At 72.3% G+C, this 55,000-nt stretch carries 57 protein-coding genes and 2 pseudogenes (1 of these 59 cut by a window edge); 27 read left to right on the top strand and 32 right to left on the bottom strand.

The features are described 5' to 3' along the window. Positions 1-22, bottom strand: a pseudogene (locus AMK19_RS38710) (hypothetical protein); its annotated part reaches 176 nt to the left of the window's first position; the annotation flags it as partial. A 79-nt stretch (positions 23-101) separates the two neighbouring features. Between AMK19_RS38710 and AMK19_RS27025 the strand changes: the two are divergent. Next, positions 102-827 (top strand): GNAT family N-acetyltransferase, encoded by a 726-nt coding sequence (locus AMK19_RS27025; RefSeq protein ID WP_073816354.1) that lies wholly within the window; start codon positions 102-104, stop codon positions 825-827. A gap of 54 nt (positions 828-881) precedes the next feature. Here AMK19_RS27025 and AMK19_RS34610 read toward each other — a convergent pair. Beyond that, positions 882-1,445, bottom strand: a pseudogene (locus AMK19_RS34610) (NAD(P)-dependent oxidoreductase); the annotation flags it as partial. 120 nt (positions 1,446-1,565) lie between these two features. Here AMK19_RS34610 and AMK19_RS27015 point away from each other — a divergent pair. Then, positions 1,566-1,934 carry a winged helix-turn-helix transcriptional regulator gene (locus AMK19_RS27015; protein WP_073816177.1) on the top strand — a complete coding sequence of 123 codons (369 nt, stop codon included), beginning with the start codon at positions 1,566-1,568 and terminating at the stop codon, positions 1,932-1,934. A gap of 2 nt (positions 1,935-1,936) precedes the next feature. On the opposite strand, the gene AMK19_RS27010 is transcribed toward AMK19_RS27015, so the two are convergent. Continuing rightward, positions 1,937-2,677, bottom strand: a complete 741-nt coding sequence (locus tag AMK19_RS27010) for a class I SAM-dependent methyltransferase (protein WP_143200417.1) — start codon at positions 2,675-2,677, stop codon at positions 1,937-1,939. Positions 2,678-2,782: 105 nt separating this feature from the next. On the opposite strand from AMK19_RS27010, the gene AMK19_RS27005 reads away from it, so the two are divergent. Further along, a complete protein-coding gene (locus tag AMK19_RS27005; protein WP_073816352.1) occupies positions 2,783-3,352 on the top strand; it encodes a TetR/AcrR family transcriptional regulator in 570 nt (189 codons plus the stop codon). Between the two features lie 43 nt (positions 3,353-3,395). Here AMK19_RS27005 and msrA read toward each other — a convergent pair whose 3' ends face one another. Next, entirely contained in the window at positions 3,396-3,902 is a 507-nt protein-coding gene (gene msrA, locus AMK19_RS27000) for a peptide-methionine (S)-S-oxide reductase MsrA (protein ID WP_073816174.1), read from the bottom strand. A gap of 196 nt (positions 3,903-4,098) precedes the next feature. After that, positions 4,099-4,671 (bottom strand): YbaK/EbsC family protein, encoded by a 573-nt coding sequence (locus AMK19_RS26995; RefSeq protein ID WP_073816172.1) that lies wholly within the window; start codon positions 4,669-4,671, stop codon positions 4,099-4,101. A gap of 287 nt (positions 4,672-4,958) precedes the next feature. On the opposite strand from AMK19_RS26995, the gene AMK19_RS26985 reads away from it, so the two are divergent. Both AMK19_RS26985 and AMK19_RS26980 read left to right on the top strand, forming a co-directional pair. Further along, positions 4,959-6,155 (top strand): alpha/beta hydrolase family protein, encoded by a 1,197-nt coding sequence (locus AMK19_RS26985; RefSeq protein ID WP_241844608.1) that lies wholly within the window; start codon positions 4,959-4,961, stop codon positions 6,153-6,155. A gap of 258 nt (positions 6,156-6,413) precedes the next feature. Next, positions 6,414-7,694, top strand: a complete 1,281-nt coding sequence (locus AMK19_RS26980) for a YhgE/Pip domain-containing protein (protein WP_073816169.1) — start codon at positions 6,414-6,416, stop codon at positions 7,692-7,694. A gap of 59 nt (positions 7,695-7,753) precedes the next feature. Here the strand turns inward: AMK19_RS26980 and AMK19_RS26975 are convergent, their stop codons facing one another. Continuing rightward, positions 7,754-8,323 carry a maleylpyruvate isomerase N-terminal domain-containing protein gene (locus AMK19_RS26975; RefSeq protein WP_073816168.1) on the bottom strand — a complete coding sequence of 190 codons (570 nt, stop codon included), beginning with the start codon at positions 8,321-8,323 and terminating at the stop codon, positions 7,754-7,756. A 32-nt stretch (positions 8,324-8,355) separates the two neighbouring features. Continuing rightward, entirely contained in the window at positions 8,356-8,730 is a 375-nt protein-coding gene (locus AMK19_RS26970) for a VOC family protein (RefSeq protein ID WP_073816166.1), read from the bottom strand. 306 nt (positions 8,731-9,036) lie between these two features. Between AMK19_RS26970 and AMK19_RS26965 the strand changes: the two genes are divergently transcribed. After that, positions 9,037-9,762: a class I SAM-dependent methyltransferase gene (locus AMK19_RS26965; RefSeq protein WP_073816164.1), complete on the top strand. Its 726-nt coding sequence runs from the start codon at positions 9,037-9,039 to the stop codon at positions 9,760-9,762. A gap of 81 nt (positions 9,763-9,843) precedes the next feature. Here AMK19_RS26965 and AMK19_RS26960 read toward each other — a convergent pair whose 3' ends face one another. From AMK19_RS26960 to AMK19_RS38700, 6 genes are all read right to left on the bottom strand, one after another. Next, positions 9,844-10,395: a hypothetical protein gene (locus AMK19_RS26960; protein ID WP_143200416.1), complete on the bottom strand. Its 552-nt coding sequence runs from the start codon at positions 10,393-10,395 to the stop codon at positions 9,844-9,846. Positions 10,396-10,554: 159 nt separating this feature from the next. Continuing rightward, positions 10,555-11,325, bottom strand: a complete 771-nt coding sequence (locus AMK19_RS26955; protein WP_073816161.1) for a MerR family transcriptional regulator — start codon at positions 11,323-11,325, stop codon at positions 10,555-10,557. 14 nt (positions 11,326-11,339) lie between these two features. Continuing rightward, positions 11,340-12,155, bottom strand: a complete 816-nt coding sequence (locus AMK19_RS26950; RefSeq protein WP_073816160.1) for an alpha/beta fold hydrolase — start codon at positions 12,153-12,155, stop codon at positions 11,340-11,342. 33 nt (positions 12,156-12,188) lie between these two features. Then, positions 12,189-12,371, bottom strand: a complete 183-nt coding sequence (locus tag AMK19_RS38485; RefSeq protein WP_073816158.1) for a hypothetical protein — start codon at positions 12,369-12,371, stop codon at positions 12,189-12,191. 306 nt (positions 12,372-12,677) lie between these two features. After that, the gene (locus AMK19_RS38705) at positions 12,678-12,944 is read right to left on the bottom strand and encodes an MmyB family transcriptional regulator (protein ID WP_443135046.1); all 267 of its coding nucleotides are present in this window, start codon (positions 12,942-12,944) and stop codon (positions 12,678-12,680) included. Positions 12,945-12,952: 8 nt separating this feature from the next. Beyond that, on the bottom strand, positions 12,953-13,102 hold the full coding sequence (locus tag AMK19_RS38700) for an MmyB family transcriptional regulator (RefSeq protein ID WP_443135047.1): 150 nt from the start codon (positions 13,100-13,102) through the stop codon (positions 12,953-12,955). Positions 13,103-13,290: 188 nt separating this feature from the next. Here AMK19_RS38700 and AMK19_RS26930 point away from each other — a divergent pair, with 188 nt between their 5' ends. Beyond that, a complete protein-coding gene (locus tag AMK19_RS26930) occupies positions 13,291-14,004 on the top strand; it encodes an aldo/keto reductase (RefSeq protein ID WP_443135045.1) in 714 nt (237 codons plus the stop codon). 135 nt (positions 14,005-14,139) lie between these two features. On the opposite strand, the gene AMK19_RS26925 is transcribed toward AMK19_RS26930, so the two are convergent. Further along, positions 14,140-14,748 carry a TetR/AcrR family transcriptional regulator gene (locus AMK19_RS26925; RefSeq protein WP_073816153.1) on the bottom strand — a complete coding sequence of 203 codons (609 nt, stop codon included), beginning with the start codon at positions 14,746-14,748 and terminating at the stop codon, positions 14,140-14,142. Positions 14,749-14,839: 91 nt separating this feature from the next. Between AMK19_RS26925 and AMK19_RS26920 the strand changes: the two genes are divergently transcribed. Further along, on the top strand, positions 14,840-15,247 hold the full coding sequence (locus AMK19_RS26920) for a DUF4345 domain-containing protein (protein WP_073816151.1): 408 nt from the start codon (positions 14,840-14,842) through the stop codon (positions 15,245-15,247). 142 nt (positions 15,248-15,389) lie between these two features. Further along, entirely contained in the window at positions 15,390-16,022 is a 633-nt protein-coding gene (locus AMK19_RS36150; protein ID WP_073816149.1) for a hypothetical protein, read from the top strand. Between the two features lie 219 nt (positions 16,023-16,241). Here the strand turns inward: AMK19_RS36150 and AMK19_RS26910 are convergent, their stop codons facing one another. The 3 genes from AMK19_RS26910 to AMK19_RS26895 all read right to left on the bottom strand — a co-directional run bounded on the left by AMK19_RS26910 (position 16,242) and on the right by AMK19_RS26895 (position 20,195). Further along, entirely contained in the window at positions 16,242-17,519 is a 1,278-nt protein-coding gene (locus AMK19_RS26910; RefSeq protein WP_241844607.1) for an MFS transporter, read from the bottom strand. A 770-nt stretch (positions 17,520-18,289) separates the two neighbouring features. Then, positions 18,290-18,796, bottom strand: coding sequence for a DUF6624 domain-containing protein (locus tag AMK19_RS26905; protein WP_073816147.1), 507 nt, complete (start codon positions 18,794-18,796; stop codon positions 18,290-18,292). 859 nt (positions 18,797-19,655) lie between these two features. Further along, entirely contained in the window at positions 19,656-20,195 is a 540-nt protein-coding gene (locus AMK19_RS26895) for an SMI1/KNR4 family protein (RefSeq protein ID WP_143200414.1), read from the bottom strand. Between the two features lie 140 nt (positions 20,196-20,335). Here AMK19_RS26895 and AMK19_RS26890 point away from each other — a divergent pair, with 140 nt between their 5' ends. Further along, positions 20,336-20,896 (top strand): hypothetical protein, encoded by a 561-nt coding sequence (locus AMK19_RS26890; RefSeq protein WP_073816142.1) that lies wholly within the window; start codon positions 20,336-20,338, stop codon positions 20,894-20,896. Between the two features lie 109 nt (positions 20,897-21,005). Here AMK19_RS26890 and AMK19_RS26885 read toward each other — a convergent pair whose 3' ends face one another. Further along, entirely contained in the window at positions 21,006-21,356 is a 351-nt protein-coding gene (locus AMK19_RS26885; RefSeq protein WP_073816141.1) for a 5-carboxymethyl-2-hydroxymuconate Delta-isomerase, read from the bottom strand. 110 nt (positions 21,357-21,466) lie between these two features. On the opposite strand from AMK19_RS26885, the gene AMK19_RS35490 reads away from it, so the two are divergent. The 3 genes from AMK19_RS35490 (at position 21,467) to AMK19_RS26870 (ending at position 26,233) form a co-directional block, all read left to right on the top strand. Next, complete coding sequence (locus AMK19_RS35490; protein ID WP_073816139.1) at positions 21,467-22,564, top strand: SCO2583/SCO2584 N-terminal domain-containing protein; 1,098 nt, start codon at positions 21,467-21,469, stop codon at positions 22,562-22,564. Between the two features lie 198 nt (positions 22,565-22,762). Beyond that, entirely contained in the window at positions 22,763-23,629 is an 867-nt protein-coding gene (locus tag AMK19_RS26875) for an ABC transporter ATP-binding protein (RefSeq protein ID WP_083647394.1), read from the top strand. A gap of 36 nt (positions 23,630-23,665) precedes the next feature. Then, entirely contained in the window at positions 23,666-26,233 is a 2,568-nt protein-coding gene (locus tag AMK19_RS26870; RefSeq protein ID WP_073816137.1) for an FtsX-like permease family protein, read from the top strand. A gap of 34 nt (positions 26,234-26,267) precedes the next feature. Here the strand turns inward: AMK19_RS26870 and AMK19_RS26865 are convergent, their stop codons facing one another. Both AMK19_RS26865 and AMK19_RS26860 read right to left on the bottom strand, forming a co-directional pair. Further along, positions 26,268-26,822 (bottom strand): oxygenase MpaB family protein, encoded by a 555-nt coding sequence (locus AMK19_RS26865; protein ID WP_073816135.1) that lies wholly within the window; start codon positions 26,820-26,822, stop codon positions 26,268-26,270. A 249-nt stretch (positions 26,823-27,071) separates the two neighbouring features. Then, positions 27,072-27,923, bottom strand: coding sequence for a DUF4253 domain-containing protein (locus AMK19_RS26860; protein WP_073816134.1), 852 nt, complete (start codon positions 27,921-27,923; stop codon positions 27,072-27,074). Positions 27,924-28,118: 195 nt separating this feature from the next. Between AMK19_RS26860 and AMK19_RS26855 the strand changes: the two genes are divergently transcribed. Next, positions 28,119-29,156, top strand: a complete 1,038-nt coding sequence (locus AMK19_RS26855) for a C40 family peptidase (protein ID WP_073816132.1) — start codon at positions 28,119-28,121, stop codon at positions 29,154-29,156. 35 nt (positions 29,157-29,191) lie between these two features. Here AMK19_RS26855 and AMK19_RS26850 read toward each other — a convergent pair whose 3' ends face one another. Beyond that, positions 29,192-30,139: an EamA family transporter gene (locus AMK19_RS26850; RefSeq protein WP_083647411.1), complete on the bottom strand. Its 948-nt coding sequence runs from the start codon at positions 30,137-30,139 to the stop codon at positions 29,192-29,194. Positions 30,140-30,230: 91 nt separating this feature from the next. Here AMK19_RS26850 and AMK19_RS26845 point away from each other — a divergent pair, with 91 nt between their 5' ends. The 3 genes from AMK19_RS26845 (at position 30,231) to metX (ending at position 33,840) form a co-directional block, all read left to right on the top strand. Beyond that, a complete protein-coding gene (locus tag AMK19_RS26845) occupies positions 30,231-31,118 on the top strand; it encodes a LysR family transcriptional regulator (RefSeq protein WP_073816130.1) in 888 nt (295 codons plus the stop codon). 251 nt (positions 31,119-31,369) lie between these two features. After that, positions 31,370-32,689 carry a bifunctional o-acetylhomoserine/o-acetylserine sulfhydrylase gene (locus tag AMK19_RS26840; protein WP_073816129.1) on the top strand — a complete coding sequence of 440 codons (1,320 nt, stop codon included), beginning with the start codon at positions 31,370-31,372 and terminating at the stop codon, positions 32,687-32,689. A gap of 8 nt (positions 32,690-32,697) precedes the next feature. Continuing rightward, positions 32,698-33,840 carry a homoserine O-acetyltransferase MetX gene (metX, locus tag AMK19_RS26835; RefSeq protein WP_083647393.1) on the top strand — a complete coding sequence of 381 codons (1,143 nt, stop codon included), beginning with the start codon at positions 32,698-32,700 and terminating at the stop codon, positions 33,838-33,840. A gap of 80 nt (positions 33,841-33,920) precedes the next feature. Here metX and AMK19_RS26830 read toward each other — a convergent pair whose 3' ends face one another. After that, on the bottom strand, positions 33,921-34,343 hold the full coding sequence (locus AMK19_RS26830; protein WP_073816126.1) for a DUF350 domain-containing protein: 423 nt from the start codon (positions 34,341-34,343) through the stop codon (positions 33,921-33,923). A gap of 145 nt (positions 34,344-34,488) precedes the next feature. On the opposite strand from AMK19_RS26830, the gene AMK19_RS26825 reads away from it, so the two are divergent. The 3 genes from AMK19_RS26825 (at position 34,489) to AMK19_RS36145 (ending at position 36,366) form a co-directional block, all read left to right on the top strand. Further along, on the top strand, positions 34,489-34,827 hold the full coding sequence (locus AMK19_RS26825; protein ID WP_073816124.1) for a hypothetical protein: 339 nt from the start codon (positions 34,489-34,491) through the stop codon (positions 34,825-34,827). A 6-nt stretch (positions 34,828-34,833) separates the two neighbouring features. Next, positions 34,834-36,063, top strand: a complete 1,230-nt coding sequence (locus tag AMK19_RS26820) for a glutathionylspermidine synthase family protein (protein WP_073816122.1) — start codon at positions 34,834-34,836, stop codon at positions 36,061-36,063. 138 nt (positions 36,064-36,201) lie between these two features. Beyond that, a complete protein-coding gene (locus AMK19_RS36145) occupies positions 36,202-36,366 on the top strand; it encodes a hypothetical protein (RefSeq protein WP_158071950.1) in 165 nt (54 codons plus the stop codon). Between the two features lie 3 nt (positions 36,367-36,369). Here the strand turns inward: AMK19_RS36145 and AMK19_RS38265 are convergent, their stop codons facing one another. Further along, complete coding sequence (locus AMK19_RS38265) at positions 36,370-39,213, bottom strand: helix-turn-helix transcriptional regulator (RefSeq protein WP_073816120.1); 2,844 nt, start codon at positions 39,211-39,213, stop codon at positions 36,370-36,372. A gap of 357 nt (positions 39,214-39,570) precedes the next feature. On the opposite strand from AMK19_RS38265, the gene AMK19_RS26810 reads away from it, so the two are divergent. Further along, positions 39,571-40,065, top strand: a complete 495-nt coding sequence (locus tag AMK19_RS26810) for a DUF5709 domain-containing protein (protein WP_073816118.1) — start codon at positions 39,571-39,573, stop codon at positions 40,063-40,065. Between the two features lie 25 nt (positions 40,066-40,090). On the opposite strand, the gene AMK19_RS26805 is transcribed toward AMK19_RS26810, so the two are convergent. Together AMK19_RS26805 and AMK19_RS26800 are read right to left on the bottom strand one after the other, a co-directional pair. After that, on the bottom strand, positions 40,091-40,822 hold the full coding sequence (locus AMK19_RS26805; RefSeq protein WP_073816117.1) for a carbon-nitrogen hydrolase family protein: 732 nt from the start codon (positions 40,820-40,822) through the stop codon (positions 40,091-40,093). 81 nt (positions 40,823-40,903) lie between these two features. Next, positions 40,904-41,464 carry a chloramphenicol phosphotransferase CPT family protein gene (locus AMK19_RS26800; RefSeq protein WP_073816115.1) on the bottom strand — a complete coding sequence of 187 codons (561 nt, stop codon included), beginning with the start codon at positions 41,462-41,464 and terminating at the stop codon, positions 40,904-40,906. Between the two features lie 393 nt (positions 41,465-41,857). Between AMK19_RS26800 and AMK19_RS26795 the strand changes: the two genes are divergently transcribed. Both AMK19_RS26795 and AMK19_RS26790 read left to right on the top strand, forming a co-directional pair. After that, positions 41,858-42,073, top strand: coding sequence for a heavy-metal-associated domain-containing protein (locus AMK19_RS26795; RefSeq protein ID WP_073816113.1), 216 nt, complete (start codon positions 41,858-41,860; stop codon positions 42,071-42,073). A 528-nt stretch (positions 42,074-42,601) separates the two neighbouring features. After that, complete coding sequence (locus AMK19_RS26790; protein WP_073816111.1) at positions 42,602-43,606, top strand: GNAT family N-acetyltransferase; 1,005 nt, start codon at positions 42,602-42,604, stop codon at positions 43,604-43,606. 205 nt (positions 43,607-43,811) lie between these two features. On the opposite strand, the gene AMK19_RS26785 is transcribed toward AMK19_RS26790, so the two are convergent. Then, positions 43,812-44,654 (bottom strand): spermidine synthase, encoded by an 843-nt coding sequence (locus tag AMK19_RS26785; protein WP_198953465.1) that lies wholly within the window; start codon positions 44,652-44,654, stop codon positions 43,812-43,814. 187 nt (positions 44,655-44,841) lie between these two features. Here AMK19_RS26785 and AMK19_RS26780 point away from each other — a divergent pair, with 187 nt between their 5' ends. Then, positions 44,842-45,795 carry an alpha/beta hydrolase gene (locus tag AMK19_RS26780; protein ID WP_241844615.1) on the top strand — a complete coding sequence of 318 codons (954 nt, stop codon included), beginning with the start codon at positions 44,842-44,844 and terminating at the stop codon, positions 45,793-45,795. Between the two features lie 19 nt (positions 45,796-45,814). Here AMK19_RS26780 and AMK19_RS26775 read toward each other — a convergent pair whose 3' ends face one another. The 4 genes from AMK19_RS26775 to AMK19_RS26760 all read right to left on the bottom strand — a co-directional run bounded on the left by AMK19_RS26775 (position 45,815) and on the right by AMK19_RS26760 (position 50,324). Next, positions 45,815-46,882 carry an AI-2E family transporter gene (locus tag AMK19_RS26775; protein ID WP_083647392.1) on the bottom strand — a complete coding sequence of 356 codons (1,068 nt, stop codon included), beginning with the start codon at positions 46,880-46,882 and terminating at the stop codon, positions 45,815-45,817. A 767-nt stretch (positions 46,883-47,649) separates the two neighbouring features. Then, positions 47,650-48,351, bottom strand: a complete 702-nt coding sequence (locus AMK19_RS26770) for a glycerophosphodiester phosphodiesterase (protein ID WP_073816106.1) — start codon at positions 48,349-48,351, stop codon at positions 47,650-47,652. A 197-nt stretch (positions 48,352-48,548) separates the two neighbouring features. Next, positions 48,549-48,962, bottom strand: a complete 414-nt coding sequence (locus AMK19_RS26765; protein WP_073816105.1) for a TOBE domain-containing protein — start codon at positions 48,960-48,962, stop codon at positions 48,549-48,551. Positions 48,963-49,067: 105 nt separating this feature from the next. Next, complete coding sequence (locus AMK19_RS26760) at positions 49,068-50,324, bottom strand: ROK family transcriptional regulator (RefSeq protein ID WP_073816103.1); 1,257 nt, start codon at positions 50,322-50,324, stop codon at positions 49,068-49,070. A gap of 86 nt (positions 50,325-50,410) precedes the next feature. On the opposite strand from AMK19_RS26760, the gene AMK19_RS26755 reads away from it, so the two are divergent. Next, positions 50,411-51,604 (top strand): MFS transporter, encoded by a 1,194-nt coding sequence (locus AMK19_RS26755; protein ID WP_073816101.1) that lies wholly within the window; start codon positions 50,411-50,413, stop codon positions 51,602-51,604. Positions 51,605-51,778: 174 nt separating this feature from the next. On the opposite strand, the gene AMK19_RS26750 is transcribed toward AMK19_RS26755, so the two are convergent. Beyond that, positions 51,779-52,423: a class I SAM-dependent methyltransferase gene (locus AMK19_RS26750; RefSeq protein WP_073816100.1), complete on the bottom strand. Its 645-nt coding sequence runs from the start codon at positions 52,421-52,423 to the stop codon at positions 51,779-51,781. 189 nt (positions 52,424-52,612) lie between these two features. Between AMK19_RS26750 and AMK19_RS26745 the strand changes: the two genes are divergently transcribed. Then, a complete protein-coding gene (locus tag AMK19_RS26745; RefSeq protein WP_073816342.1) occupies positions 52,613-53,515 on the top strand; it encodes a deoxyribonuclease IV in 903 nt (300 codons plus the stop codon). 189 nt (positions 53,516-53,704) lie between these two features. After that, entirely contained in the window at positions 53,705-54,460 is a 756-nt protein-coding gene (locus tag AMK19_RS26740) for a TVP38/TMEM64 family protein (protein ID WP_083647391.1), read from the top strand. A gap of 35 nt (positions 54,461-54,495) precedes the next feature. On the opposite strand, the gene AMK19_RS26735 is transcribed toward AMK19_RS26740, so the two are convergent. Then, entirely contained in the window at positions 54,496-54,864 is a 369-nt protein-coding gene (locus AMK19_RS26735; protein WP_083647390.1) for a YrdB family protein, read from the bottom strand. Positions 54,865-55,000 lie beyond the last annotated feature (136 nt).

The raw sequence follows: 55,000 nt of genomic DNA, 5'->3' as shown, positions 1-55,000 counted from the left end.
CGAGCAGCGCCTGGGCCACGGCCGGGCGCCCCGGGCAACGACCGACCCGACCGCAGAAAATCGGAGTGCCGGACGCGAGGCCCACCGGACAGGATGCGACGATGACGAACTCACCACTGCTGCAATCCGTTTGGCGCCGCTGGGAAGGACTGGCCGGCGTCCCGGTGCACTTCCCCGCACCCGGCGGGGCCACCGTCGTGGTCTCCCCGGACTCCGGCCTCTGCCCGCCCGGCTGGGTCGGGCTGATCGCACTGGGCGGTGCGGTCCTGGCGACCGCGCCCGATGAGCGACGAGCCGCACTGGTCCGGGCCGCCCTGCGCGAGCGTCCGGCAGAACTGGCCGGCGACCCCGATCAGCTACGCCAACTCCTGCCGCTCACCGAGACGTTGGGCCCGGCCGCCCTCGCCTACCTCCCCCCGGACGGAGTCCTCCCCCAGCCACCCACCGACCTGACCGTCCATCAACTCCCGCCCACCGATGCCCGTCTCCGCGACCTCGAACGCCGCACCGGCAGAGCGGACGCCGACGAAGCCGGCCTCGACGGCCTCACCTCCCCCGCCTTCGCCGTCCTCACCGCCGACGACCGCGTCATCGCCGCCTGCGGCTACCGCGCCTGGCCCTTCGACACGGCCCACTTCGCCGTCCTCACCGACCCCGCCCACCGCAACCAGGGCCTCGCCCGCCACACCGCCACCGCCGCCGCCCACCACGCCCGATCCGCCGGCCTCCTCCCCCAATGGCGCGCCCGCATCCCCGCCTCCCAACGCGTCGCCACCCACCTCGGCTTCCACCCTCTGGGCACCCAACTCTCCGCCCAAGTCCCCTGACCTCCCAACAACGCCGACCTGCGTCCGGTGGTGGCACGGCACGTCGATCTCGTCCAGCAGCGCGCGGGCGAAGTCGCCATGGGTGACCCGGGCCGCGAAGTCGCCGGCCGCGAGGGTGTAGTGGCCGGTCGGTGCGGCGGTGTGGTCGAAGTCGCCGGCGGGGCTGACGATCAGCCAGTCCACGGGGGTGGCGGTGGCCCGGAGGGCGGCGATCGCGGTGGCGTGGGCGGCGGCGAAGGGGCGGAACTCCTGCGGAAAGCCGGGCGCGTCCATCAGCGGTGCGCCGGGGGCGAGTTCCAGCGTCGCGGCCAGGCCGACGGTGATCAGCCGCCCGACGCCGGCCCGTCCCAGCCCGTCGAGCAGGGCATGCGCGGCCGCCACGAAGAACTCCTCCGGCCGGGCGCCACCGTCGTACGCGGCTGCGATCGCCGCGTCATGCCCGGCCGCCCGGTCGGCGACGACACCCGCGTCCGTGACGTCACCGTCCACCAGGCGGACGCCCGGGCCCGCCACGTCCCGGTGCGCATCCGGGTTCCGCACCACCGCCGTGACGCGGCGCCCCCGCCGGACGGCCTCCGCGACCGCCGCCCGTCCCACTCGCCCACCCGCACCGAACACCACGATCTCGCTCACGAAGTGCCGCCGATCTCTCGAACCGTCCGTCGGCCTCTCCGCCGACCTGTCCGAAAGCTAGTCACCCCCGTGGTTACCTCCCGGATACCGCACTACCGTGGCACCGTGCGCGAACCCCTGGATCCGGAGATGTTCGACCCGGTGTGCCCGTCCGAGCTGATGCCGATCCGGATCGGCGACAAGTGGGGCGGCATGATCGTCCAGTGCCTGGAAGGCGGCCCGCGCCGCTTCTCCGAACTCCGGGTCCCGCTGCGCACCGTCACTCCGAAGGTGCTGACCGCCTCCCTCCGCGCGCTCGAACGCGACGGTTTCGTCCTCCGCACCGTCCACGCCGTCCCGGCCCGCCACGTCGAGTACGAACTGACCCCGCTCGGTCGCAGCCTCCTCGACGTCATCGCCACCGCCCGCGCCTGGGCCGAGACCCACCTGCCCGCACTCCTCGACGCCCGCGAAGCAGCCGACCGCCGCGCCTGACCTCACCGCCGCGCCGACACCAGCACCGCAGCGTGCGGCAACGCCAACTCACCCTCCACGCGCATGAATTCGCCGGTCGGCCGCTCGAACTCCCGCCGCACCCCCACCCGGACCTCCGGCGACCGGCGGCGCAGCAGTTCCCCGAGAAACGCCACCCCGCCAGCGGGGCCGCCCCACCACGCCTCGACGCTCGTCCGGTGGTCCCACCGCACCACCCGCCCGTCCACCGCGCCGAACCCACTGTCGGCGAGCAGCGCCCGGAACCCCTCCACCTCGGTGACGGCTGCCGGCGCGGCGGGCGGCGAGGGCAGGTCGGCGGGCCGGACTGCCCCGGCAGCCTCGAAGGCTCGGGCCAGCAGCGACTGCCCGGGCGGCGCGGGGGCGGCCCAGGCGGTGAGCCCGGGCCGTCCACCCGGGCGCAGCACGCGCCGCAGTTCCGCCGGCGCCACCGCCGGCCGTCCGACGTGGTGGAGCACGAAGTTCCCCATCACCACGTCGAACGCGCGCTCGGCGAACGACAGTTCGGGCAGCGCCGCGACGATGGCCTCGGGCACCATCCGCCCGGCCTCGGCCGCCACGGCCGGCTCGGCGTCCACGGCGACGACGCGCTCCGCAGGCGCGGGCACGGTGTGGGCGCACAGCCGGGCGACGCTCGCCGCGTACCCACCGGCACTCGCCGCCCAGATCCGCCGCTCCAGCGCAGCGAACGCGTCCACCCCGCGCAACGCGTCAACCACGTCCACGAACCCACCCCTCCCACGAAACGCCGCACCCGTTTGCCTAAACCATTTAGGCAAATGGATAATCACCGGGCGTACGACACGATCAAGGAGCAGGAGGCGGGTCCGGTGGCACGTGCAGGTCTGTCGGCGGAAGTGCTCACCAAGGCGGGTGCGGAGCTGGCCGACGAGGTGGGATTCGAGCAGGTCACGGTGACGGAGGTGGCGCGGCGTTTCGACGTCAAGGTCGCGAGCCTGTACTCGCACGTGAAGAGCTCACAGGACCTGAAGGTGCGAATCGCCCTGCTGGCACTGACCGAACTCGCCGACCGGGCGTCCGAAGCGATCGCGGGACGGGCGGGGCGCGACGCGCTGGCGGCGTTCGCGGAGGCGTACCGCGGCTACGCCCGCGAGCACCCGGGCCGCTACCAGGCCACCCGGCTGCGGCTCGACCCGGAGACCGCGGCCGCCAGTGCGGCGCCCCGGCACGCCCAGCTGACCAGGGCGATCCTGCGCGGCTACCACCTGCCGGAGCCCGAGCAGACGCACGCGGTGCGCCTGCTCGGCGGGGCGTTCCACGGCTACATCGAACTGGAGGCCGCCGGCGGCTTCGCCCACACGCCGGTGGACCCGCAGGCGTCCTGGGACTGGATCGTCGACTCCCTCGACGCCCTGCTCCGCGCCCGCGCCGAGCACTGACCCCAACCCCGAAGGGCCCCGGCCCGAGGCCCCCGACCTGCCGTCAGGCCCCGTCCCGCACCGGCAGCTTCCACCCGGGCCTCGGGTAGTGGCAGGTGTAGCCGTTGGGGTAGTGCTGCAGATAGTCCTGGTGTTCGGGCTCGGCCTCCCAGAAGTCGCCCACGGGCGTCACCTCGGTGACCACCTTGCCGGGCCACAGGCCGCTCGCGTCCACGTCGGCGATGGTGTCGAGCGCGGTGGCGCGCTGCTGCTCGTCGGCGTAGAAGATCGCGGAGCGGTAGCTGCTGCCGATGTCGTTGCCCTGGCGGTCCACGGTGCTCGGGTCGTGGATCTGGAAGAAGTACCCCAGCAGCGTGCGGTAGCTGATCCGCTCCGGGTCGTAGACGATCTCCAGCGCCTCGGCGTGGCCGGGGTGGTTGCGGTAGGTGGCGTGCGCGTTCTCGCCGCCGGTGTAGCCGGTGCGGGTCGACTGGACGCCGGGGAGTTTGCGGATCAGCTCCTGCATCCCCCAGAAGCACCCGCCGGCCAGGACAGCCCGGTCCGTGGTCATCTCGTTCTCACTCCTCGCGTGGGACGTCCGCACCCCTGGTGCGGTGCGTGGCCCGTCCGCCCGGCGTCGCCGGCGGGGAACCATCCCGTCCAACCTCCGCCGCCCGCCCGGTGTTCCCACCGCACCGCCCCACGTCGGCCGGCCTGTCCCTCCAGCGGCGCCCCGCGTCGGCCGGCCCCGCCACCCACGGCCCGCATCAGCCCGCCAGCCCCTCCAACACCACCGCACCGGGCAGCGCCGCAAGCGCGGCGCCGGGCAGGATCAGCTTGCCGCGCCGCCGCCCGCTGCCGATCAGCACCCACGGCGTGGCGGCGACGGCGGCGTCGATCAGCAGCGGCCAGTGCGCGGGCAGGCCGACGGGGGTGATGCCGCCGTACTCCATGCCGCTCTCGCCGACGGCGGTGTCCATCGGCGCGAACGAGGCCTTGCGCGCCCCGAGGTGGCCGCGCACCGCCTTGTTGACATCGAGCCGGGTGGTGGCGAGCACGACTCCGGCGGCGAGCGTGGTCTCGCCGCCGCGCTTGGCGGCGACCACCACGCAGTTCGCGGACGCCTCGGCGGGGACGTCGTACGCGGCGCAGAACACGGCGGTGTCGGCGAGTTCCGGGTCGGTGTCCACGTACCGCACGGCGTACGCCAGTTCGGGGTCCCACTGCTTCAGCGCGGCGGCCACCGGCCCGACCAGATCGGCGTCGACCGCCCGCCGCACCTCGGCGAAGTTCCCGAACGGCGCCGTCACCTGCGTGTCCAACGGAGTGCTCTCGTCCATGTGGCCCAGCCTAGGGCCCGTCTGCAAACCCGCGCCGCGGCCCCCCGGCGTCCGGTGCGTGCTCTCGGCGTGCCGGGTGGAAGGCCTCGTACTGGGTGCACTCGGTCTTTCGCCCGGTGCGGCGAGAGTGCGTGCTGGGCGTCGCGGGGCAGGACGAAGGCGGCGCTCGACAATGCCGGCGAAGGGAACCTCGCGCCACTGGGGATCTCAGGGTGTAGCCAGTACCACCCTCAAGACGGAAGCCTGCATGATCGAGCGTCAGGGCGGGGCCGGGCAGGATCGTGCCTGTGAACACCACCTCGAACCGCAAGCGCCGTATCGGCGCTGTCGCCATCCTGGGCCTCGCCGCATCAATGGCCGCGACCGGCACCGGGTTCGCCGCCACGACCCCGCCCTCCACCGTGCACGCGACCGCCGCCACAGCTGCCGCCGCGCCCCCGCGGTCCTTCCAAGGCACGCTCCCCGCGCCGACCGGCCCCTACGCCGCCGGCGAGGACGTCATCCACCTCACCGACGCGAGCCGTCTCGACCCGTGGGTGCCGTCATCCGGCCCCCGCCAACTGGCCGTCACGATGGTCTACCCGGCCGTCCCCGGGACCGGGACTCCGGCCCCCTACATGACCCTCGCCGAGGCAGCCGGAATCATCCAGCGCCGGAAGCTGCCGGCGAGCTCCGGCATCACCCCACAGACCCTTTCCGGCGTCACCACCCACGCCTTCGACGGCGCGCGGCCGCAGCGCGGCAAGTATCCGCTGGTGGTCCTCTCACCCGCGTCCGAGAACCCGCGCATCACGCTCACCTCGCTCGCGACCGACCTGGCCAGTCACGGCTACGTCGTCGCGCTCGTCGGCGACACCTACGCGGACAGCGGCGAGACGCTGGCGGACGGCCGGACGCCGCCGTGCGCGATCTGCGGTGACCCGGCGCGGATCGACTCCATCCCCGCCAGCCGCGCGCTGGACGTGTCCTTCGTGATCGACCAGTTGACGCACGGCACTACCGCGTGGCACCTGGCACACCTCATCGACAAGCACGAGATCGGCATGGCCGGACACTCCATCGGCGGAGCGGCGGCCTCCGCCACGATGATCTCCGACCCGCGAGTACGGGCCGGCGTGAACATGGACGGCGCCTTCAAGCCGGCCCCGACGCCCGGCCGGATCAACCGGCCGTTCCTCATGCTGGGCACGGCCGAGAACCACCCGGTCGACGGCCAGGACACCACGTGGGGGCAGGCCTGGCCCGCCCTCGGCGGCTACAAGAAGTGGCTGACGGTCGCCGGCGCCGACCACTTCAGCTTCGCCGACCAGGACCTGCTTCTCGAGGAGGCCGGGTTCCCGACCTCGCCGCTCCCCCCGGAACGCGGGATGATGATCACCCGCGCGTACGTGACAGCGTTCTTCGACCAGACGCTGAAGGAAATCCACCGTCCGCTGCTGGACGGCCCCTCGCCGAACAATCCGGAAGTGCTCTTCGAGTACTAACCGCAGCGCCGCGTTGATCCTTCGGGGATTCATGCGGCTCTGAGTGGGCTGCCGTCGGCCTCTGTCTCGGCGACCCCGCCGGCTGACCGGCACCCCCGAAGGATCAACGCGGCGCTGCACCCGAACCGCCAGGGGTGGCCCGTTGGGGTGAGCAGCTGTGCGCCGCCGGTGTCGCAGGCAGCGTGCCCGGGCCCGCGTCCTAGCCTCGTCGGAGGCCCCGGCCGGGGGCCGAGGTGGTGTCGAGCCGGGCGGAGTGACATGGCGAGTGGAATCCCCCCGCAGGTGCACGCCCCGCAGGCCCGCGCGGGGCAGGTGCTGCGCCGGTGGAAGCTGTGGCTGATCCCGGGGGTGCTGAGTGCGCTGGTGGCGCTGGTGCTGTCGCTGCTGTACATGGGCGGCATCCTGACCCCGCAGGACGATCTGCACCGGATGCCGATCGCGCTGGTGGACGCGGACGCCGGCCCGCCGCTGCCGGGGCAGTCCGCGCCGCTGGGCGCGCAGGTGACGGACGCGGTGGCGGCGGGGACGCCGCCGGGCCAGGTGCAGTGGCGACGGGTGTCGCGCGCGGAGGCGCAGGAGCAGCTGGCGTCGGGCCGGGTGTACGGGGCGCTGGTGGTCCCGGAGGACTTCTCCCGCACGGTGGCGGGCCTGGTGTCCGATCAGTCCTCGGCGCGTCCGGTCCTGTTGACGCTGACCAACCCGGGCGTGGGTTCGCTGGCGTCCTCGCTGGCGTCCCAGATCACCCAGCAGGCGGCGCACCGCTCCTCGCTGGCGATCGGCCAACAGCTGACGTCGGCGGCGCCGAACGCCTCGGCGACCGCGAAGCTGCTGCTGGCGGACCCGGCGGACGTGCAGGTGCAGCAGGGGCATCCGATCGCCCGGCACACGGGGTTGGGCCTGAGCGCGTTCTACTACACGCTGCTGCTGGTGCTGGCCGGGTTCCTGAGCGCCAACCTGGTGCACAACGGGGTGGACACCGCGCTCGGCTACGCGGACAGCGAGATCGGCCCGTGGCACACCCGCAGGCCGACGGTGCCGATCAACCGCACCCAGACGCTGATCGTGAAGATGGAGATGACGGCGGGCCTGTCCGCCGTCACCACCACGATGATCATGGTGGCGACGATCGGCATCCTCGGCATGGACGCCCCGCACCTGCCGCTGCTCTGGCTGTTCTCGTTCGCCGCCTGCGCGACGGTGGGACTCGGCGCGCAGGCGATCAACGCGGCCTTCGGCTCCCTCGGCCAGTTGGTCGCGATGTTCGTCTTCATCGCGCTGGCCCTGCCGTCCTCCGGCGCGACGATCCCGCTCCAGGCCACCCCGTCCTTCTACCGTTTCCTCGGCGCGTTCGAGCCGATGCGGCAGGTCGCGGGCGGGGTGCGGGCGATCCTGTACTTCGACGCGCAGGCGGACGCGGGGCTGACCCGGGCCTGGGTGATGATCGGGGTAGGGTTCGTGGTGGCGCTGGCCTTCGGCTTCGCGATGACGACCTACTACGACCGCAAGGGCCTCCACCGCATGGTCCCGGCCCCCTCCTGACGGGCCGGCCTGGCCACTCCTGACGGGCCGGACGGCCCCCTTCTGACGGGCCGGCCGGGTCACTCGGGCAGCGCGGCCTTCCACCCCCAGGACTCGCGCCGGGCCAGGCCCGGCAGTTCGCCGCGCCCGGTGCACCACAGCAGCACCGCCACCGGGTCGCCGTCCGGCGCGTCGGGGAACAGCCGGGCCAGCACGGCGGCGTACAGGGCGGGCGGCGGCGTCCGGTCGAGGCCGAGGCCTGCGACGATGTCGTGGGTGTGCAGCAGGATCTCGGCGACGCCCATCGCGGCGAAGCCGCCGGGGTCGGTCGGGCCCCAGTGCCAGGCCCGCAGCGCGGGATCGGCGGCGGCCAGCGCGACGGCCAGCAACTCGCCGCAGGCGAGGGCGATCTGCAGGGTGGTGGTGGGGTCGACACCCGGACGGACCGTCAGGTCGAACGGCAGGTAGCGGTCGTCGGGACGGGCCGCCAGCTGGCCGGCGTAGGCGAGCAGGTCGTGGCCGATGTGCGCCAGCGTCTCCTGGCACGACCACTCCAGCCCGCCGGCCGGCCCGCTCCAGTCGGCGTCCAGGTGCGGGGCGAGGGTGAGTCGCAGCTCCGCGAGGGCTGCGCGCAGATCCCGATGGTCCATCGGTCCATCCTCGCACCCGCACCTCAAGTCGCCTACAGGTAGGGGCGGGTGATCAGTTCCAGGAAGTGGCCGGCCGGGTCGAGCAGGTACACGCCGCGTCCGCCGTGGCCGGCGTTGGTCTCGCCGGGCAGCTGCATCTGCGGGTCGGCCCAGTGCGGGATCTCGCGCTCGCACAGCAGCGCGTAGGCGCGGTCGAAGTGCTCGTCGTCGACCAGGAAGGCGTAGTGCTGGCGCTGGATCTCCACCGGCGGCTCGGCGAACTGCAGCAGCACGCCGTCGGCCAGCGTCAGGTTGGCGAACGGGCCCCAGGAGGGCGCCTGTTCGGCCTCCAGCAGCTCACGGTAGAAGTCTGCGGAGACGGCGCGGTCGATGGACGCGATGATGGTGTGGTTGAAGGCAGCAGGCATGGCTCTGGATGAACCTCGTTCCGGTTTCGGGGAGTTGACGCAGGGCTCAGTTCCGGGAGGCAGTGCTCCCGGGACCGGGCGGTCCCCGAACCGGCGGGCGCCCCGAAGGCACCCGGGGCGGCCTCAGCCGCCCACCGGGTCACCGATCCGTGCATGGCCCATGGCCGTTCCGGTGTTCACGCGCACACCGTACGCAACACCCGACCCCGACGGCAACGGATTATTCACGCCCTGCCGGAAGCCCTGCCGAAAGCCCTGCCGAAACCCACAGGCACCGGCCCGCCCGCCGGACGTAGCCTCACCCTCATGGCTGACGAATGCTTCACCCATCCTCGGCTGGCCCCGCTCTACGACGCCCTCGACGCGGACCGCTCCGATCTGATCCCCTACCTGGCCCTGGTCGACGAGCTCGGCGCGCGCAGCGTCCTCGATCTCGGCTGCGGCACCGGCGTGTTCGCGCTGCTGCTGGCCGAGCGCGGCATCGAGGTGACGGGGGCGGACCCGGCGGCGGCGTCCGTCGAGGTGGCGGCGGCCAAACCGGGCGGCGACGCCGTCCGCTGGATCACCGGCGACGCGACCACCCTGCCGCCGCTCCGGGTGGACGTGGTCACCATGACGGCCAACGCCGCCCAGTCGATCACCGACCCGGCCGACTGGCGCGCCACCCTGCGCGCCGTCCACGACGCGCTGCGGCCCGGCGGCCACCTGGTGTTCGAGACCCGCGACCCGTCCCTCCGCGCCTGGGAGACCTGGACCCGCGAGGCCTCCCACCGCGTCGACGAGGTGCCGGACGTCGGCCCGGTGGAAACCTGGGTGGACCTGCTGGACGTCGACGGCCCGCTGGTAACGTTCCGTTGGCACTACGTCTTCGCCTCGGACGGCGAGCACCTCACCTCCGACTCCACCCTGCGCTTCCGCGACCGCGCCGAGATTACGGCCGACCTCCGCACCGCCGGCTTCGACCTCCGCGAAGTCCGCGACGCCCCCGACCGCCCCGGCCGCGAACTCGTCTTCCTGGCCCGCCGCCCCTGACGGTCCGTCACCCACCCACCCCACGGACCCTCCGTTCCCGGCTCTGCACCGACCCCGTGACGCCGCGGCCGCGTGCTCGGGTCAGCGGGCGGCGAAGGCGGCAGCGTTCTCCGTCGCCCACTGTCGGAAGCAGCGCTCGGGCGTGCCGAGCAGCGCCCGGGTGGTGTCGCCGACCGTCGCCGGGCCGTCGCACGCGGCGGCCCACAGTGCGAGCAGCGCACCGACCACCGCCGGCGGCACGAAGCGGCTCATCTGCTGCTCGGCCTCGGCGTGGCTGATCGTCTCGACGGCGATATCCGCGATGTTCTCCGGGTGGATGGGTGCCACCTGCGCCTCGGGGTAGGCGAGTTGGACGGTCGGCGCGGCGGGTTCTGCGCCGGCGGCGCGGATCGGCAGGCCCTGGGCGTGCAGGCGGTTGGTCACGGTGCCCACGTCCTGGAGGGCACCCGCGACCCGGAGCACGAGGTCACCGTCGGCGCCCTCGCCGAACTCCTCGGTGCCGACCCCCCGGTCGCGAGCCGGATGGTCACCGACACCGTCAAGGTCGGCTACCTGCTCCGCGCCGCCTCGCAGCACGACGGCCGCCGCACCGTGCGGCACCTCGGCCCGGCCGGCAGCGCGCTGATGGCCCACGTCCGCCGCCACCGGCGCGCCGCGTTCGAGTGCATCACCGCCGACTGGGACGAGCGCGAGCGCCCAGAGCCGGCCCGGCTGATGCTCAAGTACGTCGAATCGCTCGGCCGGTCGCACGCGGGCAGGCAGGCAGGCAGGCAGGCAGTCCGGAGTCTGACGTCAGTCCGGTTCGAATCCGGCCGCGCGCAGTTTCCGCCGGATCAGCGCGGTGAGCCTGGTCCATCCGGGCCGGTCGTCCTCGCCATGGCGGGTGAGCAGGTCGCGGCGGGTGGCGGCGTCGTCCTGGTCCTGGAGGCCCGTCAGGGTCGGCAGCAGGGAGGGGTCGTCGAGGAAGTGGCGGGCCACCTCCTCGGCGAGCTCCTCGATCCGGGGGTCGTCGGCGGCCCAGTTCCCGGCGCTCCAGGTGAGTTTGATCAGGGCGACGTGCCGGGGGTCGTCGAGGCCGTGCTCGATCTGGGCGAGGTACTCGTCGAAGCCGTCCGGCATCATCGTCCGGACCAGGACGAGTCCTTCGCGGGCGGTGGTGACGTCCGCGGCGGAGAAGCCGAGGCCGGGCATCCGGTCGAGGATCGCGCAGGCCCGGTCGGGCAGCAGCAGCCGGTCGCCGGTGGCGAGTCGGCGCAGCGTGGCGCGGCGGGCGGCGAGTTCCTCGATGCGCCGGGTGAGGTTCTCCTCGACCTGGTCGAGCGCGGCGGTGAAGTCCTGGCCCTCGGCGTTCAGGATCGGCCCGATCCCGGCGAGCGGTACGCCCGCTGCGGCGAGGGTGCGGACCTGGACCAGGCGCAGCAGGTCGGCGGTGTCGTAGCGGCGGTAGCCGGAGTTGTCGCGGCGGGGTTCCTCGATCAGGCCGCTGCGGTGGTAGACCCGGACGGTCTTCACCGTGATGCCGGCGAACGCGGCGGCCCGACCGATGGTGATGCCGTCTGTCATACCGTCAGAGAACCTCACTGCGCGGTGTCCTGGCAAACCTCCCGGACGGCGGTGGCGATGGCGCGGAAGTCCTTGCGCACGATGGTGGTGTGCTTGCTCGGGACGGTGGCACCGACCGTCACGTGCGGGTTGCGGGCGAGGATCGGGTCGAGGGTGGCGCGCATCGCGGTCAGTCCTTCCTCGGTGCCGCCGAGGCTGGCGCCGGTGGCGACCAGGAACCGCATCGGGAAGGTCACCAGGTCGAACACCGGGTCGCTGTCGGCGACGATCTCGTTGAGTTCGATGTTGATCTCGGCGTGCTGCGCGGCGGACATCCGGGCGGCCATGCCCAGCGGCCGCACCAGCGGCATGAGCCATCCGAACTTCCGGAACATGGTGCGGATCTGCTCGCGTCCGGCGTCCCGGCCGCCCTCGACGGCGGCCAGGTAGTCCCAGGGGTAGCCGCCGTCGACCATCACCGCGCCGGCCGTCCGCTCGAGGTTGCGGGTGCTCCAGTGCAGGGCGAGCGCCGCGCCGTAGGACCAGCCGACCAGCAGCGGGCGTTGCACGCCGGTGGCGTCGAGCACGGCGTCGATGTCGCGCAGGCACGCCTCGAAGGAGTAGTCGGCGGACGTCTTCGAGCGGCCGCGGGCGCGCTCGTCGAAGGTGATGTGCCGGTAGCCGTCGCCGAGTTCGGCGATCACGTGCCGCCAGTTCCGCTGCGTCGCATAGGAGCCGTTGAGGTAGAGCACGGGCTGCCCGGCGCCGCCGGTGTCGGTGACGGCCAGCGCCGTGTCCTCCACCGCGATCAGTCCGGTCCGGGCAGTCGTCGCGTTCGCGTTCTTCGTCATGCCGTCAGCCTGGAGCTTGACCTCGGGTCAAGGTCAAGCCCGGGCGTCCGCCCACCAACCGGCGACCGCGGGCGGCACGTTGTCGAGCCGCTGCCAGGCCGCGTCGAGCCGGGCCGGTCGGCCGGCCGCGGCGATGCCGCACAGCCCGGCGACCCTGCCGTCGCGCAGGTGGAGCACCACGGCACCCCGCACCCGGCCGTCGACCTGGGCGAGCACCGCGGGGCGCCGTTGACCTCGGCGATGTGCAGCACGGGGGTGCCGCCGGACAGCCGGATCTTGGCGGGGGTGGGCCGGAAGCCGGCCCACATGGTGGCGGCGATCCGTTCGGGGCCGGTGAGCCGCAGCAGCCGCCTGGCCAGCCCGGCGCCGTCGGAGACCGCGGTGGCGTCGGCGGTGAGCATCGCCACCAACTGGTCCACCTGCCCGGAGGTGGCGTGCCTCATGGGGTGCTGCTGTCTGGTTCGCGTGCCCTCCGAACGGGACAGCGCACCGATTGCTGACAGCACCCGCGCATGACGCGCGTCACCGCGTCGGCGCGTCGATCCGCTGCTGCGGGCCGGCCGTCGCGGACCGGCCCGCGAGCAGGGCGAGCGCGTCGTCGGCGGCGCTGCCGGGGGCCGCGCTGTAGACGACCACGCTCAGCCCGTTCTCGCCCGGCAGCCGCCTGCTCTCGTGGTCGAGTTCGAGCTCGCCCACCGCCGGATGCCGGAAGCGCTTGACGCCGGTGCGGAACACGTGCACGTCCCGGGCGGCCCACAGGGTGCGGAACTCCTCGCTGCGGGTGGACAGTTCGCCGATCAGCCGGGTCGACTCCGGTCGTCCGGGTCCTTGCCGGCGGCGACCCGGAGCACGCCCACCGCGTCGCGTACGACGCGTTCCCGATCGGCGTAGAACCTGCGGGCGGCGGGGCTGACGGTGTTCGAACGGGTGGTGGGGTCGTCGTACATCGGGGCGAACAGGGCCGGCCGAGCGCGTTGGCGGCCGGCGGGTCCAGGCGGTCGTCGGCGACGAACGCCGACAGGTCCGGCATGCCCTCGATGATCCGCCGTACGCTCGGCCGCACCGCCGACGCGCCCTCTCGCCGCCGCACCCGCACCCGCGCTGCGGCCCCGGCGGCGCGGGCCAGGTCGTACAGGTGCATGCGTTCGGTGCCGTCCAGGCGCAGCGCCGGCGCGACGGCGTCCAGCACGCTGCCGGAGACGCCCTTGAGGTTGCCGCGCTCCAGCCGCGTGCAGTACTCGACGCTGACACCGGCCAGCGTCGCGACCTCACCGCAGCGCAGCCCCGCCACCCGCCGCAGGCCGTGCACCGGCAGCCCCGCCCGCCCGGGGGCGATCCGCTCGCGGCGGGAGCGGAGGAACGCGGCGGCCTCCTCGACAACCTGAGCCTGGACCACCTCGGCCCGTACCTGATGCACCAGCCGTTCAACGACGTCTTCGGCGCCTGGCGGGCCAGGGAGGAACTCCTCGGCGAGGGACGCGTCCGGGCCATCGGCGTCTCCAACCTCCACCCCGGCCGCTTCCTCGACCTGGTCACCCACAGCCGGATCGCCCCCGCCGTCCACCAGTGCGAGACCCACCCCTTCCACCAGCAGACCGAACTCGGCCCCGCGCACGACCGCCACGGCACCGTCCTCCAGTCCCGGGGCCCGCCCACCCAGGGCAATCCCGACCTGCACGCCGACCCGGTCCTGCGCCGCATCGCCGCCGCCCACGGCCGGACCGTCCCGCAGGTCGTGCTGCGCCGGCTGCTCCAACGCGGCATCCCCCTGGTGGCCAAGAGCACCGACCCCGCACGGCTGCGCCAGAACATCGCCGTGTTCGACTCCGGCTCGCCCCCGAGGAGATGACCGCCATCGCCGCCCTCGACCGCCACTGGCCGGGCCTGGGCTTCACCCACCAGGACCCGCGGATGCCGGAACTGCTCCTGAAGTACGCGTAGCCCATGCCCAGCGCGTTGTATCTGCTCAGCGCGCAGCGCGTGCTCAGCGCGGCCAGTCCGGGGCGGGGTCCTCGTCCAGCAGCGGCCGGATCGCACCGAGGACCGCGCCGATGCAGACGTCGCGCAGTTCGGCGCGGGTGCAGTGCGGGTCGATCAGCCAGTCCACGCACAGGACTTGGACGAACACCAGCCAGCTCTTCAGGACTCCGGACACCGCCTGCCGGGCCCGGTCGTCGCCGATCGGGAGCACGCCGAGCAGCCGCTCGCGCAGGGCGTCGAGCTCGTCGTCCATGACCGTCCGGACCAACCGGTCGCCGGCCAGCACCCGGTTCGCGGCGAGCACGGTGTTGCGGTTCTCCGCGAAGTACTCGATGTGCGCGTCCAGGCCCTCGGCGAGCTGCTCGACCAGGGAGTCGGCGGGGTCGAACCGCGTGCTGGCGAGCAGTTGGTCGGAGACCTGCCGGTAGAGCGCGGCGAACAGGTCGCGCTTGCTCGGGAAGTGCCGGTAGAGCAGCGCGCGGGAGACCCCGGCGCGCTCCGCGACGTCCTCCATCAGCACCTCGTCGTACGGTTGCGCCGCAAACAACTGTGATGCGACGCCCAGGAGTTGGGCACGACGGTCGGCGGGGCTGAGACGCTGGCGGGGAGGCACGGACCCATGCTACTTGACACGTGTCTACCAGTGACGCGTAGCCTGGCAGCACTGGTTGACACGTGTCTACTAACACGGGGGTGGCACTGCCATGACGAAGGCCAAGGCGCTGCGCGGGCTGATGCTGACCATGGGGTACGCGTGCGTGGCGATCGGACTGTTCCACGTCCTGGCCGGCAACGCCGCGATCCCCGGCGAGAGTTCGGCCGACGCGACCGTCGACAGCCTCGGACGCTTCTTCGGCGCGATCTTCGCCGGCTACGGCATCGCCTGGCTCCGGGCCGCCCGGCAGTCCCCGATCCGCACCACCGCCGTCCGCGGGCTGGCCGGCATCTTCTTCCTCGGCGCCCTCGGCCGGCTCCTCTCCCTCGCCGTGCACGGCTGGCCGCACTGGTTCCAGATCGTCCTCGGCGCCGTCGAACTGGCCCTGCCGCCCCTCTTCCTCTGGCTGGCCGGCACCGACCCCGAACCGCACCGGCCCGCCGAGAGCACCACCTGACCTGCGACGATCGACTCACCGCCCACGTCCGGCGCCGCGCGGCGTCCGGCCGGGTCTCGTCCGCACCACCTGACCTGCGACGATCGGCCCACCGTCCACCCCCGGTCGGAGAAGCCCGTATCACCCGGGGAGGACCCGCCCGGTGGAGGAAGCGCCCCACGAACGGCTCTGCTGCTACTTCGTCGCCGTCCCGGGGCCCATGACCGGCCCCGGCCTCCCCCGGGTCGAGCGACTGACCACGGCGTCCGCCTGCCTGATCGACCAACTCCCGGCGGACGACACCCGGTTCGCCACCCCGCAGGACGCCCTGACGGCCTGCGCGCCCCTCCCCGCAGACGCACGCCTCTACGCCCTACTGGTGCCGGTCGCCCACCTCCCCGCCATCCTCGCCGACATCCACACGGGCCAGGCCCACGAACCGGTCCTCCTCCCCCGCGTCACCGACCCCACCCCCACCGGCGACGACCGCGCACACGCCCTCGCCACCACCCCGGGCGGACGCGAACTCGGCTGGGAAGTCCTCGGATACGACTGCGGGTGGCTGCACAGCTGGCTCTGCAACGACCTCCACCACGACGCCGTACGCGACCTCGACATCCGCACCGACGCCCGCGACCTCCTCCCCGACCACCCCACCGCCGCCCGCCTCGCCACCTGGGCCAACACCCGCACCGACACCAAACCGGTGACCTGGTTCCCCGCTTCCCTCATCGAATGGGACATCCCGGCCGCCTACCGCAGCCCGCCCGACCCCCCTTCCCCGCAGCACCGTTGACCTTCCGACCACCGCGAGGCCCCCACCGACGGCAACACGGCCGCCGAACAACCCCGCAGAGAATCTCGCCGCCCCCGCATGCTCCCGCCTGCCGGGTCGGCCGAATCGGGCGATCCTCGGTCCGTCCGTTCATGAGGACAGGTACTCCGGTGCAACTCAGGGTCTGCTCAAAGGAGCCCGGACCCTCCGAAGGACCGGCCCGGGCCCCGGTCCGCCCGCTCAGGCGCCGAGCTCCCGGGACTGTCCGGCCCATCGGACCACGAACGGCATGGCCAGACCGGCCGCGACGAAGACACTGCCCATGACCAGCCAGCCGGGGACGCCCCAGCTCAGGCAGAGCAGGCCGAGCAGGCCGGGAGCGACGGTGTAGCAGAGGCCCATGCCGAGACCGAACACGCCGGAGTACTGCCCCTGCGCGTGCGCGGGTGCCAGCCGGAACCGCAGCTCCATAGACCCGGCCGCGTGCCACAGCGAACCCACGGTGTGGATCGCGACGCCGACCGTCATGACCGCCGCGGCGGCCCAGCCCGGCAGGCCCGAGGCCGTCGCGATGACCGCCATGCCGACCAGGAACGCCAGCCCGGCGCGCCGAGTGGCCCGGCCGGCGACCTGGCCGCCCTTGATCCCGCGGCTGGTCCGGATCTGAAGGACCACCACCATCACGGTGTTGACGGCGAGCGCGATGCCGGTGAACCAGCGCGGCGCATCGGTGTGCAGGACCACCCACAGCGGCAGGGCGTAGGTCACCACCTCGCCCTGGATCCACAGGATGCCGTCCAGCAGCACGAACGCCATGTACGGCTTGTCCCTGAGCGCGAGCCACCGGTTCGACCCGGTCGATGCGGGCAGCGGTTCCAGCTTGGGCACCCCGAGCATGACGGCCGCGCAGCCGATGAACGTCAAGGCGTTGACGACGATGAGGGCGCGGTAGGCGGAGCCGGAGTCGAGCTGGATCACCACACCGGCGGCCAGCGCGCCGAAGGTACTGGCCAGGAAGGCGGTCGAGCGCAGGTAGGAGCGGAACTTCGGCACCTCGTCACCGCCGAACCGGCGGATCATCGGGCCGCGCGCCGCGCCCCCCGAGGCACCGGCCAGGTCGGTCACCGCCATGGACACCATGAACGCCACGAACGAGTGGGCGAACAGCAGCGACAGCACGGAAACGGCCTGGATCAACAGGGTGACCAGGAAGACGCCGCGAGGGCCGCGACGGTCGGCGAGATGCCCGACGGGCGGACCGGCGAGCAGGCCGACCACTCCCGCGACCCCGAGGCCGAGTCCGACCTGCCCGATCGGCAGGCCGACCACCCGCAGCGCGTACAGCGGCGCCGTCGCCAGGAAGGCCGCAGTGCCGAGCTGGTTGACGAAGCCCCCGAGCGCCAGCCTGCGCTGCGGGCCGGACTCCAGGAGCAGCCCTCGACGCACCAGCCAGGGCCGACCGTCCGGGGCTGCGTCCCCCTGACGACCCTCGGGTGACAGTGTGCTGGTCTGACTCACGTGGTACTCCTGCATGTTGATCACGACTGGGCGGGGACGGACGGCGCGGCGCAGTGCCCGGGAGCGAGCCGCACGTCGGGCGCCTCGGCGAACCCGGGCGCGGGGTTCAGCCGAAGCCGCCCCTGTTGATCCGCTCATCTGATCCGCTCACCGCGCCCCCGGTCCGCAAGCCAAGGCTTCATGATCATCTCAAGAAAGGATGCTCGCCGCTCCCGAACCTGACCATCCGTCAATCCTCTTCTACAGACGCTCGCTGCCCCACGCCGCCCTGATCGCAGCAGCCGTCCTTGCCAGCCCTTGCCTCGCACCAGGCTGCGGCCCCTCGAAGAACTCGTCGACGTCAGCGGGTCGGACATCGCAGAGACTCGGCGCGATCACCGGGCAACGGGATGCCGGGCCCGAATCTCCTCCGATGCCGCCGGCGGGTTGAGCAGAGCGAGTCCGGAAGCCGAATGCGTCGCCGGCCAGGAATCGATCCGGCTCCATGACTCCGAGAAGCCGCTGTCGTACCGATCCTGGCGTCGCTGCTCCGTGCCCTCGCACCGGTCGACGCCAAGGCTCTCCACCCGCCGCCGAGCAGCACGTTCACGCTCCTTCACCAGCCCCATCACCGCCGGCACCCCGGCGTCGCCACCGCAGGAACGACACAACACCTCGGCCCTGCCGCCGAAACACCGACCCATACCGCCCCGCCCGCGGCACGGTCCTGCGCGCATCGAAGTCCTCCAAGCTCCCCCAAAAAAGAGAAACCCGGCCCCGCCCAAACCGAGTCAGGCCGGCGAGAACCGCGCCACATACTCGGCGAACGGCGGGATGCCGACCTCCGCACGCCGCTCGTCCATGCGCTCCGGCTCCTCACAGGGCCACGGAACCGGCGCGCCGTCCCTCACCCCCGCGATCTGCGTGCCGTAGACCTGCTTCCGCCCCTCGTTCACCAGCGTGCGGTCCCGCAGAAACGCCAGCTCACCCGGACTGGCCGCACCCGCGCACACCGCCCGCTCCATCAACCCCAACGCCCGCCGCTGAACGTCAAGTTGCCGATCGGCGTGCTGCGCAATCAACCACGCAGCCCGAGCCGCGTCCTCCCCCACCAGCTCCGCGGTCGGCCACCCGTGCACCTCCATGACCTCGCCGAGCCGATCCGCATGCCGCACAGTCAACCGCCGCCACGCCAACTGCTCCCCCGGATCCGCACTGTTCGCCAGCCGCACCGCCTCGTGATCCGCCGCCGCCATGGCAGTCAACTCAGCGGCCAATGCCTCGAATTCGGATGCCATTTCCCCACTCCACGTCAACTCGCGGTCCCCTACCGGTCATCCGCAACCCTAGGCACCCGAATCGCACCAAATCTCCTTCCACGGAACGGTGACAACCCCCTCCGAGCACCGGAATACTTGAACTCACCACCCCTCGCACCGGCAGTACGGCACCAACGCGATCGACCACCCACTCCCCGACCCAGGACACCCGCGCCTCCACGCCCCAACGCCCGGATGCGACGAAGCCCGGCCCCAATCCGGACGGAACGACGAAGCACTCACCGAACGCTCGCAAGGCAGCCCGTCCTGGAGATCCACCTCCCCGAAGGCTTCGACCCCTGGCCCGTCGCCGCAGTCGAACAGTTCGCCCGAGGCTGGGCAGGTCGTCCTGGCGGGCCACGTCGAACCATTCCGGGGAGACGCTCGCCCTGGCGCTCGGTGAGCACGACGGGGAAGGAACGGACGTACCGGGTCAGGGCATCGAGCTCGGGGCAGCGGGCCAGTACGGACTTGAGCTGGAACTGCTCGGCCTCCGACAGCGCCGTGGGCCGCTGGAGGATCCGGCCGGCGACGGCGCGGGGCGATGGCGGCTGTACGGTCATGGGCCGGGGCGACGTACGCTTCCGCCGCAGGTAGGAGCCGACGCACTGGCAGCTGCCCTTGCAGCCGAGCGGGACGATCTCCTCCCAGAGCGTCCAGGCGTTGGTGCAACCCTCGCTCCAACGGCCGTCCGGGTAGCGCTTGTCGTCGTCGACGACGGACGGGCGGTTCTGGCACTGGCCCCGGAAGAGCTCCTCCGGGTTCGCAGCGTCGGCAAGGGCCTTGACCGGTCGCGCCGAGCTGCCATAGAACGGGCCCAGCACCACACAGTCGTCCGTCAGCGGAGCCTGTCCGCCACCTCCGACCACACGGGCAGGTCCGCCTGGTCGTCCTCGTACCAGCCGCACCGGTCGAGCCAGGTGCGCAACCAGTCGGCCAGGCTGGGCGAGTCGACGAACCACGCCGCCGAGGTGTCCGCGCCCTCGTTCGCGTTCGGTTCGTAGAGCAGGACGGTGCCGTCGGCGCTGCGGCAGTCCACGCACGCCATCATCCCGCAGCCCCAGGCCAGGATCGGCAGGACGTCAGCGGGCCAGCGCCGCCCCGAACCGGCCTCCGCCCTGAACCGGAGCGTGGTCCCGAGCCCCGTCCTCCCGTCCTGGTCGGTCAACTCGGGGGCGCAGAGGCGCAGCAGACCGTCCATCGGGCCGAACCCGCCGTTTCCCACCGTGGTGTAGAGCGCGGCAAGGAACGGGTGCAGCGGGAACCCCAACTGCCGCTCCACCGCCTCCAGTTCCCCCGGCGTGATCGTGTCCCGGAGGTCCTCACTGTCCGCAGCGGCGCGTCGCACCCGTTCCAAAAACGCCTCGGCACCGCTCATCCCGACATCCTCCTCCACCCGACCGACAGCACCGACCGGGCCGACCCAGGGCAGAACGGCCGCCCGGGTGACGCCACGTCACGAATAGCAGCGCCCGCGTGCCCGACCCGATCCGCTCTCGTTGGTGGGGCATGACGAAAATGATCACTCGCACGTCGGCCGGGCTGCTGCTCCTCGCCATCACCACCGCCCCCGCAAACCCGGCCGACGCCGCGAACATCCCGCACACCGGCGGCCGGATGACGCACGGCCAGGGCGTCGCGGCCTGCCCGCCGGACTCCTTCTGCCTCTACGAGCACGAGAACTACAACGGCCGGACTCCCGGCCGGGTCTGGGTGTACGAGCAGCAGAAACACAGCAGCGCACCCACGCCCCGTCTCGACCTGACCCGGGCGGGGGCGGCCGGCTTCGGCCGTTCCGCGGTCGCCAACGACCCGGGGTTCACCACCGTCCGACTGTCGCCGAACAGCTGCGCCACGGTGCACGACCCGTCCCGCGACTGGGAGTATCTGATCTTCCTGCCGCGCAGCGGCCGCCCGGAACGCACCGCACGCCAACCGGACCTGGACGGCGTCAAGGGCATCCACCACACCGCCCGGGACGTGGACAGGGATGGCCGCCAGATCATCTCCGGACGCACCCTCGACCTGGACAATCGGGCTCGCTGCCTGCTCTTCGACGAATCCACCCCGGGCCTGTAACCGCCGCCCCCACCCTCCCCGACCCGGCCGACGCCAACTGACCAACCGCCCAAGGCCGAGGCGAATCGTTCCGCCCCGGCCTCGAACAACCGCGCCTCCGCAGCCGGTCTCAGTGCCCGGCGTGGTGGACGAACACGTAGGTCTCCCGGTCGAGTTCGCTCACCTGGACGCAGAACGCGGCCGGCACCCGGATGTGCGAGCGCAGCAGGTCGGTGATCCGGACGGACAGTTCGCTCCGGGCCTCGGCACTGCGCCCGGCCAGGATCTTGATCTCGACCAGGACGACCGCCTCGCCCGACGAACCGTCACCGACCAGGTGCGTGGCGGCGGGTCGCACCAGCGTCTTGCAGTCGGCGGTGGCTGTGTCGATCACCTCGGGGATCAGCTGGTGGGCTTCCTTCGCGAACGCCGTCGCATCGAAGTCCAGGCCGGGCGAGTGGTCGATCAGGATCTGTGGCATGGCGGGAGTCCTCCTGGACGCGCGGCGGCCCGGGAACCTCCCGGGGGCGGTGGCGTCCGTGATCGAAAACATAGCCCCGCGATGTCACCGTCGGCAGGCATACTGGCGCAATGTCCGACCATCGCCCGCCCGACGCCGTCGAACCGCCGGACCCGTTCGAAGGTCTGGTCCTGGACGAGGAGTTCGTCCGCTCCGCCACCGTCAGCGAGCCGTCCGCGCGGGCCCGGATGCTGGCCGAGCGCTGGCGCCACGAGCCGCCGGTCGACCCGGGCGGCCGCCGCTGGTCGACCGCCCGCCCGTCCCGCCGCGACCCGGGCCGCAGCCGTCGGTTCCGCGACCGCTTCGCGCACCGATTCCGCCGCCATCGACGCCACCGCCGCCACCCGGACGAGGTCCAGCTCCCGTACCGCAGTGGAGGTTTCGGTCGGCTGAGGGGGTTCCGCTCGCTCAGTCGGGGCGAGCAGTGGACGGTGGTGCTCGGGCTGCTGATCGTCCTGCTGGTGGCCGGCGGGGTGCTGTTCGTGCCGCAGCGCGCCCACACCCCGCAACTGGGCCGCGCCGCCGGCAGCCCGGGCAGCCCTTCGACCTCGACGGACCGCGCGCTGCCCGGCGGCGGCGTGTTCACCGGCAGCAGGTGCGGGGCGCGCGGCTACCACCGCTTCCCGGCCGCCCCCGCCTCGCTCACCGTCGAGGGGTCGTCGGGGCCGGCACTCCTGCTGGCCGCCTACGGGTACCAGCGCCTCGACGCCGGCCGGCAGGAGGAGTTCACCTTCGACCTGCGGCTCAGCTCTGGCTCCGGGACGCCGATGGTGCTGTCCGCACCGCTCGGCCCGGAGGGCGTCGCGGTGGAGATCGAGGGTCCGGACGGGCTGGTCGCCGCCGCGTACGGGCTGCCCGCCACGATCGAAGGCGCGCAGCACACCGCAGACGGCAAGGGCTGGCTGGTCTCCGACTACGGCGCGGTGGCGCACGTCGTTCTGCCGGTGGCGGCACTCTGCCCGGGAGTGGAGGCGCAGGCCCTCTCCTCCGGGATGATGGTGCGCACCGACGGTGCCAACACCATCACCGGCCCCGCGCCCTACACCGTCACGGTGTCGGTGGCCGACCCGGAGGTCGCCGAACTCCGGCGTGCCACGGGCATGCAGCCGCGAGGCGAAGTGCTGGCGGTCACCAACCAGATCCCGGCGCACGCCACCAAGCCGGTGTGAGCCGTCGGCGGACCGACTACCCGGTGATGCCTCAGCCCCCTGACGTCTAGCGGGGGTTGGTAGCCGGATGATGGTGGGGATAACCCCACCTCGAAGCCTCCTGCCCCCTTCATGGCGGGTGACCTGTGGTTTTCCTAGCGTTGGCGATGCCCCGGAAGAGAGGACCCCCGGGGCGTCACCTCCGAGGAAGGCCCCACCATGTCGCCCCGCCTGCGCCGTTCCCAGCCCGGCCGGCCCGCCCACGAGCCCGCCTTCGACGCCGCAGCAGCCGCAGCCGTGCCCGGGCAGTCCGGATGGTCCGGACAGCCCGGGCCGTCCGCCTCCGAACTGCCGGCAGTGGAACTGCGCGGGGTGCGCCGGACTTACGGTCGCGGCCCGGGTGCGGTGCACGCCCTCGGCGGGGTCGACCTGGCGCTCGCCGCCGGCACTTTCACGGCCGTGATGGGCCCGTCCGGCTCCGGCAAGAGCACCTTCCTGCAGTGCGCCGCCGGCCTCGACCGGCCCGACGCAGGGCAGGTTCTGCTGTCCGGCCGGCCGATCAGCTCGCTCGGCGAGGACACGCTGACCAAGCTCCGCCGCAACCGGATCGGCTTCGTCTTCCAGGCGTTCAACCTGCTGCCTTCGCTGACGGTCCTGCAGAACGTGCTGCTCCCACAGCGTCTGGCCGGCGGCCGACAGGACAAGGCGCGCGCCCACGAACTGCTCACCCGGGTCGGTCTGGGCGAGCATGCCGCCCGCCGCCCCGGACAGCTCTCCGGTGGGCAGCAGCAGCGCGTCGCACTGGCCCGGGCGTTGATCACCCGACCCGACGTGATCTTCGCCGACGAGCCCACCGGCGCGCTCGACACGCGCAGTGCGCACGAAGTCCTCGGTCTGCTCCGCGACGCGGTGGACGGCCTGGGCGCCACGGTGGTGATGGTGACGCACGACCCGGTCGCCGCCTCCTTCGCCGACCGCGCGGTCTTCCTGGCCGGCGGCCTGCTGGCGGGCGAACTCCACCATCCCGACCCGCGCACCGTCTCCGACCGCATGCTCACCCTCGCCGCCCGGCCCGCCCGTCCCTGACCGCCGTCTCCCCTTCGCCTCCTCGGAGTTGACCGCATGACCAACGGCCTGGCCCGCGCCGCCGTACGCTTCCGACCCGCCTCGTTCGCGGGCACCTTCCTGGCACTGCTGTTCGCCTCCGCCATCGTGACCGCGTGCGGCGTGCTGCTGCAGACCGGTCTGACCGCGTCCGTCAAGCCCGAGCGGTACGCGGATGCGCCGATCGTGGTCTCCGCCGACCAGCACGTGAAGATCACGGTCGTCCACGGCAAGCAGCCCGACACCGTCACCCGGCCCCTGCCCGAACTGGCCCGGCTGGACGCCTCGTTGACGGCCGTGGTGGCCGCCGTGCCGGGCGTCGGCGAGGCCCGCCCCGACTCCGCGTTCCCGGTGTCCGCAAACCGACCCGGCCAGCCCGGCCAAGCCGAGCAAGCCAACCTGCCCAACCTGCCCGATCTGCCTGGGCTCACCGGTCGCGGCTGGGCCGCGCTCGGCATCGCCCCCGGCGAGCACCTCACCGAGGGACGCGCCCCCACCGACGGCGAACTGGTGCTGGACGCCGCCAGTGCCCGCGCCGCCCACCTCGCGCCGGGCGCCACCCTCACCCTCGACACGCCTGCCGGCACCGCGCCCTACCGGATCTCCGGTCTCGCCGAGGCGCAGTCCGGCCGGGCCACCGTCTGGTTCCCTGATGCCACCGCCGACCGGATCTCCGGTCACCCGGGCCGGATCGACGCCCTGGCCGTCCGCCCCGCGCCGGGCGCCGACCCACGCGCGCTGGCCAAGGCCCTGCGCCAGGCGTTGGACGGCAAGGCGCAGGTGACGACGGGCCTGCAGCGTGGCGAGGTGGAGCAGCCGGCACTGCTGGAGGCGAAGGAGGTGCTGGCCGGGATCGGCGGCTCCTTCGGCGGGACGGCCACCACGGTCGCGGTGTTCGTACTGGCCGGCACCATCACGTTGGCCACCGGCCAGCGGGCCCGCGAGTTCGCGCTGCTGCGGACCATCGGGGCGACGCCCCGCCAGATTCGCCGTTCGATCGCCACCGAGGCGGGCCTGATCGCCCCGGTCGCCGCCGCGATCGGCGTCCTGCCCGGGGTGCTGCTGGCCCGCTGGTGGTTCGGCGAGTTGGTCTCGCGCGGCGCGGTGCCCGCCGGGGTGTCGCTCGACGTGGGACCGCTGCCGCTGCTCGTCGCGGTCGCCCTCTGCACGGGGACGGCGCTGGCCGCCGGTCTGGTCGCGGCCCGGCACAGCGCCCGGATGCGGCCGACCCAGGCACTCGGCGCGGCCGACATCGGGCCGGGTGCGCCGGGCGCGGTACGGGCGGTGCTCGGTGTGCTGTTCGCCGCCGGCGCCGTCGCCCTGGCGGTGGCGGCGGCCGGCATGGCGGGTGCGACGGCCGCCAACCTCGCCCTGGGTGTGGTGCTGTGCTTCCTGGTCGCGGTCGGGCTGCTCGGCCCGTGGCTGGTGCGCGGCGCGGTCGGCCTGGTGGGTGTGCTGCTGCGCGCCGCCGGGGCATCGGCCTCGTTGGCAGCCGACAATGCTCGGTCCGCCTCCCGCCGGCTGGCTTCCGCGACCGTCCCGATCGTGATGGTCACGGCCTTCTGCGGGACGCTGCTGTTCCTGCAGTCCAGCCTCGACCATGCCGCCTCGGTGCAGGTCCGCGAGGGGCTGACGGCGGACCGGGTGGTCACCGCCGTCGCCGCGCCCGGCCTGCCCTCGGACGTCGTGGACCGCGCGGCCGACCTGCCGGGTGTGGACGCCGCGGTCGGCCTGCTGCCCACCGGCCTGGTGTACTCGTCCTCCGGCGCGCTCGGTTCGGCCCCCGCCGTGGCGGTGGACGGCGACCCGGCCGCCCTGACGAAGGTGCTGGACCTGGGCGTGACGTCCGGCGCACTGGCCGACCTCTCCCGTTCCGTCGACACGGTTGCGCTGGACTCCTTCCTGGCCGAGGGCCTGCACGTGAAGGTCGGTCAGCGGGCGGCGTTCTGGCTCGGTGACGGCACCCGGGTCGAACCGACGGTGGTGGCGATCTACGGCCGCGGTCTCGGTTTCGGGCAGGCTCTGCTGCCGAAGGCGGCGGTCGCCGCGCATACCGATTCGCCGTACCCGGCGCGCCTGCTGGTCGCGGAGACTCCTGGCGCGGACGGCGCCGCCACCACGAAGGCCCTGTCCGAGCTGGCCCCGCAGGGCCTGTCGGTGAAGGACCGCCAGGGCTACGCGCAGCAGGACGACCAGGACCGCGAGCTGAACAGCTGGGCGAACAACGTGATGGCCGGCGTGCTGGCCGGGTTCGCGGCGCTGACTGCCGCGAACACCCTGGTGATGACCGTCCTTGACCGCCGCCGCGAGATCGCCCTGCTGCGGCTGGCCGGCACCACCCGCCGACAGGTCCGCTCGATGCTGCGCTGGGAGGCGCTGCTGATCGCCGCGATCGGTCTGGTGACCGGCGCCGCGATCGCCTGGGCGACGCTCACCCCGCTCACTCGTGTGCTGACCTCCGATGCCCCGCACGTTCCGCTCACCTCCGCCCTTCCGCTCGTCGCCGCGACCACGCTCCTGTGCCTGGCCGCCACCGCTCTCCCCGGGCGCGTCTTGCTGCGCGCCCGTCCCACCACCGCGCTCTGACTGCCCGCCCGGCTGCCGCCCAGCCGGGCGGCCGTCATGGTCGGCCGAGGAGTTGGGCCCCGGCCACGCTGCCGGTGCGGGCGGTGAAGAACTCGGTGAAGCCCCCGACGCACTCCTCCTCGGTGATCCAGCCGTCCCCGTCGGTGTCCAGTTGGCGGAAGCCGTGGTGGAGTTCGGCCGGGTGGACGCGGGTGCCGCCGAACAGGGTGCGGTACTCGTCGGCGCACAACTGGCCGCTGTGGTCGGCGTCCGCGGCGTGGAACATCGCCCGGACGGCGGGGTCGAGGGCCGTGTAGGGGCGGCCCTGGTCGTCAACTCCTGAGATCCGGCGGTCACTGCGTTCGAGGCGCTCGATCTCGCGCTGCAGGGCCTCCTGGTCGGAGAAGAACAGGCGTCTGCCGCTGTCCACGGTGTGCTCGATCCGCCGCCAGGGGTGGCTGCGGTAGGTGGAGAGTTGCGCGACTCCGGCCCCGACTGCAGGGTGCGCGTTCCGCAGAACGAGCAGCCGCCAGGCGACCAGGGCGATGCGCCGCTCACCGAGGGTGCGGCGCAGCATGGAGTCCGCTTCCGCCTGTGCGGTGCGCGTCATAGGTCCGTACCCCCTTTCGCTCCAGTGGCCCGACGGCCACTCAATGACCGTTCGGCTTCGGCCGGTTCCGGATGGTCCGAAGCCTAGGGGCGGTTCCCGGTCAAACCTGCTGGTCCGGGCCTCAAACCACCCCGCAGGGTGAGCCGACGGCCAATTCTCCGCCCGCACGCGTGAATCGGGCTCCGCCGAAGCTGACGCGCTGCCATCTCTGCTCACGACAAAGGGAGTTGCCGGTGGGTCGAGCCCCGGTCAGTCCCACCAGAAGGACCACTGCTCGGCGTTGACCAGGCCGGGGGCGTAGTCTGCGATCGTACCGACGCCCTGGAAGATCTTGTCTGGGCAGAACGCGAGGTGTTCGGCGGCGATCCGGAGCGCCAAGTCGTCGTCCTCGGGCGGCGCTCCGACGCTCAGTTCGAGGTCGGCGAAACCGACCTGGACCAGTCGGGTGCCGTAGCGGCGTTCCCAGTCGAGGAGCACGGCGGAGACTTTGGCGATGTCGCCCTCGTGGTTGACCGGCCCGGTCCAGCCGCAGGCGGTGAGCGCCTCGGCGCCGGTGGCGGCGGGGACCAGGCCGATCCGCAGGTGCGCGTTGTCGGCCAGCAGTTCGCGGGCGAGGGCGCGGGCGGCCCGGTCGGGGTCTCCGGGTCGTTCGGGGGTGGGCGCCGTTCCTGGCCAGCCGTCGGTGAACGGGGCAATGCTTTCGGCGAGTTCGGCGCTCTCCTGCGGGTCGGCCTCCCCGTCCTCGCCGGCGGGGGTGGTGGAGCACTCCCAGCCGGTGCGCAGCAGTGCGGCAGGGTCGTGCCAGTCGGGTTCGCCGGCGCCGCGCGGCTGGAGTTCGCCGGATCCCCAGGGGCGGAACGCGGCGTCGGTGGTGGCGAGGGGGGCGAGCAGCAGTGGCCACAGCCCGGTGTTCGGGTGCTCGCGGTGGAGCTTCTCCCAGAGGCCGAGGGGCGCGGGCCCGTCGCTCATCCAGAGCACGGGGACGGTGTCCGCGTCGTGGTCGTCCGGCTTCACCAGCCGTCCGGCGGGGAGCAGGGCGGCGACGGCGGTCAGGTCGGCGTAGGGCCGCAGGTGGCGCAGTTCGTGGAGGGCGCCGGTCATGCGTGCACGCTAACGAGCCTCGCCGACAGGGCCACTTCCTACTGAGAAGTAATCAATGCTGGGCCTTCTCGGCCCAATTGGCGACCTGCGGAAGTGGACGTGGAGGCCCTGAGCTGATTACGGTCTGGCCTCAAACTCATTGTCGGATTATCACGCACACTGATGCGTTCGACCGGAGCAGAAAGCAGGACCCTCATGGCTTCCCATCGACGCCCGAAACAAGCGAGCCGCGCCCGCACCTACGTCCTGACCGGTGCCGCCGCCACCGCGGTGGCCCTGTCGGCCCAGGTGAGCGCGCACGCTGCCCCGGCCCAGCCGAACAAGAACGAGGTGAAGGCGCAGGTCGACAAGCTGCTGGAGGAGCAGGAGCAGGCGGCCGAGAAGTACAACGGCGCCAAGGAGAAGGCCGACCAGCTGCGCAAGCAGGCCGACCAGCTGCAGGACCAGATCGCGCGCGGCCAGGAACAGTTGAACGAACTGTCCACCGGGCTGGCGGCGGTGGCCGGCGACCAGTACCGGCAGGGCGGCATCGACCCGTCGGTGCGCCTGATGCTCTCCTCCGACCCGGACCGGTACCTGTCCCAGGCGTCCTCCTTCGACCAGGCCGCCAGCACCCAGGCCGAGACCCTGAAGGCGCTGGACGAGCAGCAGCGCCGGCTGAACCAGCAGAAGCAGGAGGCCTCGGCCGTCCTGGCCGACCTGGACGGCCAGACCCGGGCGCTCGACGACGCCAAGGGCACCGTGCAGTCCAAGCTGCAGGAGGCGCAGCGCCTGCTGGCCACGGTGTCCGCTGCCGATCGCGCGGAGATCGTCCGGGGCACCGACGGTTCCGCCTCGCGCAGCGCCTCCCGGGTCGACCCGACCACTCTGCCCCCGGCCACCGGCGCGGCCAAGGTCGCGGTGGAGGCCGCGCTCAGCAAGCAGGGTGCGGACTACATCTGGGGCGCGTCCGGCCCGAGCACCTTCGACTGCTCGGGTCTGATGGTGTGGGCGTACGCGAAGGCCGGCGTCTCGCTGCCGCGCACCTCGCAGGAGCAGGCCACGGTCGGCACCAACGTGGGCACGGACTGGCACAACGCTCAGCCCGGCGACCTGGTGATCTACAAGTCCGACCGGAGTCACGTCGCCATGTACATCGGCAACGGCCAGGTGGTGCACGCGCCGAAGGCCGGTGACGTGGTGAAGGTGATGAAGGTCGACGCCATCTCGATCAATGTGATCCGCCGGGTCTGACGAGCCGGGCGAAGGCCGCGACATCCGATCGCCGATCAGCTCCGGGCGGGGGCGGGGCGGCGGTCGGGCAACTGTCCGGCGACGATCGAGGCCAGTGCGAGGGCGAAGCCCACCAGCTGGACCGGGCCGAGGGTCTGGTCGAGCACCACCGCGCCGAGCACGGCGGCCACCAGCGGAGAGAGCAGCCCGAGCACGGCGACGTTGGTGACGGGAAGGCTGGTGATGCCCTGGAACCAGAGGGCGTAGGTGAGCAGTCCGCCGATCAGGCCGAGCCACAGGTAGCCGAGTGCGGCTCGCCCGCCGACGGCCGGCGGGGCGCCTTCGAAGACGAAGGTCAGTGGGAGCAGGAACAGACCGCCGGAGGTGAGTTGCCATCCGGTGAGCGCCAGCGGGGAGACGCCCTCGGGGCGGCCCCAGCGCTTGGTGAGGGTGACCCCGAGCGCCATGGTGGCGGCGCCGCCGAGTCCGGCCGCCACGCCGACGGCGTCCAGCGCGGCACTCGGGCCGATCACCACCAGTCCGACGCCGAGCACTCCGACCAGGCCCCACAGCAACCGTCGGCCGGAGAGGCGTTGACGCAGCACGACCACGGCCAGCACAGCGACGATCATCGGCTGGGCGGCCGCGAGGGTTCCGGCGACTCCGCCGGGCAGGCGCTCGGCGGCGGTGAACAGCAGCGGCAGGAACAGTCCGATGTTCAGTACGCCGAGAACAGCCGCCTTGCCCCACCAACTGCCGCGCGGCAGCGTCCGGGTGACGGCCAGCGCCATCAGGCCCGCGGGCAGGGCGCGCAGCAGGGCCGCGAACATCGGATGTCCGGGCGGCAGCAGCTGCGTGGTGACCACGTAGGTGGTGCCCCAGACGGCGGGCGCGATCGCGGTCAGCGCCGTGCGCGGCAGGACGCCGGGGCCGTGGCCCGAACTGCCGGACGGTGGACGGGTGGTGAGCGGGTCGGCGGACGGGGTGGGGACGGTCGCTGTCATGTCGAAGAGTCTGGCGTTCACCCGATCGATGAGTCCAACACATGTTTGTCAGCGCATTGATCCGGAATCACGATGGATACAGGATGGGTTCATGGAGCTTCAACAGGTGCGCTACGTCCTCGCGGTCGCCGAAACGCTCAACTTCACCCGCGCCGCGGAGCGCTGCCTGGTCGTGCAATCGGCGCTCAGCCACCAGATCTCCCGCCTCGAACAGGAGCTGGGCGCCCGGCTGTTCGAGCGCACCAGCCGCCGGGTACGGCTGACCCCGGCGGGCGAGGCCTTCCTGCCGGCCGCCCGCCAGTGCCTGGAGGCCGCGGAACGAGCGGCCGCCGAGGTCGCGGCGGCCGTCGGCGAGGTGCGCGGGCGGCTCGCGGTGGGCCTGATCCCGACCGTCACCGCCGTGGACATCCCGGCCGGACTGCACGCCTTCCGCGGCCGTCACCCACAGGTGCGGATCAGCCTGCGGGTCGGCGCCAGCGACGACCTGATCGAACAGGTCCGCCGGGGCTCGCTGGACGTGGCCTTCCTCGGACTGCCGCCGACGCTGCGCCCGCCGGGGGTGACGGCACGCGAGCTGGCCCGCGGCCGCCTGGTCGCGGTCGTGGCACCGGACCATCCGCTGGCCGCCCGCCGCCGGGTGAGCCTGCGCACGCTCGCCGCCGAACCGTTCGTCGACCTGCCCGCGGGCACGGCCGGCCGTACCCAGACCGACCTGGCGTTCAACGCGGCCGGCCTGATCCGTGACGTGGCGTTCGAGGTCAGCGACGCCGCATACATCCCCCGCCTGGTCGGCCCGGGGCTGGCGGTGGCGATGCTTCCTGCCGCGTACGTGTCCCGGCTGACGGGGGTGGCCGTCGTCGAGGTGTCGGACGCGCCCACCCGGGTCGAGACGGCGGTGTGGAGCCGCTCGGGCCGGACTCCGGCGACCGCCGCCTTCCTCGACCTTCTGGGCATCCCTCCCGAAGCCCCGACCGCCTGAAATCACATGACCTGAATATCCGATGATGCACCGTCAGGTCTCCTGGATGTGTCGTCGCGTGTCCCCCCATGTCCACTCCGACGATCCGCTGGCGGGCCGTTCCCGCGCTGTGCTTACCTGACGCCGTGACCGTCCCGGCAGCCTCCTTCCGCCGCCCGAACATCCCGACGGTCCGTCGCCCCCTCCTCCCGTGACGGCTCCGCCCTGCCCGCGCAGCCGTCCGCCCCTCCCCGCACGCGTACAGGAGCAGCATGTCCGAGCAGAGCCCCGCGGCCACTCCCGGCTGGTCGTTCGAGACCCGGCAGATCCATGCGGGCGCGCAGCCCGACCCCGCAACCGGGGCCCGGGCGGTGCCGATCTACCAGACCACCTCGTTCGCGTTCCGGAACACCGCGCACGCCGCCGACCTGTTCGCCCTCGCCGAGCCGGGCAACATCTACACTCGGATCCACAACCCGACCACCGACGTGCTGGAGCAGCGCCTGGCCTCCCTGGAGGGCGGCGTGGCGGCGGTCGCGCTGGCCTCCGGCCAGGCCGCCGAGACGCTGGCGTTGCTGACGGTCGCCGGGGCGGGCGACCACCTGGTCTCCTCGGCGTCGCTGTACGGCGGCACCTTCAACCTACTGCGGCACACGCTGCCCCGGTTCGGCATCGAGGTGAGCTTCGTCGACGACCCGGACGACCTGGACGCCTGGCGGGCGGCGATCCGTCCGAACACCAAGGCGCTGTTCGCGGAGTCGCTCGGCAACCCGCGAGGCAACGTACTCGACGTGCGTGCCGTCGCCGATGTCGCACACACCGCCGGGGTGCCGCTGATCGTCGACAACACCGTGCCGACTCCCTTCCTGCTGCGGCCGATCGAGCACGGCGCGGACGTCGTGGTGCACTCGGCGACCAAGTTCCTCGGCGGGCACGGCACCACCATCGGCGGCGTGGTGGTGGACGGCGGCACCTTCGACTTCGGCGCCCACGCCGAGCGTTTCCCCGGCTTCAGCGAGCCCGACCCGAGCTACCACGGCCTGCGGTTCTGGGACGCCCTCGGGCCGGGCGCGTTCGCCGCCAAGCTGCGGGTGCAGCTGCTGCGCGACCTCGGCCCCGCGCTCGCCCCGCACTCGGCGTTCCTGCTGCTGCAGGGCATCGAGACGCTGTCGCTGCGGCTGGAGCGGCACACCGCCAACGCGCTGGAACTGGCCCGCTGGCTCCAGGCCCGCGACGAGGTCGCGGCCGTCCACTACCCGGGTCTGCCGTCCAGCCGCTGGCACGCCGCCGCCCAGCACTACCTGCCGCGCGGCACCGGCGCGGTGCTCTCCTTCGAACTGCGTGACGGCGTCGAGGCCGGGCGGCGGTTCGTGGACGGGCTGGAGCTGTTCAGCCACCTCGCCAACATCGGGGACGTCCGCAGCCTGGTGATCCACCCGGCGTCCACCACCCACAGCCAGCTGGACGCCGAACAGTTGGCGGCCACCGGCACCGCGCCCGGTCTGGTGCGGCTGTCGGTCGGGCTGGAGAGCGTCGTCGATCTGAAGGCGGACCTGGAGGCGGGCTTCCGTTCGGCGAAGGGCGTGTCCTGAACAGCACTGTGGGCCTTGCCGTCCCGCCTGCCACCGGGGCCTGGCGGGACGGCGACCCGGCCGGCGGGCGGCACTGGTTCGCACTGCCCGGGCCGCTCGCCCTGGAGGCGGGCGGCACCCTGCCGGACGCGCGACTGGCGTACGAGACCTGGGGCTCGCTCACGCCGGACGGCTCCAACGCCGTCCTGGTGCTGCACGCGTTGACCGGCGACAGCCACCTCGCCGGGCCCGCCGCGGCCGGTCACCCCACGGCCGGCTGGTGGGACGAACTGGTCGGCCCTGGGCGGCCCTTGGACACCGACCGCTGGTTCGTGGTGACGCCGAACGTGCTGGGCGGCTGCCAGGGCTCCACCGGGCCGTCCTCCCCCGCGCCCGACGGGCGGGCCTGGGGCGGACGCTTCCCGCTCCTGACCCAGCGCGACCAGGTGGCCGCCGAGGCGCTCCTCGCCGACGCGCTCGGCGTGGAGCGGTGGGCGCTGGTGGTCGGCGGGTCGATGGGTGGGATGCGGGCGCTGGAGTGGGCGGTCGCGCACCCTTCACGGGTGGGCGGGCTGCTGGTGCTGGCGACCGCAGCGGCAGCCTCCGCCGAGCAGATCGCGCACGCCTCGACGCAGTTGCACGCGATCCGCAGCGACTCCGGCTGGCACGGCGGCGACTACCACCATCTGCCGCCCGGCGCCGGGCCGCACCGCGGTCTCGGCCTGGCCCGCCGGCTCGCCCAGATCACCTACCGCAGCGAGACCGAACTCGCGACCCGCTTCGGCCGCGCCCCACAGGCCGGCGAACACCCTTGGCGCGGCGGGCGGTTCGCCGTCGAGTCCTACCTCGACCACCACGCTTCGAAGCTCGCGCACCGCTTCGACGCGGGCAGCTACATCGTCCTCAACGAGGCGATGAACGCCCACGACCTGGGCCGCGGCCGGGGCGGGACGGCCGCCGCACTGCGCCGGGTGACCGCCCCCGCGCTGATCGCCGCCGTCGACTCGGACCGGCTCTACCCGCCTTCCCAACAGGCCGAACTCGCCACGCACCTGCCGCACGCCGACGCCCTCCGGGTGATCTCCTCGCCGTACGGCCACGACGGCTTCCTGCTGGAGACCGGCCAGGTGGCACCGCTGCTCGCCGAACTCCTGCCGGGCGCACACCGATGACGCCGCGACGGGCCGTCGGAGGCGGCGGCCCGTCAGGCGATCCGCCAGCCGTTCCGTCAGGTGTTCCGTCAGGTGTTCCGTCAGGCGATCGAGGCGGCGACGATCGCTGCGGCAGCCAGGTTGCAGCTGGCCGACACCCACACCGCCGGGTGCGGCTCCTTCGAGACCAGGACCGCGCCCAGCCGACCGGGGGTGAGCAGGTCCAGCAGCCAGAACGCGAGCGCCATCAGCAGCAGCCCGAGAACGCCGAAGCACAGCGTGGAGACCAGGCCCTTGCCGAAGTCGTCGTAGGTGGTGCGGATCGCGGTGTACACGATGCCGCCCACGCCGAGGAGCGCCGAACTGAGCAGCAGGGCGGCGTTGCGGTTGCCCTCCGCCCAGATCAGCCGGCCGAGCTTGCCCGGGGTGAGCACGTCGATCAGCAGGTAGCCGAGCAGCAACAGCAGCAGGCCGACCAGGCCGTAGACGGCGGCCGCGCCGAGGCCGTGGACTATCTCGTTCATCAGCGGGGCTCCCCCGGGGTCGCGCGGCCGCGCCGGGCCGCGCCATGGTCAAGGATTGGCAAAAGATAGCCCATCGTCCTGGCGGGTCCTCAGTTTCCGACGGGAATGGTCCGACCATCACACCCTCCGCGTACGATGATCCGCCATGACACCGCCGCCGCCCGCCGCTCCCGCCCCGGACCAACCGATACCAGGCACCCGCCGCCGGTCGGGCTTCGTCACGCTGGGCATGGTCGGCACGCTCGCCCTCACCCTGTCCGGCTGCTCCTCCTCCAGCACTCCGCCCAGCCGCTGCGTCGACCCGACCACGCTGAAGGTGCTGGACAGCCACTCCTGTTCGGCCGGCGGCGCCGGCGCGGGCCGCTGGTACTACTGCGGGTACGGCACCGACACCGTCAACGGCGGCACCTTCGACAAGGCCGCCACCAAGCGCGGCGGCTTCGGCTGCCCCAAGGGCAGCAGCAGCGGCTCGGGCGGCGGCTGATCCCTGATGCGCCGTCACACCATCACTCCGCGCGCCGATTGGCTGGCCACCGTCGAGTCCCAGGGCCTCGTGTACGCGATGTGCTCCGACCCCTGCAATCAGGGCGGCCCACACCCCTACTGGGACGAGAGCGCCTACTACGAGTTCTCCCTCCCCGAGGTCGAGGCCCTGGAGGAGGTCGTCGAGGAACTCCACGAGCTCTCCCTCTCCGCCGCCGACCACGTGGTGCGCACCGGCCGCTTCGCCGACTTCGGCATCACCGACCTCCGACTGGCCGCGGCCGTCGCCGAGTCCTGGCACCGCCGCGACGAACAGCCCAGCGTGTACGGCCGGTTCGACCTCGCCTACGACGGCACCGGCCCCGCCAAGCTGTTCGAGTACAACGCCGACACCCCGACCTCGCTGATCGAGGCCGCCGGACCGCAGTGGTTCTGGCTGGAGGACCGCTTCCCCGGCGCCGACCAGTGGAACTCCCTCCACGAACGCCTGATCGCCTCCTGGCAGCGCCAGAAGCACCTGCTCCCGCCCGGGCCCGTGCACTTCGCCCACTCCCGCGGCGACACCGAGGGCGAGGACTGGCTGACCACCCTCTACCTCCAGGAGTGCGCCGAACAGGCCGGTCTCGAGACCGTCGGCATCGCCGTGGAGGACATCGGCTGGGACGGCCTGACCGGCCGCTTCGTCGACCTCGAACACCGCTTCATCCGTTCCGCGTTCAAGCTCTACCCGTGGGAGTGGCTCGTCGAGGACGAGTTCGCCGACCGGCTCCTCGACGTCATCGACCTCGGCGGCGGCACCGGCTCCACGCTGTGGATCGAACCCGCCTGGAAGATGCTGCTGTCCAACAAGGCGCTGCTGGCCGTCCTGTGGGAACTCAACCCCGGCCACCCGAACCTGTTGCCCGCCTACCTCGACGGCCCGCGCGAACTCGCCGACCCCGACGGCCCCGGCTATGCAGCCAAGCCGCTGCTGGGCCGCGAGGGCGCCGGCATCCGCATCGTCGAACCCGACGGCACCCAGACCCGCCTCGCCGACTGGGCGGGCGACCCGGACCGCTACGGCTCCGAAGGCCACTGCTACCAGCAGTACCACCCCCTCCCCGACTTCGACGGCAACCGCCCCGTCCTCGGCGCCTGGGTCGTGGACGGTGAATCCGCCGGCCTCGGCATCCGCGAGACCGACGACAGCCCCATCACCCACCAGGGCGCCCGATTCCTCCCACACATCATTCGCTGAACCTCCTCACCTGCCGACCCACCGCTGCGACTACGCACTCTTCGCCGTTCGGGATGGGTATCCCCTACGCATTGATCAGCCCACCGACCCACGGCGAAGCTGGTGTCCGCTCTCCCCACCCCCAGTCAGGAGATCCGGATGACCCGCCGCGAACGCTTCCGCCTCTACGCCAGCGAGCACTTCACCGCCCTCGAGCACCCCGCCGCGCGCTGTCCGCGCCGCGGCACCGTCGAACGCCAGACCCGCCGGGCCACCCTCGCCCACCTCGCCCGCCTGCCCCACCACTCCCGGACGGTCGACTGACCGTCACCTGGCGGCCAACGCCTCCGCCACCTCCTTCCGCCCCACCCCGAGCTTGCGCAGGACGCTCGCCACGTGGTGCTCGACCGTACGCGGCGACAGGAACAGCGCCTGCGCGATGTCCTGGTTGCCGGCCCCCTGCGCGACCAGCTCCGCCACCTGCCGCTCGCGTGGCGAAAGAGCCTCGCCGTAACCTCGCCGCCCCGGCGAGGCCGTCCGCCCGAGGCCGAGATCACGCCGGACGTGCTGGCAGCGCGCCGCGTCGGACGCCGCCCCGAGCGTGGTGAAGGCCGCCTCCGCGGCGGTCAGCCACTCGGCCGCGGCCTGCGAGTCGTGCTCGGCCAGCACCCGGGCCAGCCGCTCCTCCGCGCGGGCAGCCTCGTACGGGCGGCCGATCGCCCGCCACGCGTCCCGTGCCCGCCGGTAGGCCTCGGCCGCACCGCCGCCGGTTTCGGTACCGGTGCCGCCGAGGCCGTCCAGCAGGTGGCCCCGGGCCAGTTCGAGTCCGGCGTGCGCGGCCGGTGCATCGACGCCGCCCAGTGCCTCCGCGGCTTCCTCCGTGAGGTGCCGGGCCGCGTCGATGTCGCCGATCGCTCGTGCGGTCTCCACTGCCACCGGCAGTAGCTCCCCGCTGCGCGCCCAGGCCCCCGCCTGCCGCAGGATCGCCACGGCGGACGCCACCACGGCGGCAGCCGCCGCCCCGCCGTGCTCGGCCAGTTCGAGCGCACCGAGACCGGCCGCGGCCCGCAGCGCCGCGGTGACCTGCGACTCCCGCTCCCCGTACTCGGCCGCGCTGGTGAACTCCGCCCTGGCCACCGCCAGCCGCCCCCGCGCGGCGGCCAACCGCCCCAGCAGCATGGCGCGCTCGACACCGGCCATCGCCACGTCCGGGAACTCCGTGCCCAGCGCCGCGAACCGTTCCTCGAGGCCCTGCCAGCGCCCGGCCAGCCCGTCCAGCCGCAGCAGGGCGATCCGGCTGTAGCACTCCAGGTAGGAACTCGCGGCCTGCCGGGCCAACGCCCGGCTCTCGGCGAGCAACCGGCCCGCTCGCTGGTCGTGCCCCGTGTCGAGGGCGATGTCGCCGACGTTGTACAGGGCCCGAGTGGTCTGCCGGACCAGCTCCGGGTTGGTGGAGTCGCGTGGCAGCCGGTCCAGTTCGGGCCACAGCGCGGGGTCGCCCTCGCGGGCCTGGAAGGTCAGCAGGGTGGCCCGGTAGGCGGCGGCGACCTCCTCGTCCGGCTCGACCTCCAGCGCCGCGGCGGCCTTCGCCATGTGCTCCCGGGCGGCTGCACCCGCACCGTCGCGTTCGTTCATCGCCAGCGCCACCAGCGCACGCGCGGCCCTGGCGGGACGCTCGGCGAGTTCGTCGGCGGCCCGCTCGATCTGCGCGAACCCGGCCCGGTCACCGCCCTGGACGGCCACCCGCAGCCCGAGCGTCAACCGGATCTCGCCCCGATCCGGGACCGGCAGACGCGGGTCGGCGACGATCCCGCCCAGCGCGGCGGTGCTCGCGGTGTCGTCGGCGGCGTTCGCGGCGATGGCCGACAGCGCCCGAGCCGCCCGCACCCGCCGCTCGGGGGCCAGATCCGTCTCCGCCAGCAGTTCCCGCAACAGCAGCCCGGCCGCCGCCGGGTCACCCTGCTCGGCCGTCTGCTCAGCAGCTTCCTCGGCCACCCCCTGCCAGGCGGCCCGGTCGCCGAGGGCCCTGGTGTGCGCGGCGATCCGGGCGAGCGGCTGCGGCTCGGCAGCACGCAGCACTGCGATCACCCGCCGGTGCAGCGCCGACCTCACCGGCCCCGGGATGCGCCGATACGCCACCTGCCGGACGGGTTCCCGGCAAAACGCGTACCGGGCCGCCATGGGCTCGGCCAGGACGCCTGCCCGCAGCGCCTCCACCAGGGCCGTCGCCACCCGTTCGGCCGACAGCTGCGCCACCTCGCCGATCACCTCCTCGCTGGTCGGCGCGTCCAACACCGCCACCGTCTCCGCCACCGTGAGTGCGTCCGGTCCGAGCCCGGCCAACCGTTCGGCGACCACGTCTCGCAGCCCGCGTGGCAGCTCGGTCTCCGCCAGTGCCACCGCCGGCTCAGAGTGCGGACCGCTCTCCCGCAGGGCCGCCAGGTCCTCGACAACCAGGGCCGGAAGGCCACCGGACCGTTCGCTCAGCACGGCCACCAGCTCGGGCACCGCCTCCGCGCTCCACTCCCGGGCCGCCAGCTCCCGTACCTCTGCCTCCTCCAGCGGCCCGAGCTGCACCAATCCGCCGGCCACCCCCGGCGGGCAGCGGTAGGCCGCGCCCAGCACCGGCACCCCCCCAGCCAGCTCCTCCGCCCGGTACGTCACCAGCAACGACAGACCCGGCCGAGGGTCCCTGGCCAACAGCAGCAATAGCTCGCGGCTCGCCCGGTCCGCCCACTGCGCGTCCTCGACCACCAGCACCACACGGCCCAGCGCGTCGAGCAGCGCCCGGATGCCTTGCACCAACCGATGCCGTTCGTCCCCGCCCTCGGGTGCGTGCGGCAGCCACGCTCCGAGTTCCGGCAGCCACGACCGAAGCGCACCTGCGCTCGCCGGCAACGGTGCCACCTCCGCGAGCAGCGGACCGCTGGACCGCAACGCATCCAGCATCGGCCCGTACGGCATCGGCTCGGCGATCGGATGGCAGTACCCGCTCAGCACCCGCTCCGGCGCCGTCCCGGCCACCGCCAGTGCCTGCCGCACCAGTGCGGACTTCCCGGTACCCGCCTCGCCTTCCACCAGCACCACCGAGGGCACCGCCCGCAACGCTGCGGCCAGCCTAGCCAGCTCACGCCGCCGCCCGACGAACCCCGGCACTCCGCCGCCCCTCATCACTGCGCACCTCCTCCGTTCGCCCACATCGTTCCCGCCGACCGCACCGACCGACCAGTCCGCTCGATCTCCGAGCCACTCACATTCCCTGCTGCACCACCGACCCGACCAGCTCCGCCCTCCGTCTCCCGTCGCCGCCGTCCTACCTCGGCACCACTTCACACTCAACAAAGCCGACGCCGGTCCAGCTCCGCCCCTCGCCCGACCAGCGCCCCCGCTCACTCGCCTCCGCCCAGCTGTCCCGCAACGCATTCCCAGGCCGCCGCCACCGCGTCCTGTTGCGAGCCGGGTGGCTCCCTGGCAAGCATGAAGAAGCTGCGTGGGACCTCACCCCGAGTGACGAGGACAGGTGTTGTCATGACCGACTGGGACTCCCAGGACCCGGATCCTGCCGAGGACGACGGCGTTCTCGAACCGGCCGACTCCCTGCTCACGGACCGGCTCGACGACGACCCGCTGGACACCGGCATCCTCCCCTCCGACCGATACCACGGCGCGACCGCGTACGGCACCACGCCCAGGGAGGCAGCACGCGGGGAGTCCCTGGAGCAGTTGCTGTCCGAAGAGGAACCCGACGAAAACTCCGAGGTGGTCGACGACCGCTGGACCGCCGGGCCGTCCCCGCGTGCCGGACGCCTGGTCGAGGACGGAATCGACACCGCCGGCTCCGACGTGGGCCCCGACGGCGGGGCGGCCAGCGCCGAGGAGGCCGCCGTGCACCTGGTCTACCCCGACGAGGACGCCGAGGCCGAGTTCGACGACGCCGTCCCCGACGAACCACTGCGCGAGGCGGTCGGGTTCACCGTTCTCGACGACCTGGCCGACCGTGTGCCCGACGACGAGTACCGCTGACGTCCACCGCCCGCTCCCGTCCGTCTCACCTGCTCATCCGAACCTCCAGGTCGGCCACCAGCAGCTGCGGACCGGTCTCGTCCGCCTCCGCCACCACAGACCCGTCCGGCGCCCACACAGCACTGCCTCCACAGCCCGTCCACGGCCCGGCGACACCGACGTGGTTGGCCAGCACCACGTGCATCCCGCTCGCCTTTGCGATCGCCGGATGCACCGTACGCCGCTCTTCCCGCCCGCCCGCGGTGCCGTACAGCGAACTGGCAAGGTGGACCTGGCACCCCAGCTCGGCGTTCCGCGCCGTCACCTCGGGAAAATGGTTGTCGAAGCAGGTGGCCAGCGAGTAGCCGACCCCGTCCAGCCAGAACCGGCCGCCACCGCTGCCCGCCGTGAACACCTCCTGCTCGTTCTCGTACAGGTGCTCCTTCGCGTACGTCGTCACCACCGCCCCGTCCGGCCCGAACACGGTGCTGACGATCTGCGGCTCACCACCCGGACCCGCGGTAACGCCGTTGACCACCACGGCTATGCCGACCTCACGCAGCGGATCGAGTCGCCTGTCGTCCGGCTCCGCCCACAGCCCGCGGTCCGTAGCGATCATCTCGAGCTCGTACCCCGTAAGGCAGAGCTCCGGGCCGAACGCCACGACTGCGCCGGCCTCCCGCGCTTCCCGCGCCAGCTCTGCAATCTGCCCGACGTTCGCTTCCACGTCTCCCGGCACGCACTCGAACTGCGCCGCCGACACCCGAACCTGCACCATGCCGCTTCCCTTCCCTGACACTCCGACCTCCCGCTTTGACCGACCACCGTCGCCCCGGCCTCACCCGGAGGCCGAACGAGGCTACCGACCTGCGCCTTCCCGCAGTCGCCCGAAGACGGTCGACTCCGGTTGGTTCGGCAGGAACGCTCTGATCTGCTCGGCGCACTCGCGGGGTGAGTACGCTCCGCTGTCACATTCCAGGTCGTAGTCGCCATGACGGTGCACCAGGTCGTACTGAACGGCCGCCAGCCCGGATGGCCGGTTACCCCTGGCGGTCTCACGTCGAATCAACTCGTCCAGGTCACAGCGAACCCCTACGAACAAGACCCGATAGGGGCTGAGCACGTCGAGACAGTCCGCCAGCCGCCACGGTTCGCTCAGGACGTGGTCGACGACCACGTTGTTCCCGACTTCCGCCATCGCGGCGATCGACCGATGGAACCCCATCCTGGTCCGCTTCAGCGCCTCGTCGAACTGAGCCTGTTCCATGGCCCGCTTGGTCCGCATCGCGTTGAACGTGTCGACGCCGAGATGGAACCAGACCTCGTCGTCGAGCACGTCCAGCAGCTCGTGCGCAACGCTCGACTTCCCCGAACTGGATGTGCCATTGAGAAAAATGATGCGCCCCACCGTCTCACCCACACGACCACCCCTGTCACGTTTCCGACTGCAGCCAACCTTGCCAGATCAGCAGACCTCACCACTCGGCAGCCCCCGGAATCGACGCAGCCAGGGGCAATAAGCTTTCCACTATGAACACCGAACACTCGCCTTTCCTCCTGACCAGAAAATCGGCCAGACGATTTCCTCGACCGCCGGCTGAATCCGCACCCGCAATGCAGGCGGAATATTCCGATCGCCATCCACAGAGTCATTATTAGCCGACAATCAACAAAGGACCTCCCGGGACACCACCCGATGGGGGCACAACACGGCTCACCCCAGTGCCCGCACCGCCTTGCCCACGTTGGACCTTGCGGCATCGTCGACTCACTGACCGACTGCCACACCCGACCGGTTCAACGGAGGTAATCCATGCCCACCATCACCGTGTTCACCTTCAATGGAATGAGCTGCGGCCACTGCGAGCGCACTGTCACCGCCGGGTTGAACGCGCTGCCCGGCATCACCGGCGTCAGCGCCGACATGCAGGCCGGCCGAATCATCATCGAGTCGTCTCAACCCCTGGATGACGACCAGGTCCGAGCCGCCGCCACCTCTGCCGGTTTCACCCTCGGCGACCGCCTCTGACCTACGGCATCGCCGTGGGGCGCCTCAGCCCCTGGCAGCTGCCGTCCGCCGGTGCCGGCCCGTCACTCTGCCCACTCATCGGCCGGCACCTCCTCTCAAGCTCGCCGCCGCCATCGCCAGTTCTACCGCCGCCGCAGCCTCACCAATCTCGCTCGGTGGCAGTATTTCCGGGTCCACTCTTTCGGGTAATTAGCTGTAACACCAACGTCTGCTGCCGGAGGGGCCACCGAAGCCCTGCGAAAAGTCCCCCGGAAAATAATTTGCAGGCGGTCCGACAGCCCTCTAGTCTTCGAGCCACTGACGGCAGGTCGGTTCTACCAAGGGTTCGATACTGACCCAGCAAAGAACTGACGCCGAGCTTTCGCTTTCAGCTTTCGAGAGGAGGTTCCGCGGTGGTTCCGATAGCTCGTCCCAGCCCCACGGCGCACCCGATCGCTCGCGCGACCACCTGATCCACCACCTGCGGGGGGTCATCACGGATCGTCACGATCGGGATCGCCTCCCGCTCTTCCCTGTTCCGGAGGCCCTGTGATCTTCCGTCCGATCCTTCCCCAAGAGCTGGACGCTGTCCTTTCCTGCATCCAGCCCGACCCGTCCACCATGCTCTCCGCCGACGTCGTCCGGTCCCGGCTCGCCGACGGCGAGTACCGTCCGGAGTGGATCTGGGTCGCAGAGACAGGTCCTGGGCGAGCGCCGTTGCTGCTCGCCATCTGGTGGGGCATGCCTGGCGACACCCACCCCCGAAGCCTGGACGGCCTGTTCTCCACCGCTGCTTCATCGGTTCTCAGCCGTCCCGATGCGCGCACGTTCCCTCCGTCCCAGCCTTCCGGCGATCCGCGCTCCGCAACTGCTGCTGCCTTGCTCACAGCCGCCCATCAGGCCTTCGCCGCTGACGGCCTCACCGCCCTGCCGGAGTACCATCTGTTCCTGCCGCCGAGTTGGCGCGACCAACCCGAGACTGCGGCTGCGGTGAAGTGGCGCCGCGAGGCGTCGAAGGCGGCCGGTCTCCGCGTTGTCACCGAACGTCTCCGCTTCGAGTGGACTGCGGAAGGCCCGGTCCCCTCCGTCTCGGAGCGGCTCGTCTTCACTCCGGAGCCCGACGACGAGGTGTTCGTCGATCTCTTGCGCCGCACTCTCCCCGGGAGCCTGGACGCGGCCACCACACGAGAGGCGTTGCTCGTCGGGCCCGAGGAGCAAGCCCGGAACGATGTCGCCTTCTATCGCCACGACATGCTCGGTGAACGCTCCTGGTGGCGAATAGCCCGGATGTCCACAGGTCAGGTGGTCGGCTTCGGGATCCCCTCGCGCAACTGCAACACCTCGGTGGTGGGCTACCTCGGTGTCCTCCCCGAGTTCCGCGGACGGGGCTTCGTGGCCGAGATCCTCGCCGAAATCACCCGAATCCTCGCCACCGAGGCCAAGGAGACCGTCGTCCGTGCCGACACCGACCTCACCAACCACCCCATGATCGCCGCCTTTGAACTGCTCGGCTACAGCGAGATAGCGCGCCGGCTGGTTCTCTCCGCTGGCTGATCAGCCCCACCGCATAGCCAGTCGGGACAACCGCCCATGACTGCCGTCGGCCGGACGGCCCGCCCCAGCCGCCGTTCCAGCTCGCCGTCCGGCCGACGCCTGACCACCTGCCGGTGCCTGGCTCGTAGCCGTCGTCTTCCATGGAAAGGAGTTCGCCATCAAGTACGACTTCCTGCACAGCACTCCGCGCAACCTGCGGTCGGTCTCAACTCAACGAGAACGCGCCCGCCGGTGGGGGCGGCGAGTCCTCGGCGGTCGCATCTGTGACCGGCTCGGAAGCCTGCTGCGGCGATTCCGTCAGCCGGGCCGGGAAGGGGTCGGAGGCGAGCAACCGACTCAACTCCTTCGCGGGCAACGGCTCGTCGGAGCCGATCAGCAGGACGTTCCCGTAACGGCGGCCCCGCAGCACGCTGGGCTCGGCCACCAGGCAGACGTGGGCGAAAACTGCAGCAACCGTGGCCACTTGGGCCTTGGCGAATGCAAGCGGCGGGCCGTCTGCGAGGTTCGCCGCGTAGCATCCGCCGGGCCGGAGCGTGGCCGCGGCCAGCCGGACGAACTCCACACTGGTGAGATGCGCCGGCGTCCGCGAGCCTCGGAACACGTCGGCGACCACCACGTCGAACGTCCCGGGCGCCACAGATTCGAGTGCCGACCGGGCGTCGCCGACCACCACGTCGATACCGGGCGGCCAGGGGAGGTGCTCTGCTATGAACTCGATCAGCGGGCCGTCGACCTCGACCACTTGCTGCCGCGAGCGAGGCCGAGTCCGAGCAAGATAGCGAGGCAGAGTGAGCGCGCCACCGCCAAGGTGCAGGACATCGAGCGGCTCCCCGGCATCCGCGACCACGTCCAGCAGGTGAGCGATCCGCTGGACGTACTCGAACTCGAGATGCGTGGGGTCCTGAAGATCGACATACGACTGCGGCGTGCCGTCGAGGGTGAGCAGCCAACCCCCCTCGTCATCGATGTCGGGCATCAACTTGGCGGTCCCCAGCGCCACCTCGCGCTCCACAGGGCGCGGGTCCGGCAGTCCGGCCGGTCCGGTCATCGGACAGGCCTCCGAAACGTGACGGGGCGGAAAACGATCGACGAAGGGACAGCCATGCGGGCAGCTTAGGCCCGACCAGGGCAGTCTTCCCAAACGGAGCGACCTACCGCCCGGTATGGTCGCGGAAGTGGTACCGCCTCGGAGAGCCCGGGGCGGCGCGGCAGAGCAGGAAGTGGGTGTGGCTGGCATGGAGTTCCGCGAAGACATCCTGGGTGCCCCGTACGAGGCGGCGGAGCTCCCACTGGTCCCGGACGAGGAAGGGGCGGTCAGTGCCACCCTGGTCCGCAGACTGGTCCCGGGTTCCCGCCGAGCGGTGCTGTATGTGCACGGCTACACCGACTATTTCTTCCAGACCCACCTCGCCGACCACTTCGTCGCCGCCGGCTATTCCTTCTACGCCCTGGATCTGCGCAAGTACGGCCGGTCGCTCCGTCCGCACCACTCCCCCAACTTCGTCACGGACCTCGCCGTGTACGACGAGGAGTTGGACGAGGCGATTCGCGTGATCCGGGAACTCGACGGTCATACCCGGCTGCTGGTGAACGGGCATTCCACCGGCGGGCTGGTGACTGCGCTGTGGGCGTCCCGGCGCGGCGGGCATGGGCTGGTCGACGGACTGTTCCTCAACAGTCCGTTCCTGTCAATGCCTGCCTCGCCTGCGGTTCGTACGCTCGGGGCTCCGGCTCTCGATGCCCTCGGCCGTGCCTCCCCCACCCGGAAGCTGCCCGCCCCGCTCAACCCGCACTACGTCCACAGTCTTCACCGCGAACACCGGGGCAGCTGGGATTTCGACCTCGCGATGAAGCCGGCCGAGGGCTTTCCGCTCTACGCCGGCTGGCTGGCGGCGATCCAGCGTGGGCACCGCACGCTCCGGCGCGGGATCTCCGTCGACTGTCCGGTACTGATGATGGCTTCCACGGCTTCCACCGTCACCAGTCGGTGGGATCCCGCACTGATGCACACCGACGCGGTCCTGCGCGCCGATGACATCGCCGCACTCGCGCCGCGCCTCGGCCGTCATGTCACCACCATCCGCATCGAAGGCGGTGTCCACGACCTGGTCCTCTCGGCCGAGCCGGTCCGGGCCCAGGTGTTCGTGGAGCTCGACCGCTGGCTCGCCGCTTACTTCCCCACTCCATGACCGCCTCGCGGCGAGCACCTCAGCTCTCCGAGCGCTGTCGCTTGCGGCGGCTCGCGGGCACCCACGGTGTCTCCGCACCGCCGCGCAGTACTGACACCACTCCGAGACCGGCCGCGCTGACCGGAACGGCGAGCAGCGCTCCGATGATTCCGGCGATTCCGGAACCGGCTACCACCGCAATCATGATCGTCGCGGGGTGGAGCTCGACGGTCCGGCTCTGAATGACCGGCTGGAGGATGTTGCCCTCGATCGCCTGGACCGCCAACACCACACCGAGAGCCCAGAGAGCGGTGCCGAGACCACCGTTCGCCAGGGCCACGAGTACCGCGACCGTCCCGGAGAGAAAGGCCCCGACGAACGGAATGTAGGACCCAAGGAAGACAAGAGCGCCCAGGCCTGCTGCACCCGGGACGCCGAGGAGCAGCAGTCCGATGGAGATGAAGGTCGCGTCGATCAGCGCGATCAGGGTGGTGCCGCGCATGAAGCCGGCCATGGCCGCGAAGGCCTGCTGACCGCAGGCGATCACGGTGTCGGAGTGCTTGCCCGGCATCGTCTCGTGAATGGCGTCACCGAACCGGTGACCGTCGCGCAGGAAGAAAAAGACCAGAGCGAGGGCGAGCACACCTCCGGTCAGCAGCTGAGTGATCAGGCCGAGTCCGGACAGCACTCCGTTGGCGAGGGAGTCCACCAGGGTGCTTCCCGAACCGGCGCTCTGCCGAAGCGCGTACTGGATCCGGTCGCCGAGCGGTCCGAGCCAGGAGGCGATTCGGTCGCCCGCCTGCTGAAGACCCGCAGCGATCTGCGGGGCGCTACTCACCAGTGAGTTGACCAGCAGTCCGATGCCGCCGGTGACAACCAGCACCAGAGTGGCGCAGGTCAGCCCTGCTGCCGTGCCACGGCTGACGCCCCGCTTCACCAGCCATGGCATAACGGGGTAGAGCAGGGCGGTGGCCAGCAGGGCGATCAGCATCGGGATGGTGGCTGCCCTGAGTTCCACGACCACGAACACCGCGAACCCGGCGACGGTGATGAAGAGGATCACCGCTGCGGACCAGGCGGCGGCCGCGCGGATGGACGGCGGCAGCATCAGGGCCGGTCTCCGATTGTCCGGTGCCGCACTTCGGGTGGTGGCCACCGCCGTACCCGTACCCGCACCCGACGAACTCTCAGTACCTATGGAGGTGGTTCCACTTGATGTCGATCGCTCACCAGATGCGTGCGCCGCGCCGGAGCCAGCAGTCCCATGGTCGCTCTCCCCGGCCTTCCCGCCAGGGACAGGACCGTCGGACCGCTCTCCGCTGGCCGCACCGGTTGCGCCGTCGTCGGCATCGGCATCGGCTGGACCGTCATGCCCGCCGTCCGGTGGTCTGCGATCAGCCGGCTCTGCTGCTGACGGGCCCCGATCCGAACCGTTCCCCTCGGGCTGCTCCGGACCGGCCTCGTCGTCGGGCTCTGTCGGCGGTCCGCCGTGCTCGTTCGACTCGTGTGGGTCCGGGGAGCCTTCCATTGCCACCGCCACCTCCACCGCTGACGCGCCGTCATGATCGTCTCATTTCAGCACATAACGGTCATCGCGGCAGATAGCCCGCTGCAGTACGTACGATGCGGCGCGCTGGACGCACCGTCGCCGCCGCCAAACCAGCCACCACCTGGCCCCGCCGCTCGGCTTCACCCCCGCCGAGACCCCCGCCTGACCACCGACCGCGCCCACGCACCCACGCGCCCTCCCCGAACGCGCCGACAAGCAGATCGGACACCTCTATGACTTCACGTGCCATCACGGCCGTCGGCGTTCTCAGGCTGCTGGCCGGAGCCGCCACTCGGGTCGCCGGCCGCCGGGCCGATCGGCGGCGGTCAGCCGCGGTGCTGGTCGATCGTCCGGCGCAGCAGTGCCACCCGGTTGGAGGTGAGCGAATCGACGCCGAGGTCGAGCATTCGCCGCATCGTCCTGCGCAGGTCGACGGTCCAGGTGGCGAGCGCAAGGCCTGCGTCGTGCACGGTCGCGACCAGGCGCTCGTCGACCAACCCGAAGGGAGGATTGAGGTAGGTCGGGCGCAGTTCTTCCAGCAGCCGCTGCTTGGGCAGTTGAGGCCGGTTCCAGGTCAGCGAGATCTCCGCCTGGGGAGCGAGCTCCCGCACCGCGAGCATCGCGAGAACGGGCCCGCAGAACGCGACACGGTCGGCCAGTCCGAGGTCGCTGACGGTCCGCCAGGTCGCGGCGGCCGGCTGGGCGTCGTCCAGGTCGATCAGCAGCTGTCGGCCGTCGGTCTGTGCAACGGCGGTGAGCGTCTCCGCGAGGGTGGGGATCCGCAGGCCGGGCGCGGCCACCTCGGCGAGCTGTTCGGCGGTCACGCGGTTGATCGGGCGCGGGTCGTTCCAGAGCCGCTCCAGGGTCCGGTCGTGGAGCAGTACCGGCACGCCGTCCCGGGTGAGTTGCACGTCGACCTCGACGGCGTCCGCTCCTGCGGCAAGGGCGGCGCCGACCGCAGGCAGGGTGTTCTCGCGGTGCTGGTACGGCTCGCCTCGGTGGGCAACGGCGCGCACGCGGCTCTTCAACGGGGTCGTCCTCTCGCACGGTCGGGCAACTCACACCACGGGCCGCTTCGCCAGCGGTTGGCCGCAGGACTCCGCATCCTAGGCGGCACCCGTCCAGCACTGCGCAGGTACCTCCGGCACCTGATGGCGGCCGCCGCGTCCCGCCGGTCCGGAAGGCCGTCGGGCCACCGGCCGCGGCTCACCGACCGGGCAGCGGGTCAGCGACGCTCGACGACCACGTTGGTCGACTTGATGACGGCGGTGGCGGGTGCACCGGGCACCAGGCCGAGTTCCTCCGCCGAGTCCCGGCTGATCAGCGAGACCACTCGGAACGGCCCTGCCTGGATCTCCACCTTTGCGGCCACGTCGCCCAGCACGACCGCGGTCACGATCCCGGGGAACCGGTTCCTCGCCGAGGACCGACCCTCCGCATCGCTGTTCTCCGGGCGCGCCAACTCACGTGCAAAGGAAGCGAGTTCAGCCCCGGCAATGATCCGGTGTCCGTGTTCGTCACGGGTCGCGGGCAGGCGCCCCGCGTCCACCCACCGTCGCATGGTGTCGGCACTCACCCCCAGCATGGAGGCCGCCTCTCCGATGCGGTACGGGTGGACGGGCCGGTCGGGGATGGCCATGAATGCAGCTCCTGGGCGGCTCGCGGTAATCGGGACAGACTCCGCCATCCTGCCGTACCGGCAGCCACCCCCGCTCACACCCCACTCTCGGCCGCTGCCGGAGCCTCACTCGCCTCCGAAGAGTTCGCGTCGCGCCGCATCCCCGGCGGTCAGCACCGCGCCGGCCAGCACCGCGCCGCCGCCCGCCGTGCCGGCCCGGACCTCGGTGGCGAGCGGAGAGAGCCGGGCCAGGTGGCGTTCGACTCGGGCGGCCAGTTCGGAGCCTCCCGCCTGGCCGATCTCGCCGCCCAGCACCACACAGCCGGGGTCGAGGACCACGCAGATCGCGGAGGCCCCGACGGCGATCCGCCCGGCCAGTTCGTCGAGGAAGTCGTCGGCTCCGCTCCGTACGGCGAGGCGGACGACGGCCTCGGCACCGGGTTCCGATCCGGCGGGCTCGGCGGTCAGGCCGTGGCGGGCGCCGAGTTCGCAGATCGCGGCGCTGGAGGCCAGCGAGTGGAAGCCGCCGTCGCACCGGGTGGCGTCCGGCAGGCCGCTGGTCCCGGGGACGGGCAGGAAGCCGATCTCGCCGGTTCCGCCGGAGGCACCGCGCCGCAGCCGGCCGTCCAGCACCACCGATGCGCCGATGCCGTGGCCCAGCCAGATCAGGGCGAAGTCCTTGCGGCCCCGCGCCGCGCCGATCCGATGCTCGGCGATCCCGGCCAGGTTCACCTCGTTCTCCAGGATCACCTCCGTACCGGGACGGGCACGCAGGGCCGCGAGCAGTTTGCCGTGCCACTCCGGCAGCTTTCCGGAGTTGTTGAGCGAGCCGCTCACCGGGTCCACCAGCCCGGGCGCGCCGACGGCGACGGTGTGCAATTCGCGGGCGCCGACCTCGGCTGCGGTCGCGAGCAGCGTTTCGACGGTCCGTTCCACGAGCAGGTCGCCGTCCCCCGCCCCGCCCTCCGCGACCTCGCCCGCTTCCGCGCGGGCAGACCTCGAGGCTGGGCCGTCCGCCCAGGCCGATGTCCGTGCCGTGGCCGCGACGGTGGCCGTGCCGAGGGTCTGCCCGGTCAGATCGGCCACCACCAGACTGACCCCGGTGGCCCGGATGTCGATCCCGGCGAGGTGGGCGCGATCGGCGACCAGTCCGTACAGGCGGGCGTTGGGGCCACGGCGGAGTGCGGCGCTCTCCCCGGCCTGGGCGACCAGTCCGCTGCGCTGGAGGCGCTCGAGCAGATCGGCGACGGTGGGCCGGGAGAGCCCGGTCAGCGTGCGCAGGTCGGATGCGGTGAGCGGGCCCCGTTCGAGCAGCAGGTCGAGAGCGAGCCGGTCGTTGATGGCCCGGGCGGTGCTCGGCGTGGCGGTGCGAGCGGTCGTCATGAGCCTGCATCCTTCCAGAGGTTTCTATCAGGCAGGGTCCCTGATAGTTTATTGCCAATCCGACCGACCCAAGGGGGGAGCCCGGCATGGGCGAAACTCTCAAGGACGTCCGGCGCGCAAGACTGAGCGTGGCGCTGGTGTTCGCCGTCCACGGTGCCGTCACCGGCACCTTCGTCAGCCGCATCCCGTGGATCAAGGACCAGCTGGATCTGAGTCCTGGTCAGCTCGGTCTCGCCTTGGTGTTCCCGGCGATCGGTGCCTCGCTCGCGATGCCGCTGGCCGGTCGCATCGTGCACCGCGCCGGTGCCCGGGCGGCGCTGCAGGGGTTGCTGTCGCTGTGGTGCCTCTCGCTGGTGCTGCCGGCGTTCTCCCCCAACCTGGTGGTCCTCTGCCTGTCGCTGTTCGTCTACGGCGCGACGTCCGGCATGTCGGACGTCGCGATGAACGCCCAGGGCGTCGAGGTCGAGGAACGGCTCGGCCGGTCGATCTTGTCGGGCCTGCACGGGATGTGGAGCCTGGGCGGCCTGGTCGCCTCCGGTTTCGGCGTGCTCGCGGCGCACCAGCAGGTGGACGCCCGGGCCCAGTACACGGTGACGGCGCTGATCCTGGTCGTGCTCGCGCAGGTCGTCTCGCGCGGCGTGCTGGACGTTCGACCGACCACCGACCAGGAGGTGCCGCCCCGCTTCGCACTGCCGCCGAAGGAATCCCTGGTCATCGGCCTGGTCGGTTTCTGCGCCGTCTTCGCCGAGGGCGCGTCGATGGACTGGAGCGGCGTCTACCTGCGCGACATCACCGGTGCCTCCGCGTCGACCGCCGCCGCCTGCTACACGGCGTTCGCCGCCACCATGGCCGTCGCCCGGCTGGCGGGCGACGCGGTGGTCCGGCGGCTCGGCCCGGTACGCACGGTACGGGTCGGCGGCGTGGTCGCCACCGTCGGCGGTCTGCTGGTGGTCCTCACCCGCAGCCCGTACGCGGCCATTCCGGGGTTCGCACTGATCGGCATAGGCATCGCGGTGGTGGTTCCGCTCGCGTTCGCCGCCGCCGGCCGGGCCGGCAGCAACCCGAGCCAGTCCATCGCCGGTGTCGCCACCATCACGTATACCTCCGGCCTGGTCGCCCCGGCCGTGGTGGGCGGCATCGCCCAGTCCAGCTCGCTGACGGTCTCCTTCGCCGTCGTCACGCTGCTGGCGGCCGCGCTGGTTCCGTCCGCCACTGCCATGCGCCACCGCAAGGAGACCGGCTCCCCGGCCGGGGCCGGTTCCCTGGAGCCCACCGGCTGAGGTCGCCGAGACCGGACCACGGCCCGGCCCGGTGGCACCTCCCGCCGGGCCGACAGCCGGCCCTGCCGCACGAGGAGCGCGGCCCCGAGCCTCGTCCGTCACCGGCGGGCGCGCCACGGAGCACGCCGAGCGCGCGAACCCACGCCGCCGCGCCCGACGGCCCGTTGCCACATCTCAGCCCGTCCGTCGCTGCGTCACACGCCACAGCCGGCGCGGCAGGTCGCCTTCCTCGAAGGGTTCGACCTCGGCCGGGCCCCAGCCTTCCGCGAGGTGATCCACCAGGTCGCGCGAGAAGAAATGCACCGCAAAGCCGCCGTGCTCCCAGATGTCGTCGCCCTGGCCGGTCCCGGCCCGGTAGTGCGCGTCTCCGGTGTGTCGCACGGTGTACACCAGCACGCCTCCGGGGCGCAGCACCCGCCGCACCTCACCGACCAGCGCCTCCAACTCGGCCGCGGTCAGCGCCATGCAGAACAGCATGTGCGCGTACACCGCGTCGACCGACCCGTCCGGCAGGCGCAGCGGCCGACGAACGTCCTGCACCAGGGTGGTCACCGCCAAACCGTCGGCGGCGGCGCGGGCACCGAGCTGATCCAGGCCGACGGGGCTGAAGTCGGCCGCGATGACGGCGAAGCCCCGGCGGGCGAAGAACAGCGCGTCGCGCCCATGGCCGGCGCCGAGCTCCAGAACGACTCCCCCGGGCGGGAACACCGTGGCGGCGCACTCCGCCGACTCCGACGGCCGGTCCCCGTACATGCCGGGGTGCGCGGAGTATGTCCGCTCCCAGTGCTCACGCTGCGCCCGCGCCAGCGAATCGCCCATCTGCTCTCGCCTCTCCGTCCCATGGTCCGCCCGCCGGCCACCCGACCGGCCCTCCGAGGCCAGCCCAACCAACCCCATGAGACCGACCCGGCCGACCCGGCCGCGCCGACAAGGCAGGCCGCTCCGGCAGAGAGCCGTCGTCGATCCCGGTGACAAGCGGGTCCATCCTGCCGTGGGATGCTCGTCGCCATGAATTCCGCCCCGCGAAACCCGATCGGCGCCCATGTCCCTGTTGCCGGGAAGGGGCTGGTGGGCACGGGGTTGGCCTATGCCGCCAAGGTCGGTGCGGAGGCGGTGCAGGTGTTCGTCGCCAATCCGCGCGGGTGGGCCACGCCGGCCGGGAATGCCGCGCACGATCTGGCGTTCCGGACGGCCTGTGCCGAGCAGGGCATCCCGGCGTACGTCCACGCGCCGTACCTGATCAACTTCGGGTCGGACTCGGAGGCGACCCGCGAGCGCTCGGCGGAGTCGCTGACGCATTCGCTGCACCGCTCGGCGGCGATCGGCGCGCTCGGTGCGGTGGTTCACACGGGATCGGCGCTGTGCGGCACCCGGCAGGAGGCGCTGGCCCAGGTTCGCGCGCACGTCCTGCCGATCCTGGACGGCCTCGACCGGTACGGGGACGATGCCCCGCGGCTGCTGCTGGAGCCGACCGCCGGTCAGGGCAGCTCGCTCTGCGCGCGGATGGAGGACCTCGCCGCCTACCTGGACGCGCTCGACCACCATCCGCTGGTAGGCGTCTGCCTGGACACCTGCCACGCCTTCGCCGCCGGTCACGACCTGGCCGCCGCCAACGGCGTCGACGAGCTTTTCGACGCGCTGCACCGAGCAGTCGGCCCGGACCGGCTCAAGCTGATCCACGCCAACGACTCGCAGGACGTCGCGGGCGCCCGCAAGGACCGCCACGAGAACATCGGTACCGGCCACATCGGTGCCCCCGCGTTCGCGGCTCTGCTGGCGCACCCGGCCACCGCCGGCGTCCCGCTGATCATCGAGACTCCGGACGGCCGCCACGACCCCGAGCGCGTCGAAGGCGTCCGCCACGCCGCAGACATCGCCCTGCTGAAGAAACTGCGCCGGCCCGCCGCCTGATCCCGACCGCGCCCATGAACGCGTCCACAGCAAGGCGCAAGTACCGGGAGGCCGCATTGGGCGGCCGGGCCCTGGTGAGAGCTCCCCCCGACACCCTCTCGGCAATTGGCCGAGGCCCCTTCGGCGCCGCGCAACCCCTACCGGGGCCCCTCGACAACTCTCGGTCACAGCGCCGGTTAAGCTCCCCGGGTGCCCGCCCCGCAGCCGATACCCGGCCCCACCGCGTCACGCCCCGCCGACGCCGACTCCAGCGCGACCAGCACCACCCCGAGCGCAGGCCCGAACGACAACGCTCCCACCAGCCACCTCCACCCGCACCGCCGCGCGCTGCTGCGCCTCGGTCTGCTGGTGGCCGTCCTGGCCGCCGCCGCGGCCTCGCTGCTGCTCTGGAGTCCGGCGGCGGTGCTCGCGGCGGCAACCGGTCCGTGGCGGATGCCGATCGCGTTGGCGGCCTACGCGTTCGGGACGGTGGCGTTTCTGCCGCGTCCGGCGTTGAACGCGGGGATGGGGCTGCTGTTCGGGTCCCTGTGGGGCGTGCCGCTGGCGGTGGCCGGGTCGGCGATCGGCGCGATCGTGGCATTCGCGCTCGGCCGGTCGCTCGGCCGGGAGGCGCTGCGGCCGCTGGTGCGCGGCAAGGTGCTGAGCGAGATCGACCGCCGACTGTCCGAGCAGGGTTTCCGCAGCGTCCTGTTGGTGCGGCTGTTCCCGGGGGCGCCGTTCCAGGCGGGCAACTTCGCGTGCGCGTTCTCGGGCGTCCGATTCTGGCCGTATCTGGCGGCGACTGTGCTCGGTGTCGTCCCGACCACGGCGGCCTACGTCATCGCGGGGGCGAGCGCGAGCTCGCCCGGTTCCCCGGCGTTCCTGATCTCGGCGTCGGTGATCGCGGCGATGTGCGTGTTCAGCGCCGTCTCGCTCTGGCGTGCCCGCCCCCGCCGCTCCGCCTGACCGCCTCGCCTCACCGCTCGGACGCTGCCACTCCCCTACCGCTCGATCTCCGGCGACCACTCGCCGACGATCCGCAGCCACACCGTGTTGACGATCATCAGCGCGCCGAGCCAGATCGCCCAGCCCGCGTGTCCGGTGACCGCCAGCAGGGCGACCGAGCCGCCCCAGATCAACAACTGGACGCCGTACCAGGCCGCTGCCGAGTCGCGTACGGGCCGTCGCGGCGCTGCGTACCGTCCCCACAGCACGGCCGCCGCCACCGGAAGCACCAGCGCGATCAGCACGCGCACCACCACGGGGCCTCCGCCCCACAGCCCGTAGCCGCCGACCGCCAACGCCACCAGGGAGGCCAGCTCCAGCAGCAGACGTAGCGCCAACTGCACCCCCGTCATCACCTTGCGCACACCCGCACCCCCACCCGCATTAACAAGCAACGACTACCCGATCATCGCACCGCACCCCCTCGCCCACACCCACCCCGCACCCCGCCCCACCCCCCACCCTGCCCCGCCCCACCCGAACCGCACGGCACCCTGCCCC

It is taken from the genome of Kitasatospora sp. CB01950 (assembly GCF_001905465.1).
Lineage (GTDB): Bacteria > Actinomycetota > Actinomycetes > Streptomycetales > Streptomycetaceae > Kitasatospora.
Note: the sequence above shows the minus strand (reverse complement) of the source record. Positions and strands in the feature narration are given on the sequence as shown.

Bases quoted from the DNA above. Each gene is read 5' to 3' on its own strand.
- AMK19_RS27025 (WP_073816354.1), top strand. From the start codon at position 102: ATGACGAACTCACCACTGCTGCAATCCGTTTGGCGCCGCTGGGAAGGA.
- msrA (WP_073816174.1), bottom strand. From the start codon at position 3,902: ATGACCACGGACCGGGCTGTCCTGGCCGGCGGGTGCTTCTGGGGGATG.
- AMK19_RS26995 (WP_073816172.1), bottom strand. From the start codon at position 4,671: ATGGACGAGAGCACTCCGTTGGACACGCAGGTGACGGCGCCGTTCGGG.
- AMK19_RS26980 (WP_073816169.1), top strand. From the start codon at position 6,414: ATGGCGAGTGGAATCCCCCCGCAGGTGCACGCCCCGCAGGCCCGCGCG.
- AMK19_RS26975 (WP_073816168.1), bottom strand. From the start codon at position 8,323: ATGGACCATCGGGATCTGCGCGCAGCCCTCGCGGAGCTGCGACTCACC.
- AMK19_RS26970 (WP_073816166.1), bottom strand. From the start codon at position 8,730: ATGCCTGCTGCCTTCAACCACACCATCATCGCGTCCATCGACCGCGCC.
- AMK19_RS26965 (WP_073816164.1), top strand. From the start codon at position 9,037: ATGGCTGACGAATGCTTCACCCATCCTCGGCTGGCCCCGCTCTACGAC.
- AMK19_RS26955 (WP_073816161.1), bottom strand. From the start codon at position 11,325: ATGACAGACGGCATCACCATCGGTCGGGCCGCCGCGTTCGCCGGCATC.
- AMK19_RS26950 (WP_073816160.1), bottom strand. From the start codon at position 12,155: ATGACGAAGAACGCGAACGCGACGACTGCCCGGACCGGACTGATCGCG.
- AMK19_RS38700 (WP_443135047.1), bottom strand. From the start codon at position 13,102: ATGTACGACGACCCCACCACCCGTTCGAACACCGTCAGCCCCGCCGCC.
- AMK19_RS26920 (WP_073816151.1), top strand. From the start codon at position 14,840: ATGACGAAGGCCAAGGCGCTGCGCGGGCTGATGCTGACCATGGGGTAC.
- AMK19_RS26905 (WP_073816147.1), bottom strand. From the start codon at position 18,796: ATGGCATCCGAATTCGAGGCATTGGCCGCTGAGTTGACTGCCATGGCG.
- AMK19_RS26895 (WP_143200414.1), bottom strand. From the start codon at position 20,195: ATGAGCGGTGCCGAGGCGTTTTTGGAACGGGTGCGACGCGCCGCTGCG.
- AMK19_RS26890 (WP_073816142.1), top strand. From the start codon at position 20,336: ATGATCACTCGCACGTCGGCCGGGCTGCTGCTCCTCGCCATCACCACC.
- AMK19_RS26885 (WP_073816141.1), bottom strand. From the start codon at position 21,356: ATGCCACAGATCCTGATCGACCACTCGCCCGGCCTGGACTTCGATGCG.
- AMK19_RS35490 (WP_073816139.1), top strand. From the start codon at position 21,467: ATGTCCGACCATCGCCCGCCCGACGCCGTCGAACCGCCGGACCCGTTC.
- AMK19_RS26875 (WP_083647394.1), top strand. From the start codon at position 22,763: ATGTCGCCCCGCCTGCGCCGTTCCCAGCCCGGCCGGCCCGCCCACGAG.
- AMK19_RS26870 (WP_073816137.1), top strand. From the start codon at position 23,666: ATGACCAACGGCCTGGCCCGCGCCGCCGTACGCTTCCGACCCGCCTCG.
- AMK19_RS26865 (WP_073816135.1), bottom strand. From the start codon at position 26,822: ATGACGCGCACCGCACAGGCGGAAGCGGACTCCATGCTGCGCCGCACC.
- AMK19_RS26860 (WP_073816134.1), bottom strand. From the start codon at position 27,923: ATGACCGGCGCCCTCCACGAACTGCGCCACCTGCGGCCCTACGCCGAC.
- AMK19_RS26855 (WP_073816132.1), top strand. From the start codon at position 28,119: ATGGCTTCCCATCGACGCCCGAAACAAGCGAGCCGCGCCCGCACCTAC.
- AMK19_RS26850 (WP_083647411.1), bottom strand. From the start codon at position 30,139: ATGACAGCGACCGTCCCCACCCCGTCCGCCGACCCGCTCACCACCCGT.
- AMK19_RS26845 (WP_073816130.1), top strand. From the start codon at position 30,231: ATGGAGCTTCAACAGGTGCGCTACGTCCTCGCGGTCGCCGAAACGCTC.
- AMK19_RS26840 (WP_073816129.1), top strand. From the start codon at position 31,370: ATGTCCGAGCAGAGCCCCGCGGCCACTCCCGGCTGGTCGTTCGAGACC.
- AMK19_RS26830 (WP_073816126.1), bottom strand. From the start codon at position 34,343: ATGAACGAGATAGTCCACGGCCTCGGCGCGGCCGCCGTCTACGGCCTG.
- AMK19_RS26825 (WP_073816124.1), top strand. From the start codon at position 34,489: ATGACACCGCCGCCGCCCGCCGCTCCCGCCCCGGACCAACCGATACCA.
- AMK19_RS26820 (WP_073816122.1), top strand. From the start codon at position 34,834: ATGCGCCGTCACACCATCACTCCGCGCGCCGATTGGCTGGCCACCGTC.
- AMK19_RS36145 (WP_158071950.1), top strand. From the start codon at position 36,202: ATGACCCGCCGCGAACGCTTCCGCCTCTACGCCAGCGAGCACTTCACC.
- AMK19_RS38265 (WP_073816120.1), bottom strand. From the start codon at position 39,213: ATGAGGGGCGGCGGAGTGCCGGGGTTCGTCGGGCGGCGGCGTGAGCTG.
- AMK19_RS26810 (WP_073816118.1), top strand. From the start codon at position 39,571: ATGACCGACTGGGACTCCCAGGACCCGGATCCTGCCGAGGACGACGGC.
- AMK19_RS26805 (WP_073816117.1), bottom strand. From the start codon at position 40,822: ATGGTGCAGGTTCGGGTGTCGGCGGCGCAGTTCGAGTGCGTGCCGGGA.
- AMK19_RS26795 (WP_073816113.1), top strand. From the start codon at position 41,858: ATGCCCACCATCACCGTGTTCACCTTCAATGGAATGAGCTGCGGCCAC.
- AMK19_RS26785 (WP_198953465.1), bottom strand. From the start codon at position 44,654: ATGACCGGACCGGCCGGACTGCCGGACCCGCGCCCTGTGGAGCGCGAG.
- AMK19_RS26780 (WP_241844615.1), top strand. From the start codon at position 44,842: ATGGAGTTCCGCGAAGACATCCTGGGTGCCCCGTACGAGGCGGCGGAG.
- AMK19_RS26775 (WP_083647392.1), bottom strand. From the start codon at position 46,882: ATGCTGCCGCCGTCCATCCGCGCGGCCGCCGCCTGGTCCGCAGCGGTG.
- AMK19_RS26765 (WP_073816105.1), bottom strand. From the start codon at position 48,962: ATGGCCATCCCCGACCGGCCCGTCCACCCGTACCGCATCGGAGAGGCG.
- AMK19_RS26760 (WP_073816103.1), bottom strand. From the start codon at position 50,324: ATGACGACCGCTCGCACCGCCACGCCGAGCACCGCCCGGGCCATCAAC.
- AMK19_RS26755 (WP_073816101.1), top strand. From the start codon at position 50,411: ATGGGCGAAACTCTCAAGGACGTCCGGCGCGCAAGACTGAGCGTGGCG.
- AMK19_RS26750 (WP_073816100.1), bottom strand. From the start codon at position 52,423: ATGGGCGATTCGCTGGCGCGGGCGCAGCGTGAGCACTGGGAGCGGACA.
- AMK19_RS26745 (WP_073816342.1), top strand. From the start codon at position 52,613: ATGAATTCCGCCCCGCGAAACCCGATCGGCGCCCATGTCCCTGTTGCC.